Here is a 53518-nt window from a genome sequence, read left to right on the forward strand (position 1 = left end):
AAGCAAGGCCGATCGGTTTCATCAATTTCCAGTTGGCATTGCGGTTAACCAAGCCGATACCCAAAACTGCACCTACCAAGATATGGGTACTGGAAACAGGCAAGCCCATAAATGATGCGGCCATCACGACGGCGGCGGCAGAAAGCTCTGCTGAGAAGCCTGACGCGGGGTGCATTTCTGCTAAGCTGGTGCCTACGGTTTTAATCACTTCTTTACCGACAAACCATAAGCCGACGATCAAAGCGATACCGAAAGTCAACATGGCAATTGGCGGCACGGCGTTTTGAGAAGTAATGCTGTTGGTACGCAGCACATCCATAATCGCGGCAAACGGACCAATCGCATTGGCAATATCGTTTGCACCATGGCTGAATGCGAAACCGCAAGCAGTAAATACCTGCATCCATGAGAACATTTGGAAAGTCGATTTATCCAAATCTTTGCGTTTCAAACTTTTGGCGAATACAAACGTACCCATCCAAATAGCTGCGCCGATCATGAAAATGGTCAGGAAGCTGTTGACGTTGCTCATGCCCAAATGCAGATTTTTCAGACCTTTAAAAATCAACATGGCCGCAATCATCATGCCGCCGACAGAAGCAATAAACGGCACCCAGGAATGCAGTGCTTTGTAAGAATCTACTTCGCCCTTACGGCTGTCAAAGCGGTGCAGACCGCGATAATACTCAGACTGCAATTCTTCAGGATCAAAGTCCGGCTCATCATAAATTTGGGCATCGTGCGCCATTTTGGTGGCGTATTCGACTTTTTCAGATTCACTCAAGGCATCAAAAAACAGGCGGTGCTCTTCTTTATAGGCTTTCTTCTCCAACTTGATGCCTTTGAGCGTATTATCGGCCCAAGAGTTGTAGTCCAAAACGTTTTTCTTAATTCGTGAAAACAATAGATAGGAAACGATGCCACCTAATACCGGAGACAAAATCCAAGACAAGGCAATTTCGCCCAACTTGTCCCATTGAATCAGCGCAATGGAATCCACACCGTTCAATGCCGCCATACACAAGGCACTACCGACGATACCGCCGATAATGGCGTGTGTCGTAGAAACCGGCAGACCTTTGCGCGATGCAAAAAGCAGCCACAATGCCGCAGCCAAAAGCGCAGACATCATAATAAAAACAAACTGCATCGGATCCAGATGCATGCCATTCAAATCGACAATACCCTTACGGATGGTATCTGTTACCTCGCCGCCGGCAATCACTGCGCCGCTGACTTCAAATACTGCCGCAATCAGCAAAGCTTGCGGAATAGTCAATGTGCCGGAGCCGACACTTGTACCGAAAGAGTTAGCAATATCGTTACCACCCACATTAAACGCCATGAAGACGCCGAAAAAGGTAGCAAGGATAAACAGGCCGGAGTGGTTGTAGTGGGTATAACCCAGGCCCCAATAAATAAAATAGCCGACCATGCTCACAAGCATAGCGGCAAAAACCGTATTAATCAGCTTCAAGTTCGCACTCGACTGAGTTTGAGCCATGGAAAGTTTCCTTTTGGAAAACATGTTGAGTCACGTTATTTTAACCTCTTTGTAATCTTTCTTGCACCAACTATTTACATTAAATGCCGAAATTCCCGTAAAAACGTCAAAAGGCGTTAAAATGTCGCTTTACCTTCTCTTTCTGTAACCGAAATGCAACCCCAATACTATATCGGCATCATGTCCGGAACCAGCATGGACGGTGCCGATGCCGTACTGATTCAAATGCAGGGCAAGCAATGGCAACGAGCCGTTGCCCACAGCTTTCTACCCTATTCAGACGGCCTGCGCCAAGAATTGTTGGCACTACAAGACATAGGCGAAAATGAATTGCACAGAAGCAATATCCTGGCGCAAACACTCAGCCGCCTATACACCCAAACCGTCCAACAACTATTGGCAGAACAAAACCTGTCGGCCAAAGACATTGCCGCAATCGGCTGCCACGGACAAACCATCCGCCATGCGCCTGAATACGGTTACAGCATTCAACTGGTTAACCTCTCCCTGTTAGCTGAACTGACCGGCATTTTCACTGTCGGCGACTTTCGCAGCCGCGACCTTGCCTGCAACGGTCAAGGTGCACCCCTCGTCCCAGCCTTTCACGAAGCGCTGTTTCGAGATGCGAATGAAACCCGAGCCGTACTCAACATTGGAGGCATTTCCAATATCAGCATCCTCCCGCCCGACAGCCCTTCTTTCGGCTTCGATACCGGCCCCGGCAATATGCTGATGGATGCATGGATGCAACATATCTGGCAGCAGCCTTACGACAAAAACGGGGAAAAAGCCGCACAAGGCAAAATCCTCCCCGACCTGCTCGCTTCCCTGCTCGACCATCCTTATTTCAGCCGCCCTTATCCCAAAAGTACAGGCCGAGAGTTGTTTTCCCTAAGCTGGCTTCAAGGCCGTCTGAAAGGTAATGAAAAGCCGGAAGATGTGATACGCACATTGGTCTTTTATACCGCACAAACCATTTTTGACGCGACCAAACAAGCTGCTCCGGCGATTCATAATCTTTACATCTGCGGTGGCGGCATCCGCAATCCGGTTTTGATGCAAGACTTGGAAACCCTGTTTTCTCCCGACACCAAATTGCACAGCACAGCCAAGCTCCATCTTGACCCGCAATGGGTCGAAGCTGCCGCTTTTGCCTGGCTTGCAGCCTGTTGGTGCAATCAAGTTCCGAGCAATCCCTACCATGCAACCGGCGCACATTCACACCGAATTTTAGGCTCGGGACATTACGGTAACTAAAGTCGGATAAATAAAAAGGCCGTCTGGACATTTTCAGACGGCCTTTACTATATTAGCTTTTACTTATTCTTCTTCCGGCAAACGATTGATTTTTACACGGGCAATCCGTTGTCCGTCCTTCTCAACCACTTCAAAACGCCAGCCATGGTAATCGATGAAGTCGCCCACATCAGGAATACTTTGCAATTCTTCCATAATCAAGCCGGCAACGGTATGAAAATCGGCGTCTTCCTCTTGAGCAGGCAGATTTAACTGAGAAGCCAATTCCACATACTCCAATGCACCATCCACAGACAGCGTTTCATCCTGACTGGCCGGAGCAGCTTCTTCTTCCTCACGCTCAAACTCTTCGGGGAATTCACCGGCAATGGTTTCCAACAAATCTTTCATGGTCACCATACCCAGCACCGCGCCAAACTCGTCCACCACCAACGCATAATCCGCGCTGCTTTGACGGAACAATTCAATCGCATTCAACGCCGTCGTACTGTCCGGCAAAATTAATGGCTGGCGCAAGGCCGTCTGAATATTGATTTCTCCGGATTCAAGCAGCTGGTTCAGCAAATCTTTTTTACTGATATAGCCCAAAGGCTCATCTACACCTGCTTTACCGACAACCAACAAACGGCTATACGGTGTATTTTTCAATTGCGCATTTTGTTCTTCCCGACTTTGGGAAATATCCAATTTCTCGATTTCCCGACGCGGAATCATCACGCCCATAATCGGACGCTCCGCCAAAGTCAGCACGCTGCGAATCATGGATTTTTCGTTTTCTTCAAAATGCTCGTCATCGCCGCCATTATCGCCTGCTTTTGCCAAAATGCTTTCGCGGATACCCATCATACCCAACACATTTTCAGCGGTGCGCTTACGCCAAGAAGTGCTGATGTAGTCATTTTTGCGGGCATTCTTTTGCGAAACCTGATTAAACAGTTCGATCAAAATCGAGAAGCCGATCGCCGCATACAAATAGCCTTTCGGAATATGGAAATGGAAGGCTTCCGCAATCAGGCTGAAACCAATCATCAACAAGAAACCCAAACACAACATCACAACGGTCGGATGCTTGTCCACAAAGGCAGTCAACAGTTTACTGGCGGAAATCATCACCGTCATCGCCACAACAACCGCACCCATTGCCACCACAATATGATCCACCATCGCCACTGCTGTAATAACAGAATCGATAGAGAAAACCGCATCCAAAATCAAAATTTGCGCCACAACACCCCAAAAAGAAGAATGCTTCTTCTGTCCTTCAGCAACCGCAAATTGATTGTGGCCTTCAAGGCGTTCGTGCAGCTCGGTAGTCGCTTTATAAAGCAGGAAAATACCACCGGCAAACATAATCATGTCTTTGCCGGAAATCTCCAGACCACCCAGCTCAAACAAAGGGCGTGTCAGTGTCATGATGTGTGCCATGAAGCCCAGCATAAAAATCCGAATAACGACAGCCAAACCCAAGCCCGTTATCCGCGCCCTATCCCGTTGCAACGGTTTGACCTTGTTTGCCAAAATTGCTACGAAAACAAGGTTATCAATACCTAAAACAACTTCCAAAACCAGAAGCGTGGCAAAGCCTATCCAAGTATGCGGCTCGGCCAACCAACTGAAATCCATAATGATTGCGTTCCTTTAAAATACAAAAAGGCAGCCGTTCCGCTTAAAACGGACAGACTGCCAAATTTCGGGCATAGATAAAGGGAAGAAGCGGTATAACAACTACTCTGCTCTGCGTCTTTCATGAAAAATTTATGCCCCGGCCAAAAATAATGGCAAACAGTTTATCAGTTTGGCGAAAGAAAGGCAAAGTCTGACAGCATATTTTCTTTTAAAAACAGCCTACCGCTGCCAATCAATCACTTTCTCCAGCTTTAACAAAAGGAATCGGTCGATGTATTTGTTGATCATAGTTTGTTCGGTTTGCTGAAAGAAGATTCTTATAAGGAATTCCCTAAATGCCTGGGTAAAAACTTAGTTTTTTTACTAAGGTCTCAAGCCGTCTGAAAATTGGGATTTTTTCAGACGGCACGGTTTATATAGACAATAATTTTCTTAGAAAATATAACGATTATATTCTTTCAGAAATTACGGATATACTTAATCTCCATACAGTTAAAGTAATTAATCTGCCATCTAAATAAGAATATTCTAATTGAAGAGCATCATCTTCAAAGCAAATATTTCCAGCTGTAAATGTATTGCCATCTAGCCTACCTGTTATCTTATATTGTGTACTATCACCTATTCTTTCAAAAGGAATAATAACAGATTCATCTGTATTAACCTCTTCCAATATAAACTCATCAATAATGAAATAGTCAAGTTCCACATTGTAAACTTTATTCACTTCAATAGCCATTGGACAACAATTAAGGAAACAATATAGATCGTTATTTTCTATAGAAAAATATGCAAATTCCTCAATTGTTTCATCCATTTTTTTAGCTTTGCTGAGTAAATCATTTTTAACCTTTCATAAATTATTTTACTTCATAAATTGTTTTATCTTTTGGATTGCTACGATTTATAGCTTTCCAAAACTCTTTTCCACTTTTCACATGGATGGTTGTGATGGCACTTTAATAATTTGTTCCTATAAAGGCTGATGAATTAAGTGTAATCATTTAATCAATTATCATCAAAATATCTTAAAATATTAACCAATAGATAAAATAAAAACCACCATACAAGATGGTGGTTTTCAAATCTGGCTCCCCGACCTGGGCTCGAACCAGGGACCTGCGGATTAACAGTCCGTCGCTCTACCGACTGAGCTATCGGGGAATTAAAGATGAAATTATATAGAAAATATCAGAAACCTGTCAAGCAACAATCTATATAAAAACAAAAATATTTTTATATCTTTTTAATTTATAAAACTTTTATAAGATTTCAGCAATTTGTTTGGCCGCACGTTTCGCATCCAACAAAATCAAGCCCAATTTACCGCTTTCTTTTGCCATCAATGCCAACACTGCATTTTCACCTGCTTGACTCAACAGAATATAGCCATTTTTACCTTTAACCATTACCTGATCCAACTCACCGCAAGCCAACTCATGTACGGAACGATTGCCCAATGCCAGAAGCGTTGCCGACATCGCACCTACACGATCTGCATTCAAGTGGGAAGGCAGCATGGTTGCGATCGGCAGGCCGTCCGTAGAAATAACTGCAGAAGCAGTGATATCAGCAGAGGTATTGTTCAAATCGCTTAATACAGAGATTAATAGTTGTTGCATAGTCGCTCCATTCTAAAATAAATATCGGTCAGGCAAAAATCAACGGCTGCCGTATCGGTGGTACAGCACTTTAACCAAAGTAACAAAAGCCTCTTTATTTAAGTCAGGCATTCCGCCAATTACCAAAATCAGCTTGGTCATGCCAATATACAGCGGGAAAAAGGTCAATTCACTTTGGCCTGAAGGATCACAAATACCCCATGCGCTATTATTGATATGCAGGTTATTGCGAATCAAAAGACGGTGATTGTCTTCCATTTTGGCCACTTCGCTCGCCAAAAGACCCAACTCTTCCGCAGCCTCGTGATGGAAATTGGCATTGGCAAAATACAAACCGTTTTCATCAGCCAATAAAGCTTTGCCAGAATTGGACAACTGTTCCAATAATGTAGGCAATTGCTCGTCAGTCAAATGGATATCGTCTGTGCTGATTTCTTCATCACCATACAAAAATTCTAAGCGTTGGAGGCGGTATAGCAGGTTCAAAGCGGTATTGATGTCGCTGGTATCCGCCCACGCCAAGATTTTTTCGCTGCTGATGGTTTCAGACGGCTCTGCACGCAACAGACCATACAATAAAGTTCTGCTGGCACTGGGCGTATCACTTGAAACAGCATAATACGCACCCGCCGGTGTAATCTTAGGATATAAATTTGCTTGTAAAGAGAGTGTCGCTTCCATCTTATACCTCTAATCCGGGGTCAATTGAGAACAACATGGCAGTAACCAATTGTTTTACATCGTCTTCTCGACGCGCATCAATCTCAAAAACCGGTACATTAAAATTATTCTGTGCTAAATATTTTTGATAAACATCCACGCTTGGTAAAGATCGGATATCCATCTTCGTTACCCCTACAACCAGAGGTGCTTTTTTCAGCAACTCCCGGAATGCATCCAAGAAGAATTGCAAGTCTTTCAATGGATTGCTTCTTGTATTATCCAAAAGAAGCACTAAGCCCATACTGCCTTGGCTCAGAATTTCCCACATGAAATTAAAACGCTCCTGACCAGGCGTACCATAAAGGTGAACCTTAGTTTCCTCATCCAAATGAATGACACCGTAGTCCATTGCTACAGTTGTGTACCCCTTGCGGACAAGTGTCATATCAGATGCAGATGCATCGGTTTGAACCGGTGGTTCATCAGATAAAGCTGAAATTGCAGTGGTTTTACCTACGCCGACAGGACCGGTAAAGATAATTTTATTTTCTTTCATGACGTGTCCTTTACGATTTGCCCAGCAACTTACGCATCAGGCGTTGCAACAGGCCACGAGGTTGTTCTTTAGACGGACCGGCAATTTTTTGAGCCTCTTTGCTCATTGCTGTTTCAGGTACGTCTTTGCTATTCACATCAATCTGTTCGTTCAACGAAGGCGCATTGTGCGCATCAGTTGCAAACTCTGTATCTGTCGCCAAAAAGCCTGTCATATATGTTGCCGATAAATAATTCAAAATATCAGGCATCTCCAAAGGCATGACTTTATAGAGAACATTCAGATTAACAGATGTTTTCGTCAGAAATGCCGACAGACGCATAGATTCCGGAACATGTGCCAAACGGGTTAAATTTGGCCAACGCTTGAGTGTAAAGACAGTTTGCGGCGTCATCGGATAAATCAGACGGCCTGATGCAGTCCAAATAGCCATTTGCCACAAGCATGACATAATGGTGACTTTGGCTTTTTCTTTCCATTGAGGATTATCAGGAACAGCCTTACACACGACAGCCAAGTTATCGTTCTTACACAATTTCTCCAACTCATTGGCACTAACTGTCAACAGTACTCGCTGGATACTAGGAAACACGATTAATATCGGCTTACCTTCATGCAGGACGGCAAGATCTTGGTGTCCTTGACTGGCAAATTTCAGCGCACCCAACAAGCCTTTATTTGGATTAAATCGGCGAATGGTTGCTTTTCTTGTGCCATCGGAATTTGATTGTCTTTTATTCTCTTCGGCCGCTTGTTGCTCAGACGGCTCAAAAACATTGCCGCCTTGAGCCAGGCTGCGCAAAACAGGAAACAAGGTATCAAATTTGACCGGCTTAGCCAAATAAGGAGTCGTTACTGTCGGCAACTCGGAAGAAAACATCGCCACAGGCACTTCCGGATAAGTTTTCTTCGACTCTTTCCAAGCTTCTACACCTGCCGGAGTATCGGTATCAACCAATACCAAATCCGGTTTTTCATCAGAATCAGGGGAAACGATGACGTAATTCGTCGTATTGTGCATTTTAAATGCCATACGGAATACCGCCTGCTGTTGCTCACCCATCTCCTGTAACATAACCCGTATGGTTTTAATTTTTGGTAAATGATTATTCATCACTCGTACTTTCTACGATTATCTTATTTTTTTGAATATTGGTTCATTCGTTGCAAGAGACGGCTCATTGCCAAGACAACCTCTTCAGGCAGGCTGACAACACGTTCACGCAACAAGCGCAGAAATTGTTCCAAACGTCCCCAATCTTCAACGCGTTCGTACAAATCAAACAAGATAATGTACAACTGCGATTCTTGAGGATACTGCAAAACAGCCTGTTCCAAAGTACCGATGGCCAAATCCAACTGACCGTAGGCCAACAAAGATTCCACTTCTTTCAGAGCTTCATCAGCAGGTGAAGAGCTGGCACTGATAACTGAAGAGTCTTTTTGAACCAACTCACGATATTTGGCTTTCATCTGCAAAGAACTTGGCTGAATATAACCGCGCTTTAAGCCAATCTCTTTAATTTGCTGTTCAGACGGCCCTTTTTCCAAATCATCAAAAATTTCGTGATAACCAAGGCTATAACCCCAGCCAAGCATACGTTCTTTTACTTGACGGCCATATTGACCCAAAGAGTGGTAAAGCTTCCACAGATGCTTGGCAAACTGCCCTACTTCTTCATTCTGATAATCCAGACGCAAGGCATCGATAATGAGACCAGCAGGCTTCGCAGAAGTTTGGATTGCTTTATTGTATTGATGCAAAGCAGTCTCGTAGCTGATCTTATCTTTCAGGATTTTTGCACTACGTTCCGGTTTGGCAAAACCAATAACCGCACCCATCTCTTCAGGGCTAATTTCACCAAAATCTTTCTTGCCTAATACGATAGGCGCACGTTTACCCATACCTGGAACGACAATGCGTTCAATCGAGTCGTTCTCAAAGGCAATATGCTCGTCGGAAGCAACTTCCAAACCGCTTTGTTCGCCAATTTGACGGTCCACTTCCTGCATATTCCAACCAAGATGATGCTCGGCGAAAACACGCAGGCGCAGGTTAGTAGAATCCAAAGCCAGACCGGCTTTCAGGTATTCGGCTACGCTGTCTTCAGAAAGGGAAGTACTATGACGCTCAAGCGTATCCGCCAGCATGTCGATATTGCCAACTCGCAGATTCAAACCAATCAATTCATGAACCAGTTTTTCTGGAGCGCCGTCTTCCAAGGTATTGAGATAACCGGCCAAAGACTCCGCTGCTTTACTTTCATAGCCGAACTGTTTATAAACCTGATATTCGGTCAGCGGATCGACTTCTTGTGCGGAAACAGAAGCCGTTGCATCGTTTGAGCCGCTTCCGCCCCATTCCCAGTCTTGATTATCCGCATTGGAAACTGTCTGGTTGACTTTCTCAATCCAGTCGTTTCCATCCTCAGAGGAGGCTGTATGAGCAGCAGATGTACGGCCGCTTTTTGATGCATGTGCGCTTTGTTTGTCTGAATTGTTACTTTGTTTATGACGAACAAAAAACAACACCAGCAAAAAAAGCACCAGCAAAAAAATAGTTAAAAGTTGATAGTTCAAGAACACCTCCCGGTCTTGTGCTGCAAGCTGCATTTATTAACATCTGTTGCTTTACACGCAACTTCAACGTTATTAATTCCCCAAACGAATGATGATAACATGAATGCACTCATTTTTACATTAAAAACCCTACTCACATAAAGGACTTGATACCAATTTACAACTCAAACACACCAATGGATTCAACATGCGAGGTTTGTGCAAACATATTCATGATTCCCGCTGCCTTAAACTTATAACCCTTATCAACCAAGACACCGGCATCTCGTGCAAATGTTGATGGATTACACGAAACATACACTATCTTCTGAGGTAAAAATGGCTTATGTAGCGATTTGACAACAGCATAAGCCCCACTTCTCGGCGGATCCAGTAGCATCTTGTCAAATTTTCCCCATGACTCAACAGTTTTTTCATCGGTATCGAACAAGTCGGCAACAGAAAACGTCATATTCTCGGCACAACGATTCAGGCGGGCATTTTCCCTTGCCCTATCTACCAAATAATAAGCGCCTTCAATACCGACAACCGATGCGCCACTTTTCGCCAGCGGCAAACTAAAATTGCCCAAACCGCAAAACAGATCGGCAATCCGCTCCCCTTTTTGAGGGTTTAAAAGTCTGACCGCCCTTGCCACCATCACTTCGTTCAGCTGCGCATTAATCTGCGTAAAATCACCGGGTTTGTAAGGCATTTCTACATCAAATTGAGCAAAATTATAGTTCAGAGCAGGAGCATTCTCGGGATAAAACGGCAAGGACTCGGCATGATCCTGCAACCATATTTGCCATGCCTTTTCAGCACCCGACAATATATTATCAAACCAATTACGCAATTCGCTTAATATTTGTCCAAACGGTTGATTTATGAAACGAATGTTGAGCGCTGTCACATTTTTCCCGCAATAAAACTCAACAAATTTCACTTTTACACCGTCATCATGCAGCTTTTGCAGCAAATTGCGGACATCAGGCAATCTATCGGACACATGCTTAGGCAAAATATGGCAATGGCGGATATTGACGACATCATGGCTTTTTTTGGCCTGAAAACCGAGGTTCAGACGGCCTTGTTTATCCACCGAAACACTTAAACGCGCTCTATCGCGATAATACCAGGAGTAACCATATAAAGGAGGTAAAATTATTTCCGGCTTGACCTTACCTATCCGTTCCAACTGCTCTTCCAAAATCCGTTGCTTTAACGCAACTTGCGCTCCGAAAGAAACATGTTGAAGCGAACAGCCGCCACATGTATCAAAATAGCAACAAGCTGGCTCAATGCGTTCGGAAGAAGGTTTTAAAACCGTTTCGACCTGAGCTTCTGCAAACTGCTTTTTTTCTTTATGAATGGCAAACGTTACACGCTCTCCGGGCAGCGCACCGCCGATGAATACAGTCTTTCCATCGACTCTGGCAACACCCCTGCCCTCATAATCCAAAGAAAAAACTTCCGCCTCTTGATACCGTTCTTTCACACTCATACCGTTTCCGTCAGACAGCCGCTTACCGGCCGTCTGACTGTCTTCCAATACCGAAAGCGCATATTTTCTCACAAAAACACAGAGTTTCAGGTATCATGCGCCAAAAACTTTCATTTCAATCCCTACAAAAAAAAGACGACATGAAAAAATTATTCCTTGGCCTGACAGCCGCCCTTCTGACCTCGGCCGCTGCTGCAAACACACTTATTCCAGACGTCTCCCCCGCCTCTTCCGGACAACACGTCGTTATCAATATTACGCAACAGCGTTTGTTCCTCTACGACAACGGTAAACTGAGCAAAATTTATCCTGTTGCCGTCGGCAAAGCCATGACCCAAACCAATCTGGGCGAACATAAAATCGGTGCAAAAGCCTACAACCCGGTTTGGCACATCCCTAAATCTATCCAAAAAGAACGCAATGACGGCGTTAAAAGCGTACCGGCCGGCCCAAATAACCCGCTGGGCCCGGTATTTGTCCGCCTTGGCGACCCTAAATTAAGCCTTGGCATTCACGGCACCAATGCCCCTGCCAGCGTACCCGGCGTCCGCAGCCATGGTTGCGTGCGCATGAAATCGCCTGATGCATTAGAATTCGCCAAAACCATCGCAACAGGTTCTCCTGCCTCCGTTATCTACCAAATGGCGAGCCTGAACGAAGATGCCAACCAAAACTTGTGGCTGGCTGCCTATCGTGACCCATACGACAAGAAAAACCTTGATACGGCTGCCCTGAAAAAAAGCATTGCCGCTTGGGCAAAAGCGCACGGTAAAACCATTCCAGCCGCGCGTGTGGATGCAATCCTGAAAGGACGCACCGGAGCGGCAAACTGTCTGACCTGCGCCAAAGGCGTGAAACTCAAATCGCCTTTGAAATCTTTGGCATGGACCAGCGGCACGGATGCTTACAGCAAACCTAAAGTCATGCCGAAACAGGCTCCTGCTAAAGATGTGGTATTGCCTCAAGGTACTGAAATCGAAGTCGATGCTACCGACGATGCAAACAAGGCAGCATCCGAACCGAAACAAAGCGTTCGTCCGACTCCGGTGAAACCGGCAAAACCTGCTGCCAAACCGGCAACCACTCCGGCCGACGCTCCTGCTTCTGCAACTAAAGCCGCTTCCGAACCGGCTACTGCCCCAGCCTCTGCTCCTGTGAAAGATGCTCCGGCAAGCAGCGAGCCGGCAGATTTGCTGTTCTAAGCAGAACAAAATACATAGCCAAAGGCCGTCTGAAATGAATTTTTCAGACGGCCTTTTCGTACAACTGGCTATTGGAAATATATGCCCCTCTTGATTCAGACGGCCTTTTTACTTTTCAAATACTCCGACAAACCACGCTCGCGCAAAATACAGCTCGGACATTCATGACAACCACCGACCACGCCGTTATAACAGGTATGCGTATGCTCGCGAATATAATCCAACACACCCATTTCATCCGCCAATGCCCAAGTTTGCGCTTTGGTTAAATACATCAAGGGCGTGTGGATTTGAAAAGCGTAATCCATGGCCAGATTCAATGTGACATTCATCGACTTGACGAACACATCGCGACAGTCGGGATAACCCGAAAAATCGGTTTCGCACACGCCGGCAATGATATGGCGTATTCCCTGCCCTTTGGCGTAAATGGCGGCATACAGCAAAAACAAAGCATTGCGTCCATCTACAAATGTATTGGGCAGGCCGTCTGAAGCTGTTTCAATAGATACCGTATCATCCATCAAGGCGTTATGCGTAATCTGTTGCATCAGGCTCAAATCGAGTACCGTCTGCTTCACGCCCAAATCTTGGGCAATCCAACGCGCGCGCTCCAATTCGATGGCGTGGCGTTGCCCATATTGAAAAGTGATGGCCTGCACATTTTCACGGCCATAGGTTTGAATTGCCTGAATCAGGCAGGTCGTTGAATCCTGCCCGCCCGAAAAAATAACGAGGGCTTGCTGTTTTTCCATTGTAAATTCCTAGTTTTGTTAACGCGGGAGGTTTGCGAACCGCGTGATTCGAAGATTGACGGATTATAACGGATTTCGTCTATAATCACGGCACTTCGTTTTCTTTTATTCTGCATAATGATGAGTATCTACGCCCTGAAACCAAAATTCCAAAACCTGTTGCGCCCCATCGTTAAGAGACTGTATCAAAAAGGCATTACTGCCAATCAGGTAACCCTGTTTGCCTGCGCCGTTTCCATTTTGCTCGGTTTGCTTTTAGCATTGTTTGCAGGTGTATCCACATTATTCTGGCTTTTGCCGATCTGGTTGTTTGTCCGCATGGCACTGAATGCGATGGACGGTATGCTGGCACGGGAGTTCGGTCAACAATCGGCATTGGGTGGCTATTTGAATGAAATCACCGATATTGTCGCCGATGCTGCTTTGTATCTGCCTTTTGCCTTCATCGCGCCCTTCGGCGGCGTACAAATTGCCCTGTTTATTTGGCTGGCGGCAATGACTGAGTTTTGCGGCGTTTTGGGACAAGTTCATGGCAACAGCCGGCGTTATGACGGGCCATTCGGCAAAAGCGACCGTGCATTCTTTATCGGTGCATTGGCAGTATGGTATGCAATCGCCGGCAGCTTCCATCCGACTTTCTATATCCTTATGTGGCTGGCCTGCGCGGCATTGGTTTATACCTGCTACAAACGTGTCATCAATGGCTTGAAGGCCGTCTGAAACCATAAACTATCGGTTTCAGACGGCCTTTTATCCGTCAGCGAAGATCACTTACTGTTTACCCAGTTGACTGTAATCTACCAACATATACTTGGCAGTAATTTTCTGCGAAGCATTACCTTCGTCACCCATTAGAATCATTTGAGGCTTGCCGTTAACGGTAATCGAATCAACAGCTTCAACGTTGGTGATGTGTTGCAGATTAGGCAGAGAGATTTTTTGCTGTTCATCGGTCGGGTTACCGCTCCAAGTCCACAGTTGTGAAAATTTCTGTCCATTCTCATCCTTCACTTCATTGGCAATCACGTAGGTTTTCAACACAGGATCATAGTTGAGGGAACGGATACCGCCGCCATCAATATCAATCACCGCCACTTCATCAAATTCAGGTTTGGCATTGCGCTCAAACACATCTTTCGGATTGCTGATAAATGCGACCAAAGCCATATTGTTGAACTCAGGATCACGGAAGCCCAAAACAAGACGTTTTTTCACCGGATCAAACGCCATGCCCTCAATATTGATTTCTTCAAAAGAAACTTCTGCCTTGGTTCGCTCACGAATCAAATCATGCAGCTTGTGATCGGTTTCCAAAACCTGCGTCAAATTGTCGTAACTGGTCAGCCCCAACACATTGCCGTCTTGGATTTTAAAGCGCATCAGATGTTCGCGGTCGGGTGAGCGGTTGCCTTTACGGGTGCGCGAATGTGAAGTCAGCGCGTAGATAAAGCCTTCATCATCGCGCGCCAAAGCCTCCAAGTCGCTGAGACGGCGTTTGAAACCGGTAATCACGCGCGTATCCAATGCCTCGTCTTCCACAAACCTGCCCGTTTTATCAATGCTGATGATACTGAATGCATGGTTGGGTTCGTCTTCCGCAATCAGCAAATTACCGTCCGGAAGCTGTTGTACGGCGGAAGGCTCGTACACACCGTTAAACATATTGATTCCCAGCGAACGCAGCTCTGCCGCATTGTTGGCCGGCGGTATCAGCAATGACGGCAATGTTTTCACGCCGATAAACGCCACCAGTGAAGCCAGCAAGCCCCAGCGGAATACCGCGTAAGACAAATTGATGTATTTGAACTGTTTGTCCGCCAACAAACCAAGCCAATAAAGATGGTCGCTCATCTTTTCATAGATTTGTTTACGGTCGCCCATAATCTCCTGCATCATTTCCCAATATTGATCTTTTTGCAGTTTCACACGGTCTTCATAAATCAAAATATTGGGTTGGCTGCCGCCAAAAAAGCGCGTTTCGGTACTACTGAGGCGGGTTTTCAAGTCCCGCAGCTTAGAACGGCCGCGGATAAAATCCTTAAACCATGTCCGCGCCGCCTGCATTTTGCCGATACGTTCCGGCGAAGCAGAAAGCAACGCAAACACGATAGATGCGGCGGCAGTAATCATAAACGTACTGGCCGGAATCAAAAATTCGGGCGACGATGAAAAAATAAACGCGCCCGAAATCATCAGAGCAGACACGATAAAACCATTCAGCGAAATCATAATATTCGCTTTGGTTGCCGCCAGCGCCAACAATTCCATCTCCGAGCGTACGGCGTTGCGGAACATGGTTTCCACGCCCTTATTCGTACCCAACAAATCAGGCGCATTCAAATCTTCGGCTTTATTTTTTTTCTTTTTTGCCTTGTCTTTTTTGCGTTTGGCTTTCTTTTCACTTTTTTCAGACGGCATCTCAGGATGTTCAACTGCTTCCTGACCTTCTACCTCCTCCTGAACTTCTACCGTTTCAGCCGCAACCTCAACTTCGTTTTCAACAGTATTGTTTCGATTGCGATCCCAAAAATCAACGTCCTGTTGGGAATCGGCAGATACGCCGTCGTTTAAAGATTTGTCTTGGTCGCCCATCTGCTTCGGCCGACCATTTTCCTTCCAATCATTCAAATCCATATCATGACTCCCAACATCAAACACTTTGAATTAAATGGAAAATAAAAAGCATATTTAGTTCATTTATTTTAGGTAATTTACATGTAGCTTACATTCTTTAAATACCTAAATAGCAAACTGCCGCAGAACCCCAAAGTCCTGCGACAACCCGCTTTGCATCAAAATATTAATAGTCGATGCGTTCTTTAATAATTTTCAAATCAGGATAAGACAAAACAATGTCGTACTCACGACCATCTTTAAAAGCCTCGATATCCAACACAGGCTGACCTCGACGGCTATCGGCTTCAACATCGTGAACTTGATAGCCGCGTTGTTCCAAAATTTTTACGGCTTTAGCACGATTTTGCTCGAAGTTTTTGTCGCTGTAGATTTTGTGTTCGATATAATCACTGGCACCGGCAGTAGCGGCAGACAAAGCAACGATGGCGGTCAATAAAAATTTTTTCATGTTTGATTTCCTTTTTAAATGTGTATTCGGGTTTCGATGGATGTATTAAAACATGACAAAATTAGCAGTTAATTAGTGCTTGGTTAAACGCAGTAAAGGCCGTCTGAAAACTATTCAGACGGCCTAAGCGATTCCCCTTCAGAAGAAATAAGAGAAAAAATTTGGCAACAATATGATAACGATAAGTCCCGTCTGACTGTGTTTCGTAAATTAATTGCAAAACAAAGAGTTTATGATGATATGTCGGTAGTAGTTTGTAAGGTTATCCACCCCCTATCTAACCCTTTTCACAATCACTGTCATCAGTTTTAAGTGAAATTTGAAACCATCTTTTACCATTTCTCTCCATCATTGCATTCGTCCGTCTATCGGATAGTCATTGCATTTATTCGATATGTCATGATACTGTTCAAAAAATATGACTATTAGGAGTTTCTCATGTCCGAACAGCAAAAATTCTTTTCTACCCAAGACGGTACTTCGCTTTTCTACCGCTATCGCCCTGCTGCTGATGGTTCTTCCGACAAAGCCATTGTGCTGTTCCATCGCGGGCATGAGCACTCCGGCCGGATGATGTTTGTGGCAGATGAGCTAGGTTTTGATGATTTTGCCTATTTTGCTTGGGACGCGCGCGGTCATGGTTACAGCCCTGGTGAACGCGGCGATAGTCCGAGTATCGGTACTTCGGTTGCTGATGTAGATGATTTTATCCGACACATTCAAAGCGAATACGGCATCAAACCTGAAAACATCTGCGTGATTGCACAAAGTGTTGGTGCGGTATTGGTTTCTACTTGGTTGCACGATTACGCGCCGAAAATCCGTTGCGCCGTATTGGCTTCGCCTGCGTTCAAAGTCAAACTCTATGTTCCGTTTGCCCGTACCGGTTTGAAAATTATGCAAAAATGGCGTGGCAATTTCTTTGTCAACAGCTACGTCAAAGCCCACTATCTGACCCACAATGTCGAACGTCAAAAAAGCTACGACAATGATCCGCTGATTGCCCGCGCTATTTCTGTGCGCATCCTGCTGGGTTTATATGAGGCGGCCGAGCGCGTCGTTGCCGATGCACAAGCGATTACTACGCCTATACAACTGTTGATTTCAGGCAGCGATTGGGTTGTTCATCACAAACCGCAACACGATTTCTACAACCGCTTAGGCAGCCATATTAAAGAGCGCCATATCCTGCCCGGTTTCTACCACGATACGTTAGGCGAGCAAGACCGTGAAATCGCATTTGTCGAAATGCGCCGTTTTATCCGCGAGCGTTTCAATCAGCCTTTGCAACAAGTCGATCTGACTCAAGCGCACTTGTTTGGAGACAACCGTCGCGAAGCCGACGAACTGGCTACGCCTTTGCCTGTTTGTACGCCTCGCGGCGCATTTTGGGCAACATATCGCGCCTCGCTCAAACTGGGTTCACGCTGGAGTGAAGGCTTGAGAATCGGTCAAGAAACAGGTTTTGATTCGGGTAGCACGCTGGATTATGTCTACCGCAATCAACCGCAAGGCAGCAACGCTTTCGGTGTATGGGTGGACAAATACTATCTCAACGCCATCGGCTGGCGCGGCATTCGCCAACGCAAAGTCAATATCGGCAAAGCCATTCAGACGGCCTCAGCTAAATTGCGTGAAGCAGGCAAACCTGTACACGTTTTGGATATCGCGTCCGGTCATGGCCGCTATGTATTGGATGCCCTGACTGCCGACACATTGCCTGATTCCGTACGCTTGCGCGATTACAGCCCGATTAATGTCGAAGCCGGCCGCAAACTGATTGCAGAACGCGGCTTGCAAAACACGGTAACCTTCAATGAAGTCAATGCTTACGACCGCGCCAATTATCATGATTTACAGCCGCGCCCTACCCTAGGCATCGTCTCCGGCTTGCACGAATTGTTTGCCGACAACGATTTGATTTTAAACTCGCTCTACGGCTTTGGAGAAGCCATTGAAACCGGCGGCTACCTGATTTACACCGGCCAGCCGTGGCATCCGCAACTGGAAATGATTGCCCGCGCCCTGACCAGCCACAAAGCAGGCAGCCCAAACTGGGTAATGCGCCGCCGCAGTCAGCAGGAAATGGATCAGTTGGTTGAAAAAGCCGGTTTTGAAAAAATCCATCAATGGATAGACGAAGACGGTATTTTCACCGTGAGCTTGGCAGTGAAGAAATAAAAATAAAGGCCGTCTGAACAATTTTTTAACTTTCAGACGGCCTTATTTAAACCATGTACCTATCCATGAAACCTACCCTCAAAACCTCCCTACTCAAGCTGATTTCAGTCGGTATCCTGTTCTACACCAGCTACGGCCTCTCCAACCATTACGCGGCATCGCTGGACTATGTACCTGAAATCGCTTTTGCATGGGAGAGCAATATTCCGTTTTGGGCATGGACGATTGTGCCTTATTGGTCGCTGAACCTGATGTATGCCGCGGCATTTTTTCTTTGCCGTGATACACATGAACAAAACCGATATGTAGCGCACCTTGTAGCCGCCCAACTGATTGCGACTGCTTGCTTTGTGCTGTTTCCGCTGCGTTTCGGGTGGCCTAAACCGCCTGCCGATGGACTGTCAGGCTGGCTGTTTGATTCATTGGCTGCATTTGATTTGCCGTACAACCAAGCGCCATCTTTGCATATTGCGTTGGCAATTATCGTGGGTGCATTTTATTGGACGCGCTTTCCCAAAATCCGCCTGCCTCTTTTCTTATGGCAAAGCCTGATTGCCCTGTCGGTACTGACAACTTATCAACATCATTTTATTGACGTGCCGACAGGAGCATTGCTTGGCTGGCTGGTGTTGTGGGCTTTCCCGCGTCAGATGACTTCGCCGTTAAGACTGGGCTTGAGTGATGTACGCTCAAGAAGGATTGCGTTGCTGTATTTACTTGGCGCGTGTTTGACGGCTTTGCCTGCGCTGCTGGGTGGTGTGTGGCTGTGGTTGATATGGATTAGCGTGTCTTTACTGATGGTATCCTTTGCCTATTTGACTGGAAATGCAAACATATTCCAAAAACAGGCTAACGGTAAATTATCGGTGGCAGCGACGGTTTTACTATTGCCTTATCTGGTGAGCGTACGGCTAAACATGGCGTATTGGTTACGCGGTAAAGCGAAAACGGCACCAGTCCGCAATGATGTATTAATTGGCAGCGTTTTAGGGATTTCAAACCATTTGCCTGTCGTATTGGATGTATGCGCCGAATATCCCTGCCGTAGCTATCAGGGAGCATATCGCGCTCTGCCTTTACTGGATATGGTAACGCCGTCTGAAAACGATTTGGTTCAGACGGCCTTGATATTGGAAACCTTGCGCCAAAAACACGGCAAAGCGCTGGTATGTTGCGCTTTGGGTTATGGAAGAAGTGCCGCAGTGGTGCTGACGTGGCTGCTGGTCTATGGTGGCTGCAAAAACTTGGCGCAAGCGAAGGCCGAACTCAAACAGGCTCGGCCGCAAATGGTATTATCGCCGGCCACCGCCCAAGCAGTTGAAGCTGCGGCCAACCGTTTAAAACAAGGATAATGATGGACAACGCAACCGACAGCCGTATTACTGCCCACCTGCTCTCTACCGCACATTATGTTGCCGCCTGCAATGCCTTGCTGCTCGCCTTGTCGGCAAAATATGGCGGCGCATGGTTTGCGGTGCAACTTGTCTTGGCAGCAGTTTTGCTGTACTGCCATATCCGCATTCACTTCGACCGTCGCGTGTTCCAAGACTTTGCCGACAACCGCTACTCTCCTGAAGACTTCGACCACACCTTACAGCAAAACGGTTTACGCCAAATTTCAGGCAGCCGTACGTTGACCCAACGGATAAACGGCGCACTTTCCTTATGGCGCAAAAGCTTATACCTGACCGCCGCACAATTTTTAATTTTGCTTATCCAAAGCATTTGATTATTTTGGCTAATTTACCCAAACCAGATCTAGAGCGGTATCTCACTCCCAAAGGCAGAAACAATGAAAAACTTCCTCAAAAAACAACTTGCCTGGCTAACTGACCAAGCCTTATGTCTGTCGGTCTCTTTTCTTACGGGCGTACGCCCCAAAAGTCCGCGCGAGCTGACATTCAATCAGCACCAAAAAGTCTATTACGCCAATCACGGCAGCCATGGCGATTTTGTATTGGTGTGGATTTCCCTGCCCCGCCGCTGGCGCTTGTCCACGCGCCCAGTCGCCGGTTCGGATTACTGGCTGACAAGCAAACTCAAACGCTTCATCATTCAAAACGTTTTCAATGCCTTGCTGATTCCGCGCCATAGTGATAATCCGCAAGCAATTACCGAACAGATGAAAGACGCGCTGAACGCAGGCGACTCTTTGATTATTTTCCCTGAAGGCACGCGTAATACTGACGACAACACCATCCTGCTGCCGTTCAAGTCCGGCATTTATCATCTGGCGAAAAGTAAACCCAATACCGAATTTGTGCCGATTTGGATAGACAACATCAGCCGCGTACTGCCCAAAGGCAAAATCCTGCCTATCCCGCTTTTGTGTGAAGTCCATATCGGACAGCCGCTTACTTTGCAGGAAAACGAAGACAAAGACAGCTTTTTGACACGCAGCCGTGAGGCGCTACTGGCACTCAGGCCGTCTGAAAACGACCGCAGCGAGCTTTGCCAAAATGAATCTGAAGTTCAGCAAAACAAAGGAGAACAAGCATGAGCCTTTCTACGACTTCCCAACAAATCATTGTCGAACAAGCCGCCGCTCATCTGACTCCGCAAGCCAGCTATATTTTTGTCGGCGTATTTGCCGTATTGTGTTTTGCCAGCATCATCGGACAATGGCTCAAGCGCAAAAACGGCGCAGATAATGCCACCATTGCCAACCTCAACGCCCGTATTTACGCATGGTGGCTGATGACGTTGGTGTTGCTGGGTGCATTTTGGTTCGGCAAAATCGGGACGGTTGTACTGTTTTTCCTGATTTCATTTGCCGCACTGCGCGAATTTATGACCCTCGTCTATCGACGCCGCAGCGACTATTACAGCATGGTGGTCTGCTTTTACCTGCTTCTGCCGGTGCAATACTATTTCGTCTATGACGGCTGGTACGGCATGTTCAGCATTTTTATTCCGGTTTACGGCTTTTTGATACTGCCGATTATTGCCAGCCTCAGCGGCCAAACGGCACACTTTTTGGAACGCGCCGCCAAAACACAATGGATGGCGATGATTTGCATCTTCTGTCTGTCTCATGTTCCGGCGCTGATGTTTCTGGACTTGGATGGCTTCGATAACGGCAACAATATCCTGTTGCTGATCTTCCTGATTGGCGTGGTGCAAGTATCGGATGTGTTGCAATACGTTTGGGGCAAACTGATTGGCGGTGCAAAAATCATGCCTTCGCTTTCTCCGTCAAAAACTATTTCCGGCACTGTCGGCGGTATTTTATCGGCCACTGCCATTGCCGCGCTGATGGCGCCGATTACGCCGTTCTCTCACGGCCAAGCAGCCATTATCGGCTTTATCGTCTGCCTGATGGGCTTCTTTGGCGGCCTGGTTATGTCTGCCATCAAACGCGATTACGGTGTCAAAGACTGGGGCAATATGATACGCGGCCACGGCGGTATGCTTGACCGTGTGGATTCGATCTGTTTTGCCGCACCCGTGTTTTTCCACATCACCCGTTATTTCTGGAACGGCTAAACTTCAGGCCGTCTGAAAGCTGTTTTTCAGACGGCCTTTAATGATCGAAACTTCCAGTCCTACCAATTCGTTATACAATACGTAACCATTGTTATTACATACACACAACATGGATAAACCCTCTCCAATCTTTCCTATTTTTCTTGCTGCAATTATCTTCGCCCTTATTGTTTGGTCAGGCATTAATCCTCATGACCGCGCAGTCTGGTACGCCGAAATTATCCCCGTAGCATCCGTATTCTTCCTTCTGGTTGCCACCTACCGCATTTTCCGCTTCAGCAACCTGGCCTACTTATTCATGAGTTTTTGGCTGATTATGCATTCCATCGGTGCATACTACACTTTTGCAGATGTACCGTTTGAATCCATCAACCGCTTTTTTGAACCGATTTTGGGCGAAAACCGCAATCATTACGACCGTATTGCCCATTACATCATCGGCTTCTACGCCTATCCAATGGCTGAATGGCTGCTGCGCCGGAAGCTGTGCAACCTGCCGTTGGCCTTATTTTTCTCCCTGTTCTTCATTATGAGCGTGGCTGCCGCCTATGAAATCATCGAATGGCAATATGCCGTCATCGACGGCGGAGAGGCCGGACTGGAATTCTTAGGTTCTCAAGGCGATATTTGGGACGCGCAAAAAGACATGCTTGCCGATACTTTGGGCGCGTTAACTTCTCTGTTTATTTTTGTGTTTACCCGACCCGATAAACGCTTGGGTTTCTCTTAAATCTACCCCTTTAAAGCGAAAGGCCGTCTGAAACCAGATTTTCAGACGGCCTTTTTCATTTTTCCATCGCAATTATTGTAAAAATTAATAAATGCGATAGTTAAAAACATAAGCCGATTTTGAAACAAAATCCGTCATCAAAATTTTTAAGCACATGAAATATATAAAAAACAACGTCTGTTAAGATTTTGTAAACAATATGCCTACGTCAATCTGATTTTTTCGATTTGATTTAAATCAGCATATCTTGTGTCATTAATCCATAAAATATTCGGAATTCTACAAAATATTGATTAACCCGATAGAGGTTATCATCAAGACGAGGAACACAAAATGCAGAAAATTCCAGAATTGGTCTGTCCCGCCGGCAACCTGCCTGCACTGAAAACCGCTGTGGACAATGGTGCGGACACGGTTTACATGGGTTTGAAAGATGCAACCAATGCACGAAACTTTCCGGGACTGAATTTCGATATGAAATCTGCGCGGGAAGGCGTAGCTTACGCCCATGCGCGCGGGCGCAATGTACTGATGGCCATCAATACATTCGCACAAGCCGGCCAAGTGGAGCGTTGGCACGCTGCTGTGGATACGGCGGCGGATTTGGGTGCCGATGCGATTATTGTTGCCGACCCCGCCATCATGGCGTATGCGGCAGACAAACATCCGAATTTACGCCTGCATATGTCAGTACAAGGTTCGGCCACCAATTACGAAGCCATCAATATGATGAAAGAGCTGTTCGGCATCCGTCGTGCCGTTTTGCCGCGCGTGCTGACCATCGATCAGGTCAAACATGTGATTGACAATACTGATGTGGAAATTGAAGTCTTTGGCTTCGGTAGTTTGTGTGTGATGGTGGAAGGCCGTTGCATCTTGTCGAGCTATGCAACAGGCGAATCGCCCAATATGCAAGGTGTCTGCTCTCCGGCAAAATCCGTCCGCTGGGAACAACTACCCGACCGCATGAACGTACGTCTAAACCAGGTATTGATAGACCAATACAAACCCAATGAACCGGCAGGTTATCCAACCTTGTGCAAAGGCCGCTTTGAAGTCAATGATGAGACCTACTATGCTTTGGAAGAACCGACCAGCCTGAATGTTTTGGAAATGTTGCCCGAACTCATCAAAATCGGTGTATCCGCCATCAAAATCGAGGGACGCCAACGCAGTCCGATGTATACGGCGCAAGTAACCAAATCCCTGCGCCAAGCACTGGATGCAGCCGCAGCCGACCCATCGCATTTCAAAGTCAATCCGTCCTGGAACAATGCCTTGAGCAAAGTTTCGGAAGGTCATCAGACAACTTTGGGCGCATACAACCGCCCATGGAAATAAGGGGAAAAAAATGAATTCATTGAAATTGTCGCTGGGCCCTATTTTATTTTTCTGGCAAAAAGAAGCCCTACTGGAATTTTACGTTTCCATGCTGGATACGCCGTTGGATACGGTCTATTTGGGCGAGGTAGTCTGCTCACGCCGTCAGAAAATGCGCTTTGCCGACTGGTTCGGACTGGCTGAAGACTTGGCGGAAAGCGGTAAGGAGATTATTCTTTCTTCACAAGTCCTGCTCGAAAGCGAATCCGATCTGAAACGCCTGCGCAAAATCACGGAGCAGGGAAAGTTTAAAGTTGAAGCCAACGACATGGGGGCGGTCAAATTGGCACGCGAACACGGCATTCCTTTTGTTGCCGGTGCAAGCCTGAATATCTACAACGAAACTACTTTGGACGTATTCCGAAAATTAGGGGCATTCCGCTGGATTGCACCGTCCGAGCTAAGCCGCGATAAGGTTGCCGAAATCATCAAGGCTTCAGACGGCATTGAAACTGAACTCTTCGCTTGGGGTAAAATGCCGCTTGCCTATTCATCACGTTGCTTTACCGCCCGCCATTACAATCTGAATAAAGACAGTTGCGAGTTCCGCTGCCTCGATCATGAGCACGGTATGGCCATGAATACGCGAGAAGGCCAGCCGTTTCTCACCATCAACGGCATCCAAACCATGTCTTACGGCTGCCAAAACCTACTGCCCCACCATGAAGACTTGAATAAAATCGGCGTGAATATGCTCAGACTGTCGCCACAAATGCACAGCATGGCTGAAATTATCCAAATTCACCGCGATGTATTGGACGGAAAAGCCACATGGGAAGATGTCCACCCTGAGTTGGAACGATTGACTACCGGAACACTGGTTGACGGCTATTGGCGCGGTCAGCCCGGTATTGAAACCGTGAAGGAGGCATATTATGGCGCTGCCTGAAATCATATTACCCAAATGGATGACAAAAATCGGTACCAAACTTCCCGGCAAACCTCCACGCTTTGTTTTGGTCTCCGTATTGAATACCATGCTGAGAAAAGGTTTACTGCCTGCCGATATGGAACTTTTTGCCGGAAGAAAATTCGAAATCGAAGTTTTGGATGCCGGTATCAAAGTGCGGTTTAGTGCCAATACGGAAAAATTCCTGGACGACAACTTCAGTGGCGTCCCCGATCTGAGGCTGGCGGCCAACGGTATAGACTTCATGCGCATGATGATGCGCGAGGAAGATCCCGATACCTTATTTTTCAACCGTAAATTGCAAATCGAAGGCGATACGGAACTGGGGCTAATTACCAAAAACTTACTCGACAGTGTTGAGTGGCCTTTCAGCGAATGGTTCCTGAAACGCAGCACGTCCACTTTGGATTGATTAATTTTGGTTGAACCAAGAACAAAGGCCGTCTGAATGTTTCAGACGGCCTTATATATTTCACCTCTTTGATATGTCTTCTCTTATTGGTTTTATCAAATATAAAAAAGCGTACCTTGTTAGGTACGCTTTTTTCAATCCGACTCAAAATTAGAATTTTGCACCGGACTCATTTGCCATAAAGTCTACAGCCGCTTTAACCTCATCGTCACTCAAGCTGCTGTTGCCGCCTTTGGCAGGCATTGAATTAAAACCTTCAAGCGCGTGTTTGTGCAAAGTATCTTTACCTTGCTTAATTCGAGGAGCCCAGTCGTCTTTTTTACCGACAACAGGTGCGCCCGGAATCATACCGCCATGACATGTTTTACAGTTGGCTTCAAAAACAGCTTTGCCGTCTACCTTAACCGGAGCTGCTTCTGCTTTTTCAGCAGGTTTGGCTTCAGCAGCCGGAGCAGCTTTAGCATCTGAAGCAGCTTTATCGGCAGCAGGAGCAGAAGCAGCCGCCGGAGCAGAAACATCGGCAGGTTGAGCTACCGGAGCAGGCTCGGCTTTTTTAGCAGGAGCTTTTTTACCGTCTTTGTTGGACAAACCCCAAACATAAGCGGTCATGATGTGCAGCTTGTCTTTGTCAAGGAAGTGACCCCAAGCAGGCATTTGGCTGCTGCGGCCGTTGGTAATGGTTTCGGTAATCGCTTTTTGAGTACCGCCCCACAACCATACATCGTCGGTCAGATTCGGGCCGAGGCCTTGGATACCTTGACCTTTGTCGCCGTGACAAGTGAAACAGTTGGCAGGTGGGCCGCTAAACAGGGCTTTACCGCGTTCTGCACGTTCTTCGTCGTATTGACCTTTAGGTTTAGAAAGAGACATAACATACTGTGTTACGTTTTTCACTCCTTCTTCACCCAAAGCAGGCCCCCATGCCGGCATAGAGGCAGTACGGCCTTTTTCAATGGTTTCCTGAATTTTTTCAGGTTCGCCACCCCACAACCAGTCGTCGTCGGTCAAATTCGGGAAGCCTTTGGAGCCTTTGGCATCTGAGCCGTGACATTGGATACAGTAGGTATTGAAAAGGTTTTGTGCAATAGCACGGGCTTCAGGGTCTTTAGCCACTTTCTCAATCGGCATATTGGAAAATTTAGCATACACTTTACCGTATTGCTGATTGGCTTTGGCAACTTCTTCTTCATATTGACCATGGCTGCTCCAGCCCCACAGGCCTTTGTAATCGCCAATACCTGGATACATAATCAGGTAGCCGACGCCAAACAGCCATGTGCAGACATAAAGCCAAAACCACCAACGTGGCAGAGGGTTGTTGTACTCCGAAATGCCGTCCCACTCATGACCTGTGGTTTTTACTTCTTCGCCTTTTTTAGGGCGTTTCACAACGTTTTGCGAAAGCAGAAGCCAAGCCAGGCCGATGAAGCTGAGCACGACGATAACGGCAATATATATACTCCAGAAACTACTGGTAAATTGGGATGTTGTGTTCATTATTTTGCTCCGTGATCACGGACTGACTGAGCTTGATCGTCCTTTTCAGACGGCCTTCGTTCGTCATTATCGAAAATACTGCTGGCAGCATCGTCATAGTTTTTCTTATTGCGTCTATTGAACACAATATAGAGGACTAAAATAAAGCTGATAAATACCCAAACAGTAAAGAGCGAGCGAGCCCAGTTAGCGTCCATGATGTTACCTTACGTTTTTCAATGCCAAGCCCAAGCCTTGCAGATAGGCGATAACAGCGTCCAGCTCTGATTTGTTAGCCAGCATTTCAGGTGCTTTGGCAATTTCTTCATCGCTGTAAGGTGTACCCACTTTACGCAGGGCTTTCATATGCGCCACAGTTGCCTCGGCATCGACTTTATTGCGTGCGAGCCATGGGAATGCAGGCATATTGGACTCCGGCACAACGTCGCGCGGGTTCAGCAGGTGGATGCGGTGCCATTCATCGGAATAACGGCCGCCGACACGAGCCAAATCCGGACCGGTACGTTTAGAACCCCATTGGAACGGATGGTCATAAACAGACTCACCGGCAACGGAATAATGACCGTAACGTTCAGTTTCTGCACGGAATGGACGAATCATTTGAGAGTGGCAGTTGTAGCAGCCTTCGCGCACATAAATATCGCGACCGGCCACTTGCAGAGCGTTATATGGTTTCACGCCGGGCGCAGGTTCGGTAACTGCCTTGGTGAAGAACAGCGGAACAGCCTCAATCAGAAGGCCGACGCTGACTACAAGCAGGGTGAATACAATCAGTACACCGACTTTTTCTTCAGCTAATTGTTGTAATTTCATTTTGGTAGCCTATCTTTCTTGTCATTAGTGGTGTTGAGTTTGAGAAACCGCAGGAATCTCAGCATCAACTGCTTTACCACTGATAGCAGTACGGTAAACGTTATATGCCATGATGCACATACCGCTCAGGTACAGAAGACCGCCGGTGAAACGAATCATGTAGTAAGGCATGGTACGTTTTACGGATTCAACGAAGGAATAAGTCAGCGTGCCGTCGTCATTCAAAGAACCCCACATCAGACCTTGCATTACGCCGGCAATCCACATTGCAGCGATATACAGAACCACGCCGATGGTCGCGATCCAGAAATGCGCCTCAACCAATTTGGTGCTGTACATTTCATTTTTGCCGAACAAGCGGGGAATCATATAGTAAACGGAACCGATGGTTACAAAGCCCACCCAGCCCAATGCGCCGGCGTGAACGTGTGCAACAGTCCAGTCGGTGTAGTGGCTCAGAGCGTTAACGGTTTTGATAGACATCATCGGGCCTTCGAAGGTAGACATACCGTAGAAAGACAGAGAAACGATCAAGAATTTCAAAATCGGGTCGGTACGCAGTTTGTCCCATGCGCCGGACAGAGTCATGATACCGTTGATCATACCGCCCCAAGAAGGCGCAAACAGGATCAAAGACAATACCATACCCAAAGATTGAGTCCAGTCAGGCAATGCGGTGTAGTGCAAGTGGTGTGAACCAGCCCACATATAAGTGAAAATCAAAGCCCAGAAGTGAACGACGGACAAGCGGTAAGAGTAAATCGGACGGCCCGCTTGTTTAGGTACGAAATAGTACATCATACCCAAGAAGCCGGCTGTCAGGAAAAAGCCCACCGCATTGTGGCCATACCACCATTGAACCATCGCATCAATCGCACCTGCGTAAACCGGATAAGATTTCATCAAACCGGCAGGGATGCTGATATTGTTGACGATGTGCAACAGTGCAACGGCCAAGATAAAGCCGCCGTAGAACCAGTTGGCAACGTAAATATGTTTGATTTTACGTTTGGCAATCGTACCGAAGAATACGATAGCGTAGGCAACCCACACCAGCGTAATCAAAATGTCGATAGGCCATTCCAACTCGGCGTATTCTTTACCTTGGGTGTAACCCATAGGCAAGCTGATGGCAGCAGCCACGATAACGGCCTGCCAACCCCAGAAGGTAAATGCAGGCAGCCAACCGCCAAACAGACGGGTATTACATGTACGTTGAACAACGTAGTATGATGTACCGATCAAACCACAACCACCGAATGCAAAAATAACCGCATTGGTGTGCAGAGGACGCAGGCGGCCAAAGTGGAACCAAGGTCCGATATTGGATAAATCTAGGGCCGGAGCAAAAAGCTGGGCAGCGACGATAACGCCAACCAACATGCCCACAATACCCCAAACTACAGTCATGATGGCGAACTGGCGCACCACTTTGTAGTTATAAGTTTGTGTGTCCATGGAAGTCTCCATAAATTATGGGTATAAAAAATTTTTATCTCACCCCAGCCCCTGCATTTACGAAAAGCGCAATACGGCCAAGGCTCAAATTTTTCTAAATTTAACATAGACACCACAACATGCCAAGCAAAATTACATTCCATATTGCATAAAAACTTTAGTGAGACATAATCTCATTTCTTTTATAATCAATAAATTATTTAAACATGTTCAATAAATCGGACACAGCATTTTTTCAAGCCCCCTTTTTCGTACAGTTTTATTGATATAGATTAAGCCTACCCTTTAAAACCCCTTCCTCTTAATAAACTTTAGCAAATTAACCAATAGCCATGATTAATTACAAAATTACCCCCAACTTTCTGTCTCATGAATGGCACATCACCTTATCATTCACTCAAACTGATGATTCTGAAACAGAAATCAGCCTGCCAAACTGGGTTCCCGGCAGCTATCTCATCCGTGACTTTGCCCGCCACATCACACACATCAACGCGTGCTGCAACGGCAAAGCCCAGCCACTGACACAAACCAGCAAAAACTATTGGCAAACCCCTGCCCTCAATGGAGCGTGGGAAATTTACTACACCGTCTACGCATTCGACTTGTCTGTTCGCGGCTCATTCCTCAGTACCGAGCGCGGCTTTTTTGATGGCGCGTGCCTATTCTTAAAAGTGCACGGACAAGAGGAACAACCACACCAAGTCGAATTTCCTACCCTGCCACACACATGGCAGATAGCCACCACCCTACCCCAAATTTCGGCGACCACTTTTCAGACGGCCTCATATGCCGAGCTTATTGATCATCCTGTTGAAACAGGCATCATCGAATTCCTCGACTTTGAAGCACAAGGCATCCCCCACCGTATTGCATTAAGCGGCATCTATCCTGATTTCGACCGCACCCGCTTCCTCGCCGATATTCAAAAAATCTGCGAAACCGAGTTAGCGATGTTCCCCTCCCCTGCCCCGTTTTCCGAATACCTTTTCCTATTACATCTGGGCGACAACCTTTATGGCGGACTGGAACACATCAGCAGCACCGCCCTACTCGCCGACCGCCACAGTCTGCCATCTTACGATATGGGTGAAGCCGACAAAGCCTATACCGAACTGCTCGGCCTCTTCTCCCATGAATACTTCCACGCATGGAACGTCAAATCCATCAAACCGGCCGTATTCGCACCTTACAACCTCGACCAAGAAAACTATACCGAGCAACTTTGGGCATTCGAAGGCATTACTTCCTACTACGACGACCTCTTTCTAGCCCGAAGCAAAACCATCAGCCCCGAAGCCTACCTTACCCTGCTTGCACAAAGCATCACACGTGTACAGCAGACACAAGGCCGCCTGAAACAAACACTTGCCCAATCCAGTTTCAGCGCGTGGGACAAGTTCTACAAACAAGACGAAAACAGCCCAAACGCCATCGTCAGCTACTATCAAAAAGGCGCACTGGCCGCACTTTGCCTCGACCTTATCATCCGTGAAAAAAGCCAAGGCAAATACACCATCGACAGCGTGATGCAGCAACACTATCGCGACTGGTGCAACACCCATCAAGGCATACCCGAAAAACACTGGCAAATCCGTTGCCAAGAAATGACCAGTTTAGATTTAGAAACCTTCTTTCAGACGGCCTTATACAGCACCGAAGACCTTCCGCTCGCAGAATGCCTACAAAGCGTAGGTGTCAAACTCGACTTTATTCCCCTACCTCGCCAACATGGCGGAGCATTTGCAAGCGAACCCCAATCGGTTGCCCCCGCCAACGATTTGGGCGCACGTTTCAAACAAAGCAGCGATCATGCCGTCCTGACTCATGTATTTAATGGCGGCAGTGCAGAAAATGCCGGACTCTGCCCGCAAGACAAAATCATCGCCCTAGGCGGCTATGCCTGCAACGACCTTGCGGCACAGTGGAGCAAACTGCCTATCGGCACGCGCACCACCATCCATTTCTTCCGTCAAGGCCTATTGCGTGAAACCAGCATCACAGTTCAAGCGGCAGAAGCCAATACTGCCCTGCTGCACATTACCGATCGCCAAAAACTCGAAAACTGGTTGTACAATCATTAAATAAAACTTCAAACGGCCTGCCACTTCCTAGGCCGTCTGAAATCAACATATCCATTTAATATAAAGAAAGGAAAAACTATGCCCATCCGTAAACTGACCGACACCCTCTATATCGCCCCCCAACTGACCGAAGCAGATGTCCAAGAAGCCGTACGTCTCGGCATCAAAACCATCATCTGCAACCGCCCGGACGGTGAAGAAGAAAACCAACCGGCTTTTGCCGAAGTGCAAAACTGGTTTAAAGAGGCTGGCATCAACCAATTCTCATCCCAGCCCGTTGTCGCGCCTCAAATCAACGCAGCCGATGTCGCAGCCTTCCAAAATCTGTTGCAACAATCTCCGGCTCCTATTCTTGCTTTCTGCCGCACCGGTACTCGCTGCTCCCTGCTTTGGGGTTATCATCAAGTGCAACACGGCGCATCCGTAGCCGAAGTAGTTGCCGCAGCCGAACAGGCTGGCGTCAACCTCAGCAACTTTGAAACCCGCCTGCAAGAAGCCAAAGATAAAGGTTTGGCTTAATACTTTATTTATATATAAGTAGTAGCCTTCAAACCAATCAGGCCGTCTGAAACCGATTATTCAGACGGCCTGATTGCCTTAGCTTATTTTTAATTTATTTCCACTATCCTAAAAATATATTTTCTAAATCAAGCCCGAATTGACCTGTATCAATACCCTGACCCTATTTTCATTTATAATGCCTTTCAATGATTCAGGGCCAAGCCCGAATCCTCCAGTTTCCTCGATAAGAGCCAGCTCTCTTATTAAATGATTTTTCTTTCCTCTTGATGTGTGTGTGTTTGGGTGTGGCCGAAAGCCACCCCCTTTTTTTTATACCTACCCCCTTTCAGGCCGTCTGAAAACTTTCAGACGGCCTTTCCTTTCCTCTCACAAAAATAGTATAAAATCCCCTTATCGTTCAAACCACAAACTCAAAACACCATGGTCAACAAACTCACTCCCCCTCCAAGCCTGCCCGATCCGCAAGACCTCCGCGCCATTATCGCTTACAACATGCGCCTCTACCGCGTTAATCACGGCTGGTCGCAAGAAGAACTGGCACGCCAATGCGGACTTGACCGCACCTACGTTTCCGCCGTCGAACGCAAACGCTGGAACATCGCCCTTTCCAACATCGAAAAAATCGCATCCGCGCTTAAAATCGCCCCTTACAAACTCCTCCTTCCGCCGCAAGAAATGCTCCGCCAAATGACCGAGCCTACCGATACCCAAGCCTAATTCACAGCCAGACACCATCATGCCCGCCGCCCAACAAGCCATCCAAATCTACCAGCAGCAAAAAGCCGCAGCAGAAACTGCCTACCGCCAAAACAACCGCCCTACCGCTTACTTCCGCGACCATATCGCCGCTGCTGAAACCCTACTGCAAACCCTCTGGCAAATCCACTTTCCCGACAGCAACGACATCAGTCTGATTGCCATCGGCGGCTTCGGACGTTGTGAACTCTACCCCCATTCTGACTGGGACTTAGCGATTATTTCCTCGGCCCCATTTTCAGACGGCCTGCAACAACAAACCGCCCAATTTATCCAAACCCTTTGGGACGCACGCCTCAATCCGGCCATCAAAAGCGGCAGCATAGAAGAAATCCTCCAAAGTACCCAAAACGACATTACCGGCGAAACCGCCTTTCTTGAAGCACGCCACCTACAAGGCGATGCCAAACTTACCGCCCAACTTCTAAACAAACTCAACACACGTCGCGACACAGCCGCCTTTATCGAAGCCAAACTCCTCGAAATGGAGCAACGCCATACAAAATCCCAAGGCACAGGCGCACAACTCGAACCCAACATCAAAACTTGCCCCGGCGGCCTGCGCGACATCCACACCCTTATCTGGACAGCCAAAGCACAAGGCATAGACAGCAACCCCACCGCCCTCGTTACCGCCGGTGTCCTCACACGCACCGAAGCCGGCATGCTGGCTCATGGCTACCGCCGCCTCGCCAACATCCGCATTCATCTCCACCTTACCGCCGACCGCCCCGAAGACAGGCTGCTTTTCGACTACCAGTCCCAAGTTGCCGAAAGCTTAGGCTATACCCAACCCGACATCCGCGGCAGAAGCGAAGCTCTGATGCACACCTTCTACCGCGCCACCAAAGCCATCAAACAACTCAACGGCATCCTCATTCCGGTTCTCAAAAACCATCAAACCTCCAGCCGCCCCCAACATATCCACCCCATCGACAGCCGCTACAAACGCATCGGCCACCAAATCGCCGCCAACGACCTTGCCCTGTTTGAACACAACCCCGAACACATCTTCACCATCATCCAAACCATGCAGGAGCAAAGCATCACCACCATCGAGCCGCAAACCCTGCGCGCATGGTGGGCGGCCACACGAAAAATCAACACCCGTTTCACCCAAAATCCAGAAAACCGCCGCCGCTTTATCCAATTCTTCAAACACGGTACCGGCCTCACCCAAACCCTCCGTTTTCTCAACCTCTACGGCGTACTTGGCCGCTATCTCCCCGCATGGGAGAAAATCACCGGCCTGCTCCAACACGACCTCTTCCATATTTACCCCGTAGACGACCACATCCTGACCGTTGTCCGCAATATGCGCCGTCTCGCCATCGAAACCCACAGCCACGAAATGCCCGAAGCCAGCGCCATCATGCAGGCCTATCCACGACCATATGTCCTCTACACCGCCGCCCTGCTGCACGACATCGCTAAAGGCCGTGGCGGCGATCACGCAAAAGAAGGCATCAAAGACGCACAACAATTCGCCGCCAACCACTACTACACCGAAGAAGAAAGCCACCTCCTCGCATGGCTGGTTGAAAACCACCTGCTCATGTCCACCGTTGCCCAAAAAGAAGACATCCAAGATCCCCATGTCCTCCAAGCCTTCTGCCGCCGTATTCCCACACGCGAATACCTCGACGCACTCTACCTGCTTACCATTGCCGACATCCGCGGCACCAACCCCAAACTTTGGAACACATGGCGCGCCAGTCTGCTCCAAACCCTCTATCACAGCACCGCCGCCGTTTTAAACAGCAAACATCACGATCCCGAACGCCTCCCCAACCGACGCGAACAAGCCTCGACCGATCAGCTCACGCGCGCGGCCGTTCCCCTCAAAAACCAACAAAAACTCCGCCGCATCCTCGGCAGCGCATACTACGTCCGCCATCAGACGCGGGAAATCCTCTGGCACACCGCAAACCTCGCCTACGACACCCAAAGTCCGGCCGTCCGCAGCCGCATCCTTCCCCAAAGCAACAGCCTTCAAGTCATGGTGTTCATGCCCAATGGCGACCGCCTCTTCGCACGCCTCTGCCGCATCTTCAGCAGCCACCGCTTCGACATCCAAGCCGCCCGCGCCTTCATTACCGAACACGACTACATCCTCGACACCTTTATCCTGCAACTTCCCGACAATCTCCCGCCCGAAGAATATCCCGACCGCCAAAGCGCACTCGAAGCCGAACTCAACAGCTTCATCCACGGCAATACCACCGTCCAAAAACAAAGCGGCCGCCCACACATCAGCCGCCGCATCCGCCACATCCCCATTCCACCTACCGTAATCATCACCCCCGAAGAAGATTATCCCGGCTGGCACACCATAGACATCACCGCCGTCAACCGCCCCCACCTCCTCGCCGACATCGCCGAGACCTTCTTCGCACACAACATCAGCCTGCGCTACGCCAAAATCACCACCTTGGATCAGCGCATTGAGGACAGCTTCATTACCTACAGCCCATCCCTACAAGACCCGCAAACCCAAAACACCCTAAAACAGGCATTGATCGAAGTCTTGACCCCATAAAGGCCGTCTGAACATCTTAAAAACATAGGGTGAGCATTTTTTGCTCACCCTAATCACATCCAAATATATAAACATCCTGAATATACTCTTTTAAAACACTCAAGAAATCCAAAACTTTAAAATTCACAACAGACCATTGCTCTGACATAAAACTACATTCTAAAATCATAACCCATATGAATATAATTCCAATAACAAATTTTCATTCACCTATTACACCAAACCCTCTTTAAAAATTCTTCCTTCCAAATCTTTTCCTCATCCATATTCAAACAAAATACGCATTCAAAATAAAATCCATAAAAAACAAAAAAATAAAATCAAAAAATATTAAACCTACCGATTAATCCATAAAGATACCGTCCATCTAAATCAATTAACATATTATTAAAAAACTTAATTTCTGACAAAAAACGTCACACACCCAAACTTGTCTCCCCTCCCTGTCACAAAAAACACAAAACTGACAAAAAACGTCAACCATCCAAATTCCCTAAAATCCTGAAACTTTCAAACAAAACCTCATAAAACTTAAAAATTAAAAAATAAACCAAATAAAAACAATGAATAAAAAATAAAAAATAAAATTTTTAATCAGTTTTGCGCACTTGGCACACAGACTGCTTGTAACAACACATCCGATAAGGCCCAAGCCTCAAAGCAGCAAGCCCGACGGAAGCTGTATATTCCTTCTTACTTATGGTTTACTCATAATACATAGTGCCAAGCACATTACGGACTTTTTACTTAAACATAATTATTCACACTTTCAAACTGGAGTTTTAAACAATGAAAGCAATCCAAAAAGGTTTTACCCTGATCGAATTGATGATCGTCATCGCCATCTTGGGCATCTTGGCCGTAATCGCTCTGCCTGCGTACCAAGACTACACCATCCGCGCCAAAGTATCTGAAGGCTTGGGTCTCGCAGCTCCTGCAAAATTAGCTGTGGTTGAAACTGCCGCAGCACTTGGTGGTTTGAAAAAAGTTAATGAAAATAATACTGATAATAGTGGTTATAAATTCGTAGAAACCAAGTACGTTAAAAGCATTACTATTGGAGAGAAGGGTGTAATTAAAGTTGTAACTAAAGATACTGGAGCAAAAGAAAATCCTGAATTTACTCTGACCCCAAGCCAAGCTTCAGGTAATATTGAAGCACCAATCGAGTGGGCATGTACTAAAGATAAAGGTGAAGAGAAACATTTGCCTGCTAACTGCCGAACTGCTACTCCTGCTCCTGCTAATAATCCATAATTTTTACATAAACAGCACATTTCAGATAAAAGCAAATCCCATAAGATTATTATGGGATTTGCTTTATAAAAATAAAAAACTTGAAAACGATACACTCAAATGAATACCCCATTTCAAGCCCAAAAAGGTTTTACCCTGATTGAGCTGATGATAGTTATCGCCATCCTCGGTATTCTGGTTGTTGTCGCCATACCCACTTATCAAAACTATATCGGTAGGGCGCAAGCCTCCGAAGCACTATACCTTGCCGACGACCTGAAAACCGAAATCAGCATTGCCTCAGCGGTAAATAACCGCCTGCCCAATGCAGAGGATGTCAGCAAACAAGGCGCAATCGGCGTTACCGCTCAACGCATCGGCGGCACATACATCCAAAACGGTGGCGTAACTGTAGAAGCAGATACAGGCAAAATCAGTATTCCTTTCGATAAAGGGCAAAACAAAGGCAAAGTCCTGACCCTGACCCCTTATCGAAATCATAACGATTCGACTTGGTTGCTCAACTGGCAATGCGGCGGAACACTCGATCCGATGATGGTTCCCGCCATGTGCCGTGACAACTCAAACGGATAACGACCAAGCATATACCCTAAGAAAAATACAAAAATACATTGCGAAGAAAACACCCCAAACAAAGCCAAATACAAACGCGGAAAACGAATCAAAGCAAAAGAACAAAACTCTCCAAAACAAGGTCATTAAGAGCCTGAATCATCACATTACGAAAATAAATGCCGTCTGAAATCATTTTCAGACGGCCTCTTTATATCCAATCCTAATATGACATAAAACTTTAATCTTGATTAGTTTCAGACGGCCTTCATCTTTTCACCACTACATAAAACAAATTCGCAACACTCCTGATAAGACAATTTGTCGCCCATCTGAACTCAATATATAATTTAACCATACAAGTCTTTATTTTTAAGCATTTTTCATTTTTAAAACATACATTGCCTACATTGGGAGAAACATCATGCCTCATCTGAATTTAGATAAAACAGATTTAAAGATTCTGCAGGTTTTGCAAGAAAACGGGCGGTTGAGCAATGTTGAACTTTCTGAAAAGGTGGCACTCTCCCCTTCTCCCTGCCTGCGCCGTCTCAAACAGCTTGAAGATGCTGGCATTATTCAAAAATACGCGGCCCAGCTTTCTCCCGTATCTTTGGGCTTGGGCTTGCAGGCTTTTATCCGTGTATCGATTAGCAAGGCAAAAGATGCGCGTGAGGATTTTTCCGAATCTGTCCGCGCTTGGCCGGAAGTATTGAGTTGCTTTGCTTTAACGGGCGAAACCGACTATCTGCTCCATGCCTTTTTTACCGATATGAACGCGTTTTCCCATTTTGTTTTGGACACGCTGCTTTCGCACCACGGCGTACAAGATGCACAATCAAGTTTTGTGTTGAAAGAAATTAAAAACACGACCGCTCTGCCTTTGGTTCATTTGGTTCAGGATTGATGATTTGAAACTGATAAAGGCCGTCTGTTGTTCAGACGGCCTTTTAAATTCCAATGGTTTGCTTTCACGTCCATACACTTGTATACTTTTTAAGAATAATTCACATAAGCTTTTACTATGACTGACACCGCCCATCTTGATACCAATACTGTTTCAGAACATACCAAACAATGGCTGGAAAAAGCCGTTATTGGACTGAATCTCTGCCCGTTTGCCAAAGCGCCGCACGTTAAAAACCTGGTTCGCATCGTTGTCAGCAAAGCCCGTCATTTGGACGGTTTTCTTGAAGACTTGGATCGTGAATTGCAGCTTCTGGGCAATACTTCCGCTTCGGAATTGGAAACCACTTTACTGGTTCATCCGACACTGTTCCCTGATTTTGAAACCTTCAACCAAATGCTGGAAATTGCCGACGATGCCGTTGTTGAAAACGAATTGGAAGGCATTGTCCAAATTGCGCCGTTCCATCCTGATTTTCAATTTGAAGGCACAGAAGCCGACGACATCAGCAACTACACCAACCGTTCGCCCTACCCGACCTTGCACCTGATTCGTGAAGACAGTATTGCCAAAGCGGCTGAAGCATTTCCCGATGCCTCGGCAATTTTTGACCGCAATATCGCGCTGCTGGAAAAAATGGGGCATGAGGGCTGGGATAAATTAGACATTCCACGTTGTCCATTTCCACATCACAAGCCATCTGAAAACAAATAATTGGTGATGGGAAGATGGTTCGCTATTTATTGATTTTTTGCGGCGCATTGTCGCTCGTCTTGGGCATTATCGGCATTTTCCTGCCATTACTGCCGACTACGCCTTTCATTTTATTGACCGCCGCCTGCTGGGCAAAAGCTTCTCCGCGCTTTCACAATTGGCTGTATCATCACCGCCACTTTGGTCCGATCATACAAAACTGGGAAAACAACGGCGCTGTGCCACGCAAGGCAAAGTTCTTCGCTATCGGCATGATGGCCATTTCTTGCCTTTTTATGTTTTGGCAATTTCCAGAACGCTGGTGGATTGGTGCCGTTTCATCAATCTTCTGTAGCTGCGTGGCAGTGTGGATGTGGTTACGGCCGGAGGCATAAAATAAAACAGGTGGGCATTTTCGCTTACCTGTTTTTTATTTTCATACCCAATTTATCCATCAAAACAATCAGTAAGAACCAAAACACCCTATTCGACCCTCATTTTTCAGACGGCCTCCATTTATTCAATTAAATGTAAATTTTAGCTAAAATTAATTCAAAGTATTTTTTCGATAGCATTATTTCCGATATTTCAAACTCCTGTTTCAAAACCATTTTTTTACTACCTCCAACTATTCTACTCATTTTGATTCCTTTATTTGTATCAACATTTCTTTTGATTCCAACACTCTAAACCGTCCCTTAACACTTGCTTTGCGTTATACTTTCCCCTGACACAACCGCGCAGTTCGTCTGGATATTTTCAGACGGCCTGAATATTTCACCGCCGTGCTTTCTCAACGAAGTTCCTCACGGTGCAACAGAATAAAAAGGAAATACTATGCGCTCTCTCTCATTTTTACTGCTTCTTGCCGCCTTTCCTGCTGCAGCATCCGATTTTGACGGCTCATCCGCAAGCCTGCTTTGGGGTCTGCCGTTTGCACTGATTCTCTTGTCCATTGCACTCGGACCTCTGTTTTTCTCCCGTATTTGGCACCACCACTTCGGTAAAATTACAGCGTTTTGGACGCTGCTGTTTTTAACGCCGTTTATCGTAACCTTTGGTTTCGGAGCAGGCGTGCATACCGTTGCCCATGCGTTGGTTGAAGAATATATCCCCTTTATCCTGTTGCTTTTGGCGCTCTATACCATTTCAGGCGGTATTTTTGTCAGCGGCGACTTGCATGGTTCGCCCAAATTGAACACAACCCTGTTGGCAGTTGGCACGGCTTTGTCGTCCATCATGGGGACAACAGGCGCGGCGATGTTGATGATTCGTCCGCTTTTGAAAGCCAACCATAAACGCCACTACCGCGTTCACATCGTGATTTTCTTCATTTTCTTGGTAGCAAATATCGGCGGCGGTCTGACTCCTTTAGGCGATCCTCCTCTGTTCTTAGGATTCCTGAAAGGCGTAGATTTCATGTGGACGGTCAAACACATGCTGATGCCTGTATTGATTAGTTCTGTGATTTTGCTGGCCGTTTTCTACATCATCGACAGCCAACACTTCAACCGTGAACAAAGCGAGCACCTTGCTCCCGCTCCTTCCGATAAAGAAGAAAAAATCAAAATTTACGGCAAATGGAATTTCCTGTTACTGGCCAGCGTAGTCGGTGCGGTTTTACTGTCCGGTTTGTGGAAACCAAATCATCCGGGCTTTGAAATCTTGGGCAGCCATTACGCTTTGCAAAACCTGATGCGCGATGGCATTTTGCTGGCTTTGACCGCCGTATCTTGGATTATTACGCCCAAACAGGTCCGCGCAGGTAATGAGTTCAACTTCGAGCCGATTGCCGAAGTGGGCAAACTGTTTTTGGGTATTTTCATTACCATTTCGCCTGTTTTGGCGATTTTGAAAGCCGGTGAAACAGGCGCATTGGCTTCCGTTGTTTCGTTGGTTCACGACGCGGCAGGCAACCCGATTAATGTGATGTATTTCTGGATGAGTGGCATTTTGTCGGCATTCTTGGATAACGCGCCGACTTATTTGGTGTTCTTCAATATGGCCGGTGGCGATGCCCAAGCCTTGATGACAGGCCACCTGTTCCATTCGCTGCTGGCAGTATCCATGGGTTCCGTATTTATGGGCGCGCTCACTTATATCGGTAATGCGCCGAACTTCATGGTCAAAGCCATTGCCGAACAACGCGGCGTACCAATGCCTTCCTTCTTCGGCTATATGGCATGGTCGGTGATTGTATTGGTACCGCTGTTTGCCCTGCATACGATGATTTTCTTCGTTTGGCAGCTCTTTTAAACTTAGAGGCCGTCTGAATTTCAGACGGCCTTTTATTTTCAGCTATATCATCAAACATAGCGTTTAAATATCAATCAGTTAAAAATTATTTCTCTTAACACTCGATTACATACTCCTACTTTTTTCCCACTTTTCCCGTAAAAATAAGCGTAAAACTGACATAAAGCAGCCTATACCTGATAAAATCTAAAGCCTTGTTGTTTGCGTTTATTCGTTGTTTTTATAGCAAACCTCTGCTTTTTCCAGACGGCCCATCCTTTGTTTCAAAGCATTACATGCCGTCTGAAAAAACAATCCGACATCCGAATCTCAACCCACCAAAAAGTAACGCATCCTTATGATTAAGATAAAAAAAGGCTTAGACCTGCCTATCGCAGGCAGACCGGAGCAAGTCATTTATGACGGCCCGGCCATTACCGAAGTCGCGTTGCTTGGCGAAGAATATGTCGGCATGCGCCCCTCGATGAAAATCAAGGAAGGCGAAGCCGTCAAAAAAGGCCAAGTGCTGTTTGAAGACAAAAAGAATCCGGGCGTAGTATTTACTGCTCCGGCTTCAGGCAAAATCTCCGCGATTCACCGTGGCGAAAAGCGCGTACTTCAGTCAGTCGTGATTGCCGTTGAAGGCAACGACGAAATCGAGTTCGAACGCTACGCACCTGAAGCGCTGGCAAAATTGAGCAGCGAAGAAGTGCGCCGCAACCTGATTCAATCCGGTTTGTGGACTGCGCTGCGTACCCGTCCGTTCAGCAAAATCCCTGCCGTCGATGCCGAGCCGTTCGCCATCTTCGTCAATGCGATGGACACCAATCCGCTGGCTGCCGATCCTACAGTCATCATCAAAGAAGCCTCCGAGGACTTCAAACGCGGCCTGTTGGTATTGAGCCGCCTGACCGAGCGTAAAATCCATGTGTGTAAAGCAGCAGGCTCAGACGTGCCGTCTGAAAACGCTGCCAATATCGAAACACATGAATTTGGCGGTCCGCATCCTGCCGGTTTGAGTGGCACGCACATTCATTTCATCGAGCCAGTCGGTGCGAACAAAACCGTTTGGACCATCAATTATCAAGATGTAATTGCCATTGGCCGTTTGTTTGCAACAGGCCGTCTGAACACCGAGCGCGTTGTTGCCTTGGGCGGCTCTCAAGTCAACAAACCACGCCTCTTGCGTACCGTTTTGGGTGCGAAAGTATCGCAAATTACTGCGGGCGAATTGGTTGATGCAGACAACCGCGTGATTTCCGGCTCAGTATTGAACGGCGCGATTGCACAAGGCGCGCACGATTACCTCGGCCGCTACCACAATCAGATTTCCGTTATCGAAGAAGGCCGCAGCAAAGAGCTGTTCGGCTGGGTTGCGCCGCAGCCGGACAAATACTCCATCACGCGCACAACCCTCGGCCATTTCCTGAAAAACAAACTCTTCAAGTTCAACACAGCCGTCAACGGCGGCGACCGCGCCATGGTACCGATCGGCACTTACGAGCGCGTGATGCCCTTGGATATCCTGCCTACCCTGCTCTTGCGCGATTTAATCGTCGGCGATACCGACAGCGCTCAGGCACTGGGTTGCTTGGAATTGGACGAAGAAGACCTCGCTTTGTGCAGCTTCGTCTGCCCGGGCAAATACGAATACGGCCCGCTGTTGCGCAAGGTGCTGGAAACCATTGAGAAGGAAGGCTGATTATGGGCTTGAAACATTTTCTTGAAAAAATCGAACCGCACTTCCTGCCGGGCGGCAAACATGAAAAATGGTATGCCCTCTACGAAGCTGCAGCGACGATTTTCTATACATCCGGCGCGGTAACGCGCAAAGCGGCCCACGTCCGCGATGCGCTCGACTCCAAGCGCATGATGATCTTGGTGTGGCTGGCTTTGTTCCCTGCCATGTTCTACGGTATGTACAACGTCGGCGTACAGGCATTCGCTGCGTTAACGCCTGATTTGCTGCAACAAAACATCGCCAACGACTGGCATTACGCCCTTGCCAATGCTTTGGGCATTAATATGTCGTCTGAAGCGGGCGTGTTGGGCAAAATGCTGTTCGGCGCGATTTTCTTCCTGCCGATTTACGCGACTGTATTTGTTGTGGGCGGCTTCTGGGAAGTTTTGTTCGCCACTGTACGCAAACACGAAATCAACGAAGGTTTCTTCGTGACTTCGATTCTGTTTGCTTTGATCGTTCCCCCTACCCTGCCGCTGTGGCAAGCGGCTTTAGGTATTTCTTTCGGCGTTGTGGTTGCGAAAGAAGTATTCGGCGGTACAGGTAAAAACTTCATGAACCCTGCTCTTGCAGGCCGTGCGTTCCTGTTCTTCGCCTACCCTGCCAATATTACCGGCGATACCATTTGGACTGCGGTTGACGGCTATTCCGGTGCTACTGCTTTGGCGCAATGGGCGGCACACGGTGCAGACGGCCTGCAAAATGCCGTTACCGGTAAATCCATCACTTGGATGGATGCGTTTATCGGTAATCTGCCCGGCTCCATCGGCGAAGTATCCACTTTGGCGCTTTTAATCGGCGGCGCGTTTATCGTGTTTGCCCGCATCGCTTCTTGGCGCATTATTGCCGGCGTGATGATCGGCATGATTGCCATGTCTTCACTGTTTAACTTCATCGGTTCGGACACCAATCCGATGTTCAGCATGCCTTGGTATTGGCATCTGGTTGTCGGCGGCTTTGCCATCGGTATGCTGTTTATGGCGACCGACCCTGTTTCCGCTTCCTTTACCAATGTCGGCAAATGGTGGTACGGCGCGCTAATCGGCGTGATGTGCGTGTTAATCCGCGTGGTCAATCCGGCTTACCCCGAAGGCATGATGTTGGCGATTCTGTTTGCCAACCTGTTTGCCCCGATTTTCGACTATTTCGTCGCACAAGCGAACATCAAACGCAGAAAGGCGCGCAGCAATGGCTAAGAAATTCGATAAAGACAGCTTCAGTGGCACGCTGATTGTGGTATTGGTTGTCAGCCTGATTTGTTCCATCATCGTTGCCGGTGCGGTCGTCGGCTTGAAACCCATCCAAGAGAAACAAAAACTCCAAGACAAACAAGGCTATATCCTGAGCGTAGCCGGTTTGATGGATAAAAACACCGACATCAGCAAAACCTTTGCCGAGCGTATCGAGCAACGCGTTGTCGATTTGGCAACAGGCGAATACGTGAAAGATGCGCCGAAAGAGTTCAGCGCGCGCATCGCAGGCAAAGACCCTGCCCAAAGCATCCAAATCAAACCCGAAGACGATTTGGCCGGCATCAAAAGCCGTGCCAAATACACTGAGGTTTATCTGGTAAAAGGCGATGACGGCAAAGTCAGCCAAATCATCCTGCCTATGCACGGTAACGGCTTGTGGTCTGTTATGTACGGCTTTGTCGCCATCCAACCCGACGGCAACACCATCAACGGCATCACCTACTACGACCAAGGCGAAACCCCGGGCTTGGGCGGCGAAATCGGCAATCCGTTGTGGCAACAAAAATTCGTCGGCAAAAAACTGTTTGACGAACAAGGCAAACTCGCCCTGCATGTCGGCAAAGGCGCAAGTTCGGACAAAGAACACGGCGTAGATGCCCTCTCCGGCGCATCGCTGACATCTAAAGGCGTGCAAGGTTCGTTCGCCTACTGGTTCGGCGAAAACGGCTATATCCCCTACCTGAACAAATTGAAATCAGCAGGAGCACAATAATGGCTGACATGAAACGCTTGAAATATTTGATGTTTTCACCCTTTATCGACAACAACCCGATTGCCTTGCAGGTTTTGGGGATTTGTTCGGCTTTGGCGGTTACCACCAAGCTTCAGACGGCCATCGTGATGGGTATTTCCGTGAGTTTGGTAACCGGTTTTTCCAGCTTTTTCATTTCTTTGGTACGCAACTATATCCCTAACAGCATCCGTATTATTGTGCAAATGGCGATTGTTGCTTCCTTGGTAACGCTGGTTGACCAACTGCTCCAAGCCTTTGCTTATGAGCTGTCCAAACAGCTCTCCGTATTTGTCGGCCTGATTATTACCAACTGTATCGTGATGGGCCGCGCCGAAGCATTCGCCATGAAAGAGCCGCCGCTGGAAAGCTTGGTTGACGGTATCGGCAACGGCGCAGGTTACGGCATGATGTTGATCATTATCGCAACCATCCGCGAACTGATCGGCTCTGGCAAGCTCTTTGGCTACACCATTTTCCAAACCGTACAAGATGGTGGCTGGTATCAAACCAACGGCTTGTTCCTGCTTGCTCCCAGCGCGTTCTTCATCATCGGTTTCTTGGTATGGGGTCTGCGCACTTGGAAACCTGAACAGGCGGAGAAATAACACATGGAACATTACTTAAGCCTCTTTGTAAAATCCGTCTTTCTGGAAAACATGGCACTGTCCTTCTTCTTGGGGATGTGTACGTTTTTGGCGGTATCTAAAAAAGTATCCACCGCATTCGGTTTGGGCGTTGCCGTTACTTTCGTACTCGGCCTGTCCGTCCCTGCCAACCAACTCGTTTACTCGCTGCTGAAAGACGGTGCGCTGGTTGAAGGCGTGGATTTGACCTTCCTGAAATTCATCACCTTCATCGGCGTGATTGCCGCTTTGGTGCAGATTTTGGAAATGTTCTTGGACAAATTCGTCCCTGCCCTCTACAACGCATTGGGTATCTACCTGCCCCTGATTACCGTAAACTGCGCGATTTTCGGTGCCGTATCGTTTATGGCGCAACGCGAATACAACTTCGGCGAGTCCGTTGTATACGGTTTCGGCGCAGGCTTGGGCTGGCTTTTGGCTATTGTCGCTTTGGCGGGCATTACCGAAAAAATGAAATATTCGGATGTTCCTAAAGGCCTCAAAGGCTTGGGCATTACCTTTATCGCCGCTGGCCTGATGGCAATGGCGTTTATGTCGTTCTCCGGCATCCAGTTATAAGAAAGGAATCGGCATGGAGATTATTTTAGGTATTGTGATGTTTACCGTCATCGTCTTGGTTTTGGCACTGATGATTCTGTTTGCCAAATCCAAGTTAGTGAGTGAAGGCAACATCACCATTAAAGTCAATAACGAAAAAGAGCTGACGATGCCTGCCGGCGGCAAACTGCTGGGTGCGCTTGCCAGCCAAGGTATCTTCGTTCCTTCCGCCTGCGGTGGCGGCGGCTCATGCGGTCAGTGCCGCGTTGTCGTGAAAAGCGGCGGCGGCGACATTCTGCCGACCGAGTTGTCCCACATCAGCAAACGCGAAGCACGCGAAGGCTGCCGTCTGTCTTGTCAGGTCAACGTCAAAACCGACATGGACATCGAAGTACCGGAAGAAGTGTTCGGCGTGAAAAAATGGGAATGTACCGTCATCTCCAATGACAACAAAGCCACGTTCATTAAAGAACTCAAGCTTGCCATTCCCGAAGGCGAAGAAGTTCCTTTCCGCGCCGGCGGCTACATCCAAATTGAAGCCCCTCCTCACACTGTTGCCTACAAAGACTTCGATATTCCTAAGGAATACCACGAAGACTGGGACAAATACAATCTGTGGCAATACGTTTCCAAAGTGGACGAGCCGATTTTGCGCGCTTACTCCATGGCTTCATACCCTGAAGAAAAAGGCATCATCATGCTGAACGTGCGTATCGCCACACCGCCTCCACGCGTACCCGATGCACCTCCGGGACAAATGTCGTCCTACATCTGGTCGCTCAAACCCGGTGATAAAGTAACCATCTCCGGCCCGTTCGGCGAATTCTTTGCCAAAGATACCGATGCCGAAATGGTATTTATCGGCGGTGGTGCGGGTATGGCGCCGATGCGTTCCCACATTTTCGACCAGCTGAAACGTTTGAATTCCAAACGCAAAATCACCTTCTGGTACGGCGCACGCTCCAAACGCGAAATGTTCTATGTCGAAGACTTCGACCAACTCGCGGCAGAGTACCCGAACTTCACATGGCACGTCGCCCTGTCCGACCCATTGCCTGAAGACAACTGGGACGGCTACACAGGCTTCATCCACAACGTGGTTTACGAAAACCACCTGAAAAACCATGAAGCACCGGAAGACTGCGAATTCTACATGTGCGGCCCTCCAATCATGAACCAGTCCGTGATCAAAATGCTCAAAGACTTGGGCGTGGAAGACGAAAACATCCTCTTGGACGATTTCGGCGGCTAACAAACAAAAAGGAAGAAACTTCGGTTTCTTCCTTTTTTATTGCCAGGCCGTCTGAAAACCATACTTTCAGACGGCCTAAACCTTTCTTTTACGATACAATAAAGGCTTCAAAAAATAATCCGCAAATCCCTTATGCCGTTTCTTTCCAATTCGTTTTACCGTCCGATAATCGGTTGCACCGTTGCCATCGTTTTCGCACTCACACTCTCTGCCTGCCAACCTGAAAAACAACAAACCATTACCCTGCAAGGCGAGACCATGGGCACGACCTATACCGTCAAATATCTTTCAGACGGCCAAGACAAACTCCCCTCCCCTGCCGAAATACAAAAACGCATTGATGACGCGCTTAAAGAAGTCAACCGGCAAATGTCTACCTATCAGACCGATTCCGAAATCAGCCAATTCAACCAGCTGCGTACCGTCAATCAGGCCATGCCCATTTCCCAAGACTTTGCCTATGTGACCGGCGAAGCCTTGCGTTTAAACAAATTGACGCACGGCGCATTGGACGTAACCGTCGGCCCTTTGGTCAACCTTTGGGGATTCGGCCCGCAAAAAGAAATCACACACGAACCAACCGCACAAGAAATCCAACATGCTTCAGAAATGGTCGGTACGGACAAACTCAAACTTTCCCAAGACGGAAAGCAGCCTACACTTGCCAAAACCCATCCCGAAGTCTATTTAGACCTATCCTCCATCGCCAAAGGATTCGGCGTGGATAAAACCGCCGCCGAACTTGAAAAACTCAATATCGGTAATTATTTGGTAGAAATCGGCGGCGAGTTGCATGGCAAAGGCCGCAATGCGCAAGGCAACCCTTGGCGTATCGGCATCGAGCAACCCAATATCGTTCAAGGCGGCGCCACTCAAATTACCATTCCATTGGACAATAAATCACTGGCTACGTCCGGCGACTACCGCATTTTCCATGTCGATAAGTCAGGCCGTCGCCTTTCCCATATCATCAACCCTAAAACCAAACAACCCATCAGCCACAACCTCGCCTCCATCAGCGTAGTAGCAGAAAACGCCACACTTGCAGACGGCCTTTCCACCGGATTGTTCGTTCTCGGAGAAACTGAAGCACTTAAACTTGCCGAGCAAGAAAATCTCGCCGTTTTCCTTATCATCCGGACCCCGCAAGGCGGCTACCATACTAAAATGTCCAGCGCATTCAAGAAATTATTAAACTAATCTTCAGGAATACACACATGAAAACCCTCCTCCTTACTTTCGGCATTTTTATCATTGTCATCCTCGGTATGGCAGTCGGCTATATCTTCTCCAAACGCACCATTAAAGGCAGCTGCGGCGGCATTTCCTCTCTCGGCATGAAGAAAATGTGTGATTGCGACACGCCATGCGATACCTTGCAAAAAGAGCTGGATAAAAAACAACATTCCGACAACCAAGGCATCAAGGTCGATCATTAAGTCGTTGTTGAATGTTTATTAGTGATGTAAGGATGCTTATCCCCTATCAGGCCGTCTGAAAAATAAAAGAGCGTAATCCCAATGGATACACGCTCTTTTATTTTGCCTCTTCCAAAGCAATCCAACCATCTTGCACACCCGTTTAAAACAAAACACTCCAAACCAATCGAGAAAAAAGAAAAGCTCCTGAAAAACAGGAGCTTTTTCTTGGAAGAAACCGGATTATTTCAATTTAGTTTCTTTGTAAATAACGTGTTTACGGGCTACTGGGTCAAATTTTTTGATTTCCAGTTTGCCAGGCATAGTACGTTTGTTTTTAGTAGTTGTGTAGAAGTGACCAGTACCAGCGCTGGACTCCAGTTTGATTTTATCGCGCATTGCAGTAATCCTTAATTAATGGTGTTTAAATTAAGCTTCGCCGCGAGCACGCAAATCAGCCAATACGACATCAATGCCTACTTTATCGATGGTGCGCAATGCAGCGTTAGAAACGCGCAGGCGAACCCAGCGGTTTTCACTTTCTACCCAGAAACGACGTGATTGCAAGTTAGGCAAAAAACGACGTTTGGTTTTGTTGTTGGCGTGTGATACGTTATTGCCAGACATCGGGCGCTTACCGGTCACTTTGCAAACTCGTGCCATGGTTAGTCTCCAAACTTCTAAAATAGTAAAACGCGATTTATACCACGAAATCCGCCTTCAGTTCAAGTCGTTTGCTGAAAAAACGGGATTTGTGGAAATAAACCTTCTCAATATGTTGCATCTGCGAAACGGTATCTCGCAAAGCCTTAACTTTTCAATTATAACGGATTTCTTCAAAAAAATCATCTGTCGTTTGCGCGGTCGGCGAAATAAACAGGCCGTCTGAACATTTCAGACGGCCTGTTTGTCATCATGCTTTTTTCTTCAACGCCGCATTCAAAATGCAGCCGAGTATAAAACAGGCTAAAGAAGGAACAACCCACCCTAAACCGATATTGTAAAACGGCAATGCGCGCTCGATGGCAGCCGCGGTTTCGGCATCCAATCCAAACGCGGCCTTATAGGCATCGAGCAAGCCGACCATAAGAGCTGCCATCATGGTGCAGAAATAGACAATACGGCCGCCGCCAAACAGTTTATCTGTCAAGGCCAGCAAAATGATGACGATGGTCAGTGGATACAACAGCATCAACATTGGAATAGAAAAATGTAAAATCGCTGACAGGCCTTTATTGGCCAACAGGATAGACACCACCGTATTCAGTATCACAAAGATTTTATAAGAAATGCCCGGGCAAAGACGGTTGAAATATTCGGCGCATGAAGTAATCAAGCCAACCGCCGTACTCAGACAGGCAAGCAGCACCATGACGCCAAGCAACACAATACCAGCCGTACCGAAATAGTGCTGTGCGGTTTTAGACAAAACCAACGCGCCGTTTTCCTGCAAGCCGATACCGGCCACGCCTGTCGCGCCCATATAGCCGATAAACAGGTAAACCACTGCCAGACAGGAAGCCGCCAACACACCGGAAATCGTCGTGGTCTTCAGCAAATCCGCGCGGTTGTCCACGCCCATGGCGCGAACGGCATCGATGACGATAATGGCAAACACCAGCGAAGCCAGCGCGTCCATGGTGCCGTAGCCTTCCAAAATGCCTTTAACCAACGGATGAGTAGCAAAATCGCCTTGCGCCGCCTGCGTCATACCCATCGGGTTAATAGCGGCATAGCCGACCAATATTGCAATTGCTAGCAACAAAACGGGCGTAAGGATTTTACCGATACGGTCAACCAGCTTACCCGGAGAAATCGACAGCCAATAAGTAATACCGAAAAACACCAGGCTGAATACGGCCAATGCGATGTTTTTCCAAGACTCATCAATGAAAGGAGAAATTGCAGTTTCAAAAGATACCGTTGCCGTACGCGGCATGGCAAACAGAGGGCCGATTGCCAGATAAAGCGCAGTGGCAAAAGTCACGCCGTACCAAGGCGCAACACGGGAGGCCAATGCTTCCACATCGCGCGAGCCGGAATAGCCGACGGCAATCACGCCCAACAATGGCAAACCCGCCCCGGTCAGCAGAAAACCGAACATCGCCGAAAGCCAGTTTTCACCGGCCTGCTGTCCCAAAAAAGCTGGAAAAATCAAGTTCCCTGCCCCAAAAAACAGGGCAAACAGCATTAAGCCCACCGCCCATAAAGAAGCTTTGGTATGACTCGTCGTCGAATTCATTTTAGTTCTCTTTATTCAAATTTTCGTTATCGGTTTCATCGGCTTCAAGGCCGTCTGAAAACATTTCGGCTTCATTTGTTTCCAAACCGTCTTTCAGGCTGATTTCGATTTCGCCATAATTTTCCGGCTGTACGATACGCACCAAGCCCTCTTTAGCCAATTCCAGCAATGCAATAAAATTGACCACCACATATGTCGCGCCCTGCTCCGGCTTAAACAAATCGCTGAACTTGCTGATACCGCTTTCGTTCAAACGACGCAAAATCGCCGTCATCTGCGCACGCACGGAAATGGTTTCCCGCACCACTTCATGACTGCGCGTATGCTTGGCACGCGATAAAATACCCAACCAAGCCTGCGTCAAATCGGCAACGTACACTTCCGGCAACTTTGCTTCGACCGCAATTTCCAGCGGCAAATACGCCCAAGCAAAATCACGTCCGGCGCGCGGCAACGCATCCAAACCCTGAGCCGCCAGTTTCATCTGTTCGTAAGCCAACAGACGGCGCACCAGCTCGGCACGCGGATCCGCCTCTTCATCCTCAACTTCTTCAGGACGCGGCAACAGCAGGCGCGATTTAATTTCAATCAGCATTGCTGCCATCAACAGGTATTCCGCCGCCAAATCAAACTGATACGCTTCCATTTGGGCAATATAGTGCAGATACTGCTCAGTAATCTTCACCATAGGAATATCGAGGACATCGATATTCTGCTTGCGGATAAGGTACAGCAGCAAATCCAACGGCCCTTGGAAGCTGCTTAATACCACCTTCAACGCATCAGGCGGAATAAACAAATCCTGCGGCACATCGGTAACAGGCTGACCGAACACCCACGCAACGGTATGTTCAGACGGCGTTGCGGCAGTGGAAGAAATAAGGTGTTCTGAAGGCATGGTTAAAGGGTCTTTTTCTTTTTAAGTTTAGTAAGAAGTTTCATCAACAAAAGGCCGTCTGAAACGAGGACAAGCCGTTTTTAATATAAAAATCAGCGTTTTTTACGATTGATTTGCAAAGAAACAATGGCGACGGCAAAGGTCTGAGCCAAGGCCATACCCAACAGCGGCAGGCTGGCGAAAACCGTACCCGTCAGTACCAAACCGATATCTCGGGACAACACAAAACCATCCCTCGCAAGCATCGCCACCATCAAAGCCAACAACAGCAAACTTTCGCAGCCGACCAAAAGCCAAATCATTTTAACCGAACGGCGTTTGCGCCATTTCATGATACCGGCGTGCAAAAGGCTGAATATCACGACGGACAGACACGGATAAAGAAAAGTGGTGAATGGACGGGTATAACCGCTTTGCACACACAAATAATCGCCGGGCAACGTATTGCATTCCATCACATCGAGAAACATCGGATCGACGGCATACATCAATACGCCGAACCATACCGCATAAATCAGACTGGCAATAAAGTAGGCTTTAAAAAATCGGCTCTTACCCATTTCCTACCCCTCACTTCCGCCCTGCGATATGCTCCACCGCAGCCTGCGCACAATACAGCCCAAACGAAGCCGTTACCAGCATACTCGCCCCATAGCCCGCGCAGGACAAACCTTGCGGCGCGACATCGGTCGAACACGCTTCGCCGGATTGCGGCGGCGTAATATTCTCGGTTGAATAAACGCAAGGCACGCGCATTTTTTCTTTGGTATTGCGGCTGAAGCCGTAGCGTTTGCGCAAGGTATAGCGCAAATTGGAAAGCAACGGGTCGTGGGTGACGCGGCTTAAATCGGCAGTTTGGATTAAAGCCGGATTTTTCTGTCCGCCCGCGCCGCCGCTGATAATAAACGGTTGTTTATGTTGCACGAAATACGCCGCCATCGCCGCTTTGACACGGATTTGGTCGATGGCGTCGATGACGAAGTCAAAAGGCCGTCTGAAAAGTTCGTCCAGATTGTCTTCGGTAACAAAATCTTCGATTTCCGTCACTTCGCATTGCGGATTGATTTGGGCAATGCGTTCGCGCAAAGCGGTAACTTTTGCCTTACCGAAATCATCGGTCAAAGCGTGCAACTGGCGGTTGACATTGGATTCGGCAACATTGTCCAAATCAATCAGCGTTAAACGACCGATGCCGCTCCTCGCCAACGCCTCCACCGCCCACGAGCCGACGCCGCCGACGCCGACCACGCACACATGCGCACGCGAAAAGCGCGCCAGCGCTTCGTCTCCGTAAAGTCTGGCAATACCGCCAAAGCGGCGCGAAGAAAGAAAAGCAGCGTCCTGCATAAGCAACCTTGTGATATATCAATAAATTAATGAAAAACGCGACAGGCGATTCGGACAGACATTATACTTGAAAGCAGATGGGCTGTTGTACCTGCCCGAAAGAGTTTATAATCGTTTCACATTCAGACAAGTTCTGATTTCATATTAAACGAAAGTGCCGCTACTCGGCGCAAAAGGAGAATGAATATGTACAAACATCTGGTTGTAGCCGTTGACGGTAGCGAGACCTCCCTCAATGCATTGAAACATGCCGCCGAACTGGCAAGCCTCAACAAAGCCCAACTGACTTTGGTTCACGTTGCCAACCCTGCAGAATACATGGCTTTGGCTCCTGAATTCCTGCAACACGAAAGCTACGAAGCCGCCGCAGTGGCTCAAGGTAACGAAGTTTTGGATTTCGCAGAAAAAACAGCGCGTGAAAGCGGCGTTGAAAACATCGTGAAACACCTGTTGGTTGCCAACAAAGGCGCGCGCGAAATGGCGCAAGACTTGGTTGACTACGCCGACAACAACGGCGCAGACCTGTTGGTACTCGGCACACACGGCCGCACCGGCCTGATGCACCTGCTGATGGGCAGCTTCGCCGAGACCGTAATGCGTCAAAGCCACCTGCCTCTGCTGATTATCCGCAGCAAAGCTGAAGAAGCATAATCAAGCATTTATTTAAAATAGCGAAAGGCCGTCTGAATATTTTTCAGACGGCCTTTT

General features: G+C 47.5%; 53 protein-coding genes, 1 tRNA gene and 1 riboswitch (1 of these 55 only partly in view). Of the genes, 31 read left to right on the forward strand and 23 right to left on the reverse strand.

The features are described from left to right. Positions 1–1504: the 5' portion of an inorganic phosphate transporter gene (locus HMPREF2871_RS08000; protein ID WP_039862088.1), read on the reverse strand. It extends 71 nt beyond the left edge of the window; 1504 of the gene's 1575 nt are visible here — the first part of the coding sequence; it begins with the start codon at positions 1502–1504; the stop codon falls past the left edge of the window. A gap of 153 nt (positions 1505–1657) precedes the next feature. Here HMPREF2871_RS08000 and HMPREF2871_RS08005 point away from each other — a divergent pair, with 153 nt between their 5' ends. After that, positions 1658–2761 carry an anhydro-N-acetylmuramic acid kinase gene (locus HMPREF2871_RS08005; RefSeq protein ID WP_004519614.1) on the forward strand — a complete coding sequence of 368 codons (1104 nt, stop codon included), beginning with the start codon at positions 1658–1660 and terminating at the stop codon, positions 2759–2761. 63 nt (positions 2762–2824) lie between these two features. On the opposite strand, the gene HMPREF2871_RS08010 is transcribed toward HMPREF2871_RS08005, so the two are convergent. The 9 genes from HMPREF2871_RS08010 to rlmD form a co-directional block, all read right to left on the reverse strand. Further along, the gene (locus HMPREF2871_RS08010) at positions 2825–4384 is read right to left on the reverse strand and encodes a TerC family protein (RefSeq protein ID WP_004519613.1); all 1560 of its coding nucleotides are present in this window, start codon (positions 4382–4384) and stop codon (positions 2825–2827) included. 451 nt (positions 4385–4835) lie between these two features. Next, positions 4836–5204 (reverse strand): hypothetical protein, encoded by a 369-nt coding sequence (locus HMPREF2871_RS08015; protein ID WP_004519611.1) that lies wholly within the window; start codon positions 5202–5204, stop codon positions 4836–4838. Positions 5205–5475: 271 nt separating this feature from the next. Beyond that, positions 5476–5551 (reverse strand) — tRNA-Asn (locus tag HMPREF2871_RS08020). Between the two features lie 98 nt (positions 5552–5649). Beyond that, a complete protein-coding gene (locus HMPREF2871_RS08025) occupies positions 5650–6009 on the reverse strand; it encodes a roadblock/LC7 domain-containing protein (protein ID WP_003679682.1) in 360 nt (119 codons plus the stop codon). Between the two features lie 39 nt (positions 6010–6048). Then, the gene (locus HMPREF2871_RS08030) at positions 6049–6690 is read right to left on the reverse strand and encodes a hypothetical protein (RefSeq protein ID WP_003679679.1); all 642 of its coding nucleotides are present in this window, start codon (positions 6688–6690) and stop codon (positions 6049–6051) included. A gap of 1 nt (position 6691) precedes the next feature. Beyond that, positions 6692–7228: a GTP-binding protein gene (locus tag HMPREF2871_RS08035; protein ID WP_003748733.1), complete on the reverse strand. Its 537-nt coding sequence runs from the start codon at positions 7226–7228 to the stop codon at positions 6692–6694. A gap of 10 nt (positions 7229–7238) precedes the next feature. Beyond that, the gene (locus tag HMPREF2871_RS08040; protein ID WP_004519610.1) at positions 7239–8342 is read right to left on the reverse strand and encodes a response regulator; all 1104 of its coding nucleotides are present in this window, start codon (positions 8340–8342) and stop codon (positions 7239–7241) included. 23 nt (positions 8343–8365) lie between these two features. After that, positions 8366–9841 (reverse strand): hypothetical protein, encoded by a 1476-nt coding sequence (locus tag HMPREF2871_RS08045; RefSeq protein ID WP_049336025.1) that lies wholly within the window; start codon positions 9839–9841, stop codon positions 8366–8368. Between the two features lie 124 nt (positions 9842–9965). After that, a complete protein-coding gene (gene rlmD, locus HMPREF2871_RS08050; protein WP_039862086.1) occupies positions 9966–11291 on the reverse strand; it encodes a 23S rRNA (uracil(1939)-C(5))-methyltransferase RlmD in 1326 nt (441 codons plus the stop codon). Between the two features lie 140 nt (positions 11292–11431). On the opposite strand from rlmD, the gene HMPREF2871_RS08055 reads away from it, so the two are divergent. Continuing rightward, positions 11432–12493, forward strand: coding sequence for a L,D-transpeptidase (locus tag HMPREF2871_RS08055; RefSeq protein WP_039862112.1), 1062 nt, complete (start codon positions 11432–11434; stop codon positions 12491–12493). Positions 12494–12588: 95 nt separating this feature from the next. Here HMPREF2871_RS08055 and queC read toward each other — a convergent pair whose 3' ends face one another. After that, positions 12589–13248 (reverse strand): 7-cyano-7-deazaguanine synthase QueC, encoded by a 660-nt coding sequence (queC, locus tag HMPREF2871_RS08060; protein WP_004519606.1) that lies wholly within the window; start codon positions 13246–13248, stop codon positions 12589–12591. Positions 13249–13251: 3 nt separating this feature from the next. Beyond that, positions 13252–13297: riboswitch (PreQ1 riboswitch) on the reverse strand. Between the two features lie 71 nt (positions 13298–13368). Between queC and HMPREF2871_RS08065 the strand changes: the two genes are divergently transcribed. Next, on the forward strand, positions 13369–13968 hold the full coding sequence (locus HMPREF2871_RS08065) for a CDP-alcohol phosphatidyltransferase family protein (RefSeq protein ID WP_039862085.1): 600 nt from the start codon (positions 13369–13371) through the stop codon (positions 13966–13968). 51 nt (positions 13969–14019) lie between these two features. On the opposite strand, the gene HMPREF2871_RS08070 is transcribed toward HMPREF2871_RS08065, so the two are convergent. Together HMPREF2871_RS08070 and HMPREF2871_RS08075 are read right to left on the reverse strand one after the other, a co-directional pair. Beyond that, positions 14020–15666: a Pycsar system effector family protein gene (locus HMPREF2871_RS08070; protein ID WP_224783392.1), complete on the reverse strand. Its 1647-nt coding sequence runs from the start codon at positions 15664–15666 to the stop codon at positions 14020–14022. Positions 15667–16048: 382 nt separating this feature from the next. Beyond that, positions 16049–16333 (reverse strand): PepSY domain-containing protein, encoded by a 285-nt coding sequence (locus HMPREF2871_RS08075; RefSeq protein WP_004519602.1) that lies wholly within the window; start codon positions 16331–16333, stop codon positions 16049–16051. Between the two features lie 438 nt (positions 16334–16771). On the opposite strand from HMPREF2871_RS08075, the gene HMPREF2871_RS08080 reads away from it, so the two are divergent. The 9 genes from HMPREF2871_RS08080 (at position 16772) to HMPREF2871_RS08120 (ending at position 25432) form a co-directional block, all read left to right on the forward strand. Continuing rightward, a complete protein-coding gene (locus HMPREF2871_RS08080) occupies positions 16772–18514 on the forward strand; it encodes a bifunctional alpha/beta hydrolase/class I SAM-dependent methyltransferase (protein ID WP_049344891.1) in 1743 nt (580 codons plus the stop codon). A 65-nt stretch (positions 18515–18579) separates the two neighbouring features. Continuing rightward, positions 18580–19866, forward strand: a complete 1287-nt coding sequence (locus HMPREF2871_RS08085) for a dual specificity protein phosphatase family protein (protein WP_224783390.1) — start codon at positions 18580–18582, stop codon at positions 19864–19866. Between the two features lie 2 nt (positions 19867–19868). After that, entirely contained in the window at positions 19869–20243 is a 375-nt protein-coding gene (locus HMPREF2871_RS08090; protein ID WP_039862080.1) for a hypothetical protein, read from the forward strand. A 63-nt stretch (positions 20244–20306) separates the two neighbouring features. Next, positions 20307–21014, forward strand: coding sequence for a lysophospholipid acyltransferase family protein (locus HMPREF2871_RS08095; RefSeq protein WP_039862078.1), 708 nt, complete (start codon positions 20307–20309; stop codon positions 21012–21014). After that, positions 21011–22000 carry a phosphatidate cytidylyltransferase gene (locus tag HMPREF2871_RS08100; RefSeq protein WP_004519594.1) on the forward strand — a complete coding sequence of 330 codons (990 nt, stop codon included), beginning with the start codon at positions 21011–21013 and terminating at the stop codon, positions 21998–22000. Before HMPREF2871_RS08095 ends, HMPREF2871_RS08100 begins: the two co-directional genes overlap by 4 nt. A gap of 109 nt (positions 22001–22109) precedes the next feature. Continuing rightward, positions 22110–22730: a DUF2238 domain-containing protein gene (locus HMPREF2871_RS08105; protein WP_049344892.1), complete on the forward strand. Its 621-nt coding sequence runs from the start codon at positions 22110–22112 to the stop codon at positions 22728–22730. Between the two features lie 333 nt (positions 22731–23063). After that, entirely contained in the window at positions 23064–24071 is a 1008-nt protein-coding gene (locus HMPREF2871_RS08110) for a ubiquinone anaerobic biosynthesis protein UbiU (protein ID WP_003748766.1), read from the forward strand. A 10-nt stretch (positions 24072–24081) separates the two neighbouring features. Continuing rightward, a complete protein-coding gene (locus HMPREF2871_RS08115) occupies positions 24082–24999 on the forward strand; it encodes a U32 family peptidase (protein WP_004519591.1) in 918 nt (305 codons plus the stop codon). Next, positions 24986–25432 carry a ubiquinone anaerobic biosynthesis accessory factor UbiT gene (locus HMPREF2871_RS08120; RefSeq protein WP_004519590.1) on the forward strand — a complete coding sequence of 149 codons (447 nt, stop codon included), beginning with the start codon at positions 24986–24988 and terminating at the stop codon, positions 25430–25432. Before HMPREF2871_RS08115 ends, HMPREF2871_RS08120 begins: the two co-directional genes overlap by 14 nt. Before the next feature lie 150 nt (positions 25433–25582). Here HMPREF2871_RS08120 and ccoP read toward each other — a convergent pair whose 3' ends face one another. The 4 genes from ccoP to ccoN are packed head-to-tail and all read right to left on the reverse strand — an operon-like array spanning position 25583 to position 29200. Continuing rightward, positions 25583–26929 (reverse strand): cytochrome-c oxidase, cbb3-type subunit III, encoded by a 1347-nt coding sequence (gene ccoP / locus HMPREF2871_RS08125; protein ID WP_004519589.1) that lies wholly within the window; start codon positions 26927–26929, stop codon positions 25583–25585. After that, positions 26929–27126, reverse strand: a complete 198-nt coding sequence (locus HMPREF2871_RS08130; protein WP_004519588.1) for a cbb3-type cytochrome oxidase subunit 3 — start codon at positions 27124–27126, stop codon at positions 26929–26931. The genes ccoP and HMPREF2871_RS08130 overlap by 1 nt, the downstream gene beginning before the upstream one ends. A 4-nt stretch (positions 27127–27130) precedes the next feature. Beyond that, positions 27131–27742 (reverse strand): cytochrome-c oxidase, cbb3-type subunit II, encoded by a 612-nt coding sequence (ccoO, locus tag HMPREF2871_RS08135; protein WP_003748778.1) that lies wholly within the window; start codon positions 27740–27742, stop codon positions 27131–27133. A 24-nt stretch (positions 27743–27766) separates the two neighbouring features. Next, a complete protein-coding gene (gene ccoN / locus HMPREF2871_RS08140) occupies positions 27767–29200 on the reverse strand; it encodes a cytochrome-c oxidase, cbb3-type subunit I (protein WP_003748780.1) in 1434 nt (477 codons plus the stop codon). Positions 29201–29532: 332 nt separating this feature from the next. Here ccoN and HMPREF2871_RS08145 point away from each other — a divergent pair, with 332 nt between their 5' ends. From HMPREF2871_RS08145 to nqrM, 18 genes are all read left to right on the forward strand, one after another. Continuing rightward, positions 29533–31284: a M61 family metallopeptidase gene (locus HMPREF2871_RS08145; RefSeq protein WP_049336034.1), complete on the forward strand. Its 1752-nt coding sequence runs from the start codon at positions 29533–29535 to the stop codon at positions 31282–31284. Between the two features lie 78 nt (positions 31285–31362). Then, the gene (locus HMPREF2871_RS08150) at positions 31363–31803 is read left to right on the forward strand and encodes a TIGR01244 family sulfur transferase (RefSeq protein WP_049336036.1); all 441 of its coding nucleotides are present in this window, start codon (positions 31363–31365) and stop codon (positions 31801–31803) included. A 423-nt stretch (positions 31804–32226) separates the two neighbouring features. Next, positions 32227–32523 carry a helix-turn-helix domain-containing protein gene (locus HMPREF2871_RS08155; protein WP_004519584.1) on the forward strand — a complete coding sequence of 99 codons (297 nt, stop codon included), beginning with the start codon at positions 32227–32229 and terminating at the stop codon, positions 32521–32523. A gap of 19 nt (positions 32524–32542) precedes the next feature. After that, positions 32543–35101, forward strand: coding sequence for a [protein-PII] uridylyltransferase (gene glnD, locus HMPREF2871_RS08160; protein WP_049336037.1), 2559 nt, complete (start codon positions 32543–32545; stop codon positions 35099–35101). 789 nt (positions 35102–35890) lie between these two features. Continuing rightward, entirely contained in the window at positions 35891–36358 is a 468-nt protein-coding gene (locus HMPREF2871_RS08165) for a pilin (protein WP_049344893.1), read from the forward strand. Positions 36359–36457: 99 nt separating this feature from the next. Next, positions 36458–36931: a pilin gene (locus HMPREF2871_RS08170; RefSeq protein ID WP_053088865.1), complete on the forward strand. Its 474-nt coding sequence runs from the start codon at positions 36458–36460 to the stop codon at positions 36929–36931. 403 nt (positions 36932–37334) lie between these two features. Further along, positions 37335–37817 carry an Lrp/AsnC family transcriptional regulator gene (locus HMPREF2871_RS08175; RefSeq protein ID WP_003684427.1) on the forward strand — a complete coding sequence of 161 codons (483 nt, stop codon included), beginning with the start codon at positions 37335–37337 and terminating at the stop codon, positions 37815–37817. 117 nt (positions 37818–37934) lie between these two features. Beyond that, a complete protein-coding gene (locus tag HMPREF2871_RS08180) occupies positions 37935–38531 on the forward strand; it encodes a DUF1415 domain-containing protein (protein WP_049336044.1) in 597 nt (198 codons plus the stop codon). A gap of 14 nt (positions 38532–38545) precedes the next feature. Next, entirely contained in the window at positions 38546–38905 is a 360-nt protein-coding gene (locus HMPREF2871_RS08185; RefSeq protein WP_049336046.1) for a YbaN family protein, read from the forward strand. A 442-nt stretch (positions 38906–39347) separates the two neighbouring features. Then, a complete protein-coding gene (locus HMPREF2871_RS08190; protein WP_049336048.1) occupies positions 39348–40766 on the forward strand; it encodes a sodium:proton antiporter in 1419 nt (472 codons plus the stop codon). 337 nt (positions 40767–41103) lie between these two features. After that, the gene (locus HMPREF2871_RS08195; protein WP_049344894.1) at positions 41104–42447 is read left to right on the forward strand and encodes a Na(+)-translocating NADH-quinone reductase subunit A; all 1344 of its coding nucleotides are present in this window, start codon (positions 41104–41106) and stop codon (positions 42445–42447) included. A 2-nt stretch (positions 42448–42449) separates the two neighbouring features. Continuing rightward, on the forward strand, positions 42450–43682 hold the full coding sequence (locus HMPREF2871_RS08200; RefSeq protein ID WP_049344895.1) for an NADH:ubiquinone reductase (Na(+)-transporting) subunit B: 1233 nt from the start codon (positions 42450–42452) through the stop codon (positions 43680–43682). Beyond that, positions 43675–44451, forward strand: coding sequence for a Na(+)-translocating NADH-quinone reductase subunit C (locus tag HMPREF2871_RS08205; protein WP_049336053.1), 777 nt, complete (start codon positions 43675–43677; stop codon positions 44449–44451). The genes HMPREF2871_RS08200 and HMPREF2871_RS08205 overlap by 8 nt, the downstream gene beginning before the upstream one ends. After that, entirely contained in the window at positions 44451–45077 is a 627-nt protein-coding gene (locus HMPREF2871_RS08210) for an NADH:ubiquinone reductase (Na(+)-transporting) subunit D (RefSeq protein ID WP_036493003.1), read from the forward strand. The genes HMPREF2871_RS08205 and HMPREF2871_RS08210 overlap by 1 nt, the downstream gene beginning before the upstream one ends. Positions 45078–45080: 3 nt before the next feature. Then, entirely contained in the window at positions 45081–45674 is a 594-nt protein-coding gene (gene nqrE / locus HMPREF2871_RS08215; RefSeq protein ID WP_003684365.1) for an NADH:ubiquinone reductase (Na(+)-transporting) subunit E, read from the forward strand. A 13-nt stretch (positions 45675–45687) separates the two neighbouring features. Then, entirely contained in the window at positions 45688–46905 is a 1218-nt protein-coding gene (nqrF, locus tag HMPREF2871_RS08220; RefSeq protein WP_049336055.1) for an NADH:ubiquinone reductase (Na(+)-transporting) subunit F, read from the forward strand. 132 nt (positions 46906–47037) lie between these two features. Beyond that, on the forward strand, positions 47038–48105 hold the full coding sequence (locus HMPREF2871_RS08225; RefSeq protein WP_049336058.1) for an FAD:protein FMN transferase: 1068 nt from the start codon (positions 47038–47040) through the stop codon (positions 48103–48105). Between the two features lie 17 nt (positions 48106–48122). Then, positions 48123–48344: a (Na+)-NQR maturation NqrM gene (nqrM, locus tag HMPREF2871_RS08230; protein ID WP_003680888.1), complete on the forward strand. Its 222-nt coding sequence runs from the start codon at positions 48123–48125 to the stop codon at positions 48342–48344. Positions 48345–48566: 222 nt separating this feature from the next. On the opposite strand, the gene rpmG is transcribed toward nqrM, so the two are convergent. The 6 genes from rpmG to HMPREF2871_RS08265 form a co-directional block, all read right to left on the reverse strand. Continuing rightward, entirely contained in the window at positions 48567–48722 is a 156-nt protein-coding gene (gene rpmG / locus HMPREF2871_RS08235) for a 50S ribosomal protein L33 (RefSeq protein ID WP_003684373.1), read from the reverse strand. A gap of 30 nt (positions 48723–48752) precedes the next feature. Then, positions 48753–48986 (reverse strand): 50S ribosomal protein L28, encoded by a 234-nt coding sequence (gene rpmB / locus HMPREF2871_RS08240; protein WP_002216391.1) that lies wholly within the window; start codon positions 48984–48986, stop codon positions 48753–48755. Positions 48987–49236: 250 nt separating this feature from the next. After that, positions 49237–50565, reverse strand: coding sequence for a branched-chain amino acid transport system II carrier protein (gene brnQ / locus HMPREF2871_RS08250; RefSeq protein WP_049344896.1), 1329 nt, complete (start codon positions 50563–50565; stop codon positions 49237–49239). Position 50566: 1 nt separating this feature from the next. Beyond that, positions 50567–51463, reverse strand: coding sequence for a segregation and condensation protein A (locus HMPREF2871_RS08255; protein WP_049336062.1), 897 nt, complete (start codon positions 51461–51463; stop codon positions 50567–50569). Positions 51464–51555: 92 nt separating this feature from the next. Then, a complete protein-coding gene (locus HMPREF2871_RS08260) occupies positions 51556–52023 on the reverse strand; it encodes a hypothetical protein (RefSeq protein ID WP_049336064.1) in 468 nt (155 codons plus the stop codon). A 10-nt stretch (positions 52024–52033) separates the two neighbouring features. Continuing rightward, positions 52034–52810: a tRNA threonylcarbamoyladenosine dehydratase gene (locus tag HMPREF2871_RS08265; protein ID WP_049336067.1), complete on the reverse strand. Its 777-nt coding sequence runs from the start codon at positions 52808–52810 to the stop codon at positions 52034–52036. A gap of 186 nt (positions 52811–52996) precedes the next feature. Between HMPREF2871_RS08265 and HMPREF2871_RS08270 the strand changes: the two genes are divergently transcribed. Next, complete coding sequence (locus tag HMPREF2871_RS08270) at positions 52997–53461, forward strand: universal stress protein (RefSeq protein WP_003680896.1); 465 nt, start codon at positions 52997–52999, stop codon at positions 53459–53461. The last annotated feature ends 57 nt before the right edge of the window (positions 53462–53518 follow it).

It is taken from the genome of Neisseria sp. HMSC067G12 (assembly GCF_001812725.1).
Taxonomy (GTDB): domain Bacteria; phylum Pseudomonadota; class Gammaproteobacteria; order Burkholderiales; family Neisseriaceae; genus Neisseria; species Neisseria perflava.

Coding starts and splice junctions, on each gene's coding strand:
- HMPREF2871_RS08005 (WP_004519614.1), top strand. CDS start 1,658: ATGCAACCCCAATACTATATCGGCATCATGTCCGGAACCAGCATGGAC.
- HMPREF2871_RS08010 (WP_004519613.1), bottom strand. CDS start 4,384: ATGGATTTCAGTTGGTTGGCCGAGCCGCATACTTGGATAGGCTTTGCC.
- HMPREF2871_RS08015 (WP_004519611.1), bottom strand. CDS start 5,204: ATGGATGAAACAATTGAGGAATTTGCATATTTTTCTATAGAAAATAAC.
- HMPREF2871_RS08025 (WP_003679682.1), bottom strand. CDS start 6,009: ATGCAACAACTATTAATCTCTGTATTAAGCGATTTGAACAATACCTCT.
- HMPREF2871_RS08030 (WP_003679679.1), bottom strand. CDS start 6,690: ATGGAAGCGACACTCTCTTTACAAGCAAATTTATATCCTAAGATTACA.
- HMPREF2871_RS08035 (WP_003748733.1), bottom strand. CDS start 7,228: ATGAAAGAAAATAAAATTATCTTTACCGGTCCTGTCGGCGTAGGTAAA.
- HMPREF2871_RS08040 (WP_004519610.1), bottom strand. CDS start 8,342: ATGAATAATCATTTACCAAAAATTAAAACCATACGGGTTATGTTACAG.
- HMPREF2871_RS08045 (WP_049336025.1), bottom strand. CDS start 9,841: ATGCAGCTTGCAGCACAAGACCGGGAGGTGTTCTTGAACTATCAACTT.
- rlmD (WP_039862086.1), bottom strand. CDS start 11,291: ATGAGTGTGAAAGAACGGTATCAAGAGGCGGAAGTTTTTTCTTTGGAT.
- HMPREF2871_RS08055 (WP_039862112.1), top strand. CDS start 11,432: ATGAAAAAATTATTCCTTGGCCTGACAGCCGCCCTTCTGACCTCGGCC.
- queC (WP_004519606.1), bottom strand. CDS start 13,248: ATGGAAAAACAGCAAGCCCTCGTTATTTTTTCGGGCGGGCAGGATTCA.
- HMPREF2871_RS08065 (WP_039862085.1), top strand. CDS start 13,369: ATGAGTATCTACGCCCTGAAACCAAAATTCCAAAACCTGTTGCGCCCC.
- HMPREF2871_RS08070 (WP_224783392.1), bottom strand. CDS start 15,666: ATGCCGTCTGAAAAAAGTGAAAAGAAAGCCAAACGCAAAAAAGACAAG.
- HMPREF2871_RS08075 (WP_004519602.1), bottom strand. CDS start 16,333: ATGAAAAAATTTTTATTGACCGCCATCGTTGCTTTGTCTGCCGCTACT.
- HMPREF2871_RS08080 (WP_049344891.1), top strand. CDS start 16,772: ATGTCCGAACAGCAAAAATTCTTTTCTACCCAAGACGGTACTTCGCTT.
- HMPREF2871_RS08085 (WP_224783390.1), top strand. CDS start 18,580: ATGAAACCTACCCTCAAAACCTCCCTACTCAAGCTGATTTCAGTCGGT.
- HMPREF2871_RS08090 (WP_039862080.1), top strand. CDS start 19,869: ATGGACAACGCAACCGACAGCCGTATTACTGCCCACCTGCTCTCTACC.
- HMPREF2871_RS08095 (WP_039862078.1), top strand. CDS start 20,307: ATGAAAAACTTCCTCAAAAAACAACTTGCCTGGCTAACTGACCAAGCC.
- HMPREF2871_RS08100 (WP_004519594.1), top strand. CDS start 21,011: ATGAGCCTTTCTACGACTTCCCAACAAATCATTGTCGAACAAGCCGCC.
- HMPREF2871_RS08105 (WP_049344892.1), top strand. CDS start 22,110: ATGGATAAACCCTCTCCAATCTTTCCTATTTTTCTTGCTGCAATTATC.
- HMPREF2871_RS08110 (WP_003748766.1), top strand. CDS start 23,064: ATGCAGAAAATTCCAGAATTGGTCTGTCCCGCCGGCAACCTGCCTGCA.
- HMPREF2871_RS08115 (WP_004519591.1), top strand. CDS start 24,082: ATGAATTCATTGAAATTGTCGCTGGGCCCTATTTTATTTTTCTGGCAA.
- HMPREF2871_RS08120 (WP_004519590.1), top strand. CDS start 24,986: ATGGCGCTGCCTGAAATCATATTACCCAAATGGATGACAAAAATCGGT.
- ccoP (WP_004519589.1), bottom strand. CDS start 26,929: ATGAACACAACATCCCAATTTACCAGTAGTTTCTGGAGTATATATATT.
- HMPREF2871_RS08130 (WP_004519588.1), bottom strand. CDS start 27,126: ATGGACGCTAACTGGGCTCGCTCGCTCTTTACTGTTTGGGTATTTATC.
- ccoO (WP_003748778.1), bottom strand. CDS start 27,742: ATGAAATTACAACAATTAGCTGAAGAAAAAGTCGGTGTACTGATTGTA.
- ccoN (WP_003748780.1), bottom strand. CDS start 29,200: ATGGACACACAAACTTATAACTACAAAGTGGTGCGCCAGTTCGCCATC.
- HMPREF2871_RS08145 (WP_049336034.1), top strand. CDS start 29,533: ATGATTAATTACAAAATTACCCCCAACTTTCTGTCTCATGAATGGCAC.
- HMPREF2871_RS08150 (WP_049336036.1), top strand. CDS start 31,363: ATGCCCATCCGTAAACTGACCGACACCCTCTATATCGCCCCCCAACTG.
- HMPREF2871_RS08155 (WP_004519584.1), top strand. CDS start 32,227: ATGGTCAACAAACTCACTCCCCCTCCAAGCCTGCCCGATCCGCAAGAC.
- glnD (WP_049336037.1), top strand. CDS start 32,543: ATGCCCGCCGCCCAACAAGCCATCCAAATCTACCAGCAGCAAAAAGCC.
- HMPREF2871_RS08165 (WP_049344893.1), top strand. CDS start 35,891: ATGAAAGCAATCCAAAAAGGTTTTACCCTGATCGAATTGATGATCGTC.
- HMPREF2871_RS08170 (WP_053088865.1), top strand. CDS start 36,458: ATGAATACCCCATTTCAAGCCCAAAAAGGTTTTACCCTGATTGAGCTG.
- HMPREF2871_RS08175 (WP_003684427.1), top strand. CDS start 37,335: ATGCCTCATCTGAATTTAGATAAAACAGATTTAAAGATTCTGCAGGTT.
- HMPREF2871_RS08180 (WP_049336044.1), top strand. CDS start 37,935: ATGACTGACACCGCCCATCTTGATACCAATACTGTTTCAGAACATACC.
- HMPREF2871_RS08185 (WP_049336046.1), top strand. CDS start 38,546: ATGGTTCGCTATTTATTGATTTTTTGCGGCGCATTGTCGCTCGTCTTG.
- HMPREF2871_RS08190 (WP_049336048.1), top strand. CDS start 39,348: ATGCGCTCTCTCTCATTTTTACTGCTTCTTGCCGCCTTTCCTGCTGCA.
- HMPREF2871_RS08195 (WP_049344894.1), top strand. CDS start 41,104: ATGATTAAGATAAAAAAAGGCTTAGACCTGCCTATCGCAGGCAGACCG.
- HMPREF2871_RS08200 (WP_049344895.1), top strand. CDS start 42,450: ATGGGCTTGAAACATTTTCTTGAAAAAATCGAACCGCACTTCCTGCCG.
- HMPREF2871_RS08205 (WP_049336053.1), top strand. CDS start 43,675: ATGGCTAAGAAATTCGATAAAGACAGCTTCAGTGGCACGCTGATTGTG.
- HMPREF2871_RS08210 (WP_036493003.1), top strand. CDS start 44,451: ATGGCTGACATGAAACGCTTGAAATATTTGATGTTTTCACCCTTTATC.
- nqrE (WP_003684365.1), top strand. CDS start 45,081: ATGGAACATTACTTAAGCCTCTTTGTAAAATCCGTCTTTCTGGAAAAC.
- nqrF (WP_049336055.1), top strand. CDS start 45,688: ATGGAGATTATTTTAGGTATTGTGATGTTTACCGTCATCGTCTTGGTT.
- HMPREF2871_RS08225 (WP_049336058.1), top strand. CDS start 47,038: ATGCCGTTTCTTTCCAATTCGTTTTACCGTCCGATAATCGGTTGCACC.
- nqrM (WP_003680888.1), top strand. CDS start 48,123: ATGAAAACCCTCCTCCTTACTTTCGGCATTTTTATCATTGTCATCCTC.
- rpmG (WP_003684373.1), bottom strand. CDS start 48,722: ATGCGCGATAAAATCAAACTGGAGTCCAGCGCTGGTACTGGTCACTTC.
- rpmB (WP_002216391.1), bottom strand. CDS start 48,986: ATGGCACGAGTTTGCAAAGTGACCGGTAAGCGCCCGATGTCTGGCAAT.
- brnQ (WP_049344896.1), bottom strand. CDS start 50,565: ATGAATTCGACGACGAGTCATACCAAAGCTTCTTTATGGGCGGTGGGC.
- HMPREF2871_RS08255 (WP_049336062.1), bottom strand. CDS start 51,463: ATGCCTTCAGAACACCTTATTTCTTCCACTGCCGCAACGCCGTCTGAA.
- HMPREF2871_RS08260 (WP_049336064.1), bottom strand. CDS start 52,023: ATGGGTAAGAGCCGATTTTTTAAAGCCTACTTTATTGCCAGTCTGATT.
- HMPREF2871_RS08265 (WP_049336067.1), bottom strand. CDS start 52,810: ATGCAGGACGCTGCTTTTCTTTCTTCGCGCCGCTTTGGCGGTATTGCC.
- HMPREF2871_RS08270 (WP_003680896.1), top strand. CDS start 52,997: ATGTACAAACATCTGGTTGTAGCCGTTGACGGTAGCGAGACCTCCCTC.